Consider the following 57,671-nt stretch of genomic DNA (forward strand, 5'->3'; position numbering starts at 1 on the left):
TACCGTGAGCAATTATCGCGCACAAGACCTCGCAAATGCACTGTTCCCTGGCCTTGGTTATTTACTGGCCGGACTGGTAGTACTGGGAGGACTGGTATTTAACATCGCCAATATTGGAGGTTGCGGACTGGGATTACAGGCGCTTACAGGCATGGAAACAGTATATGGTGCTATACTGAGTTGTGGCATCGCGTTATTTATCTTCTGGATGAAAGAGGCGGGTAATGCGTTGGATCATTTTACACGATGGCTGGGAATCCTTATGCTCCTGCTTACTTTATATGTGGCTGTCAGTTCACACCCACCCGTAATGGCAGCACTACAGCAAAGTATATGGCCCGATCATATTAATACAAAGGCTGTGATTACGCTCGTTGGTGGTACTGTTGGCGGGTATATCAGCTTTGCCGGGGCTCACAGGTTACTGGATGCCGGGATCAGCGGGACATCCTCTGTAAAGTATGTTAACCGTAGTGCAGTGAGTGGGATTGTCATTACCGGCGTAATGCGGACTTTATTATTCCTTGCAGCATTGGGCGTAGTTACACAAGGTGCGATACTGGATAGCGGTAATCCACCGGCGTCAGTATTTCGTATAGCAGCAGGAGAAATCGGGTATCGCTTTTTTGGTATGGTGATGTGGAGTGCCGCCATCACTTCTGTAGTGGGAGCAGCTTATACATCCGTTTCCTTTTTAAAAACATTTCATCCTTTTATTGCCAGACAGGAAAAGTGGTTCATCACTTTCTTTATTGTGTTTTCTACTATCGTTTTTATAGCAATAGGCAACCCTGTACAACTATTAATCACCGCTGGTGCGCTCAATGGTCTTATATTACCGGTAGCGCTGGCAGTCATGCTGATAGCCGCTACCCGTAAGCGACTGGTACATGATTACCGGCATCCTGTATGGATGCAGATAGCTGGCTGGCTCGTTGTACTGATCATGGGCTGGCTCAGCGTATTAACACTGAAAGAATGGATGGGGATGTAAAACCATTCAGAAAGTATATTTTACTCTAAACTCAGACTTTTTCTTTATCGATCCATTTTCCTACAGTCGGTGCATGATATTTATTCATCTGATCTAACAGATCTTCAACATTATCACTTATCAGAACCATTTTCTGATTCACCTCTTTCAAGAAACCTTTATTTACCATGGTTTGTAAAAGACTGATCAGCTCATCATAAAAACCATCGACATTTAATATAGCGATAGGTTTTTTATGCAATCCAAGTTGTGCCCAGGTCAGCATTTCAAAAAGCTCTTCCAATGTTCCGAACCCTCCGGGTAAAGCAATTACACCATCGGACAATTCATCCATTTTCTTTTTTCGTTCATGCATGGTTTCAACCACGATAAGTTCTGTCAGGGATTCATGAGCGAGTTCTTTTCCTTTCAGAAAACCGGGAATAACACCATATACCTTTCCTCCGGCATTCAGCGCCCCATCTGCTACTGCACCCATTAAGCCTACTTTAGCTCCACCATATACCAGGTCTATCTTTTGTATTGCCAATGCTTTTCCAAGCAACGCAGCCTGTTTTTCATAAATCGCGTCAGTACCAAAACTTGAACCGCAAAAAACTGTAACTCTTTTCATACATTAGAATTTCCAGGTAAAGATAAATACTTAATTTATCAGAAATTCTTTAAAATGATGTGCAATTATCAAAGGAGCATTTTCATTTTCAGGCGCCATATGTTCCAGATGGGGCAATACAAGCATTTCCGAATTGGGAATAGTAATTTTTAATACTGCATTCATCTGTTGCACAAATTCAGGGCTTTTCTCACCCACCATTAATTGGATCTTTGTTTTTATTGATTGATAACGATGGAAGTTAGCAGATTCCAGATAGCGGACTTCTTTATGCTCCCTTAAGTTTTGAGGTAATAATTTTTTGATCTGTTTCCAATGTTTTCCCCTGATCATTATTCTAAGAATAGTAGCAGACAGCCACCGGGGCATTTTAGATAAGGGTGTTCGCTCCATTCCCAAAACAAAGTGGGTAAATGCAGCTCTGTAATGCCGTTTGTTCAGGGCTTGCTCATAAGCATCCATCCAGCGCCAGTCGGCACTCATAGAAACACCGGGTTCATAAAGCGCTATTTTAGAAAATGAATGGTCGCCCCTGGCCGTTTCCAGTGCAATAAGCCCTCCGTAACTATGACCAAATAAATAGGCAGCACCAGTATCCCGCTGAACAGCACATATATCCTCACATTCCTTATTCATACAATAATCATCCCCCTGAGGCTCACTCATTCCTCTGCCACGGCGATCCGGAAGATGGACTTCAAAGGAATCTGCCAATGCATTTGCCAGTTCAATGTATTCATTGGAGGAAGTAAGCGCCCCATGAATAATAATGATTCCCGGTCCTTTCCCTATACTTTGATACCCAATCCTGGTACCATCTTTTGAACATACAGTTGAAAACGTGATTTTCATAAGCTGTTTTCCTTGTTTTACCGTTTATAAGGCAAAACAAGAATATATATCCATTCCAGGCAATTCTACATCGGTAAGAACTCCGCTATTTTCGGTTAATGAAATGTTTTTGCCGGTAAAATGGGGCCCTTTTTTTCACTTTCGGGCTTTATCTAATCAAAACTAAGGCAGATGCATACATGTATACCCCATCGCTTTGACAGCTATTTCTATTTCATCGATATTAATATTCCCTCCCTTACTTTCGACCCGCAGAATATGATCACAGTCACTCAAATCAAAATTCAACCTGTAATGAGGAAACGTCATTTCCAATAACGAAATGATCGCTTTAGCATCCTTAAAATGCAGAACATTAGTTTCGAAAATACTTACTGTTTTCACTGTTATAACTATTTTTATAACGGTAGGCTTTTGAGCCGGATTCAATTCCTATCAGGCATCAAAAGGTTAATTAAAATCCTTTAAAAAAGGGTAGTAAGGAAATACCTATGTTTACATAGGGCACCATTTGATTGCTGTTCTTGATAAAGTAGTTGTTTGATTTTTCATTTTCTCCTATCACTTTTGAATTTAATGCAGAAAGCATTCCTCCGCTAATACTCAAAACAACCTTTTTTGAAAGCCGGTGTTCAAAGAGCATTCCCGTTTTAAGATCAAGTGTGGTATAAATTGAATTCTTTGGTAAAGGGTTCTGATTAATATCAACGAAGGAAAGATTTCCTGCCAATTCAGCGACTGCAGTCAGAGAAGATTTCTTTGACAATTCCTTTCTTAATGCAACTCTATATGGCATATCAACTAACAACTCCGTACCAATTGCTTTGAATATATGTGAATAGGTAAGGAATGGAACAAATGGAACAGGAGATGAAGGATCTACTATAACCAATCCCCCCAGTGACAGCGATGAATTAGCATTACGAATAAGTGCGAAGGAAATCAAACCTCTATAAGTAAACCTTTGACGGGAAAGACCTGGATCAACTATTGTCGCTGCACCAACATTGAAAATTACAGGTACTCCAAATAAAGAATCAATGTGGGTAAAAGATAAGGCAGCGTTCAAAGTAGTTCTGTTAAATGTTGAATCTGTAACAGAGTACTCGGTTCCATAATTTTCAACTTTATTCAGCTTGAAATTCTGATTTATCATACCAACACTGGCTGAAATACTATTTTTACCCCACGATACCACTGGTACATTGAAATTAACGGTAGTCCGGTACACCCCTAACTTTCCTTTAAAAAAATCCTTATCGTACAATTGAGATTTGATTGTACCTGGTGTCACCATTTCACTGGAAATAGTGACCTGCCTTACTATAGGATGTTTCAGTGCGTAGATATCAAAATATTCCGCTTTTATCGAATCCATCATCCTTTTCTGATTGGCATTGACGTTTTGCTGAGCAGTTGCGTAAAAGGAAATAAATACGACAATGCTTAAGAGTAAGTATTTTTTCATTAGGTAACCCATTATTTTAAATATGACGCTTTAGTTTTATAATACCCCTATTCAGAAAACACAGCTCTTACCTCCTGCGATCCTTCAGATCTCTTTGACTCCTTTGGAGATTTCACCGCTATTTTTTCTATTATCAGATACATTGCCGGTACAACAAATAAGGTAAGCAGCATTGAACTGGTAAGCCCTCCGATAATTACCCATGCCATTCCATTTTTCACCTCAGAACCAGCTCCACTCGCCAGTGCAATTGGAAGCATCCCTAAAATCATAGCAAGTGTTGTCATAAGGATTGGACGAAGTCTTTCTTTACCAGCTTCGATCAGGGCTTCTTTTGCAGAGCGACCTTCCGCTTTTAGCTGATTGGTAAAGTCAACTATTAATATGGCATTTTTTGATACCAGGCCCAGTAACATAATAATGCCGATGATAGAAAAAATATTGAGCGTTTCCATACTTAATGCCAATGCCAGCAATGCTCCTATCAGGGCAACAGGAATAGAGAATAATACTACGAAAGGATAAATAAGGCTTTCATATAAAGCCACCATAATCAAATAAACCAATAGTATTGCTGTTATCAACGCCAGGCCCAAACTCCCGAATGCATCACCCTGATTTTTAGCATCCCCTAAATATTCAATAGTGATTCCTTCCGGAATTTTAAGTGTTGCTGTCTTTGCTTTGATTTCACTGATCACTGCACCAAGTGGGCGCCCTACCAAATTTGACTTTACTGTAATTGAACCCAAACGGTCACTACGTTGCAGCACACTTTCGCCTAATGCATCATGCACATCCGCAAATTGGCTGAGCAGAAAACTTTGTCCATCACTATTGGTAAAAGAGAGATTCTGTACATCACCAATATTAGACCGGTTATATTTATCAAGGCTTATTTTAATGTCGTATTCATTACCTCCCTGTTTGAACTTGCTATCATCATTCCCACTAAACGAGTTCTGTACAGCAGTCCCAACCTGGCTTACATCCAGGCCAAGTAAAGTCATTTTATCCCGGTTCAGGTTGATCTCTATTTCCTGTTTCTGGTCTTTTACAGATAACTCAACGAATTTAGTACCTGGTATAGAAGCCACTATATCTTTAAACTGGTCGGCAGTATTCCTTATTGCCTTTAGCTCTATCCCCTTTATCGCAATCTGGATTGGAGCCTGATTCCCCGAACCGGATATTGAAGTAGCAGAAGCAGACACTTTCACACCTGGTATAGCAGCGCTTAACCGGCGTTGCATGTCAATCCCAAACTCATCTGAGGAAAGGGTTCGTTGTTTCCTGTTTTTAAGGGTTACAGTAAGTTCCGCCATATTATTGTTGTTGCCAGCACCAGCTACACTGCCACTTACAAAACCAATAGCAGAAAAAACACCCGTAACCTCAGGTCTTGCCAATATTATTTTTTCAGCTTCCTGTGCCACCATATTGGTCTGATAAATCGTAGCTGTAGGTGTGAGCTCCAGGTTAATAATTAGTTCTCCCTTATCTCCTGCCGGAATAAATGCAGCACCCACAAAACCTTTTACTACCAGCATTATTGAAGCAATGATCATCAGCAATACACCTGAAAGCACCCACCTTTTCCTGCGCAAAGCAATTTCAAGCAATGTCGCATAAGCTGCTTTTAAGCTATCAATTATACTTTCAAAACCAAGATTGATACGTCCCCATAAGGATTTAGTAGTCAGGTGTTCCAGTTTTCCCCAACGGCTTGCTAAAAGTGGAGTGATTGTAAACGAAACAAACAAACTCATTAATGTAGAGAATACAACAACAAGTGCAAATTCCTTTAGTATGGAACCTATAAGGCCTCCGGAAAGTGCAAGCGGTAAAAACACCACTACGTCCACCAGTGTAATAGCCAAAGCCGTAAATCCAATTTCATTACGCCCATCAAGAGCAGCTTTCCGTTTATCAGACCCCATCTCCAGGTGCCGGTAAATATTCTCTAAAACCACGATCGAATCATCCACCAGGATACCAACCACCAAAGACATAGCCATCAATGACATTAAATTCAGTGAGAAGCCAGCAAAATGCATGGCTATGAAAGTGGGTATAATTGAACATGGTAAAGCCACCAATACAAACATCGAACTTCTCACACTATGCAGAAAAGCAAGCATCACAATACCAACAATCAGTATAGCAAGACCAAGATCTTCCATCACCGCATGCGCAGAAGATAATGTATATGTACTTTGATCACTGGAAACAGTAAATTTTATTCCTTTTGCCGAATATTGTTTTTCTAATGCTGTAAACTTTTCTTTCACAAGCTTACTTAAATCAACCGCATTGGCATCGGTTTGTTTAATAACCTGTACACCGATGGAAGGAAGACCATTAATATGATTGATAGCTGTTGTTTTCGCTGTTGCATCAACAACTTCGGCAATATCTCCAAGATAAATAACACTTTTCCCATTCCTGGCTACAATAAGTTTTTTGATCTGATCAATGGAACTAACATTAGCATCAAAACGAATCGAAAATTGTTGATCCTGAGTTTCAATCTGTCCGGCAGGAAAAGACAGGTTCGCATTATTAATAACCTTTGAAATAACAGCAATACCGAGATTATAACTCTTGAGTTTACTCTGGTCTATGTTCACCTGTATCTCACGCTCATCTCCACCAATTATATTCACCTGGCCTACCCCTGCAATATTCTGTAATACAGGTCTGATCTGCTTATCCATCAGGGTATATAATTCCCTGGGGGCTAAGTTGGATATTACACCTGCACGTATTACGGGAGCTTCCTCAAGGTTCACTTTGTTTACAAGTGGCTTATCTATACCTTTAGGCAGGTCATTCATTACCTGGTCTGCCTTACGCTGAACATCCCTTTCAGCCTTATCTACATTGGCATTACTCTTTAAGTTTAAGGTAACCTGCGAAACTCCCTCCTGGGAAGTTGAGTTAACCTGGTCAAGTCCTTCAATAGAAGCAAATGCATCTTCCAGTTTTTTGGTTACTGAATTTTCCACTTCAGCAGCAGATGCACCGGGATAGATAGTGGATACAGTTACTACATTTATCTGCATTTTTGGTAGCAGGTTATAATTCAAGCCAAGGTAGCTTTGCAAACCAAATAGAATGAGAACTGTAAATACCACAAGTATTAATAGAGGCCGTTTAACGGCAATTTCTGATATAGACATTCCGCTGCGTTTAATTTGAAACTCTTACTTCTGTTCCGTTCTTAAGATTTATTTGCCCTGATGTTACCACCTGTTCTCCCTTCCGGAGGCCACTGCGTATCTCAATTGCACTATTCATTTCACGGCCAGGTACAACGGGTCTTAGTGATACTCTGTTATCTTTACCAACCACATAAACAGATGCATCCTTGACACTTTCTGTTAGTGCTTCTCTGGGTATAGTTAATACGTTATCATGTGTTTTCTTTGAAAAGTCGGCATATACAAAAGTGCCGGATCTTAGCAATGACCTGGAAGAGTTTGCCACCATGATCTCCACTGTATAGTTATGTGCGGCATCGGCCTGCGGACTGATAAAGGTTACATTACCATTAAATTCAACTCCGGGATATACATCGGCCGTTACTTTAACGGACTGACCATCTTCAATCTGATACACTTCAGATTCTGTAAGATTAACCTGTACTTTGGCCCTCGACAAATTGATGATCGTAGCCAGCTCCGTACCTGCATTTGCAAATACTCCCTGCTCTAACGATTTTATGGAAATGATACCATCAGTTGGTGCTTTAATGGAAGCATCGGTAATTTGTCTTTGGATCTGTGTAACCTGGTTTACAGCATCATTGTAATTTTGTCTGATTTCGTCCAGCTTTTCTTTCGTGGCTGCCTTTCCTGCAAAGAGCTCAGAGTACGTTTGCAGATCGTTCTTTAATTTAGACATATTAGATTCTGCCTTTTGAAGATCAATCTGATTACTACGGCTGTCTATTACAGCAAGCACCTGCCCCGCTTTAACCTTATCGCCCAGTTGAAACCTGATCTGTTGAACTATGCCACTGGCAGTAGTTAATACTTTTGCTTCTTTAAACGGCGCCAGATTACCGGTCTTGATTATGTTCAGCATTATTACCTGTTCTTCTACAGTAGCAACTTTAACCGGTATTTTTATACTTACAACCTGTTCTGGATGGCTTTTCTCATCTATTATTTTTTTATTGCTTGCCAGTTTAAAAACAACCAGAAGTAGCAATGCAGCTATGATGATAATTATAACGTATGTCCGTTTCATAATTTTTTAAAGTGCGTTATAGAATTTTATTAAAGTACCATTGGCTTTTTCCAGATCGATGCTTGCCAGATAAAAATTGTAAAGAGAGTTGAGATAATTCGTTTGCGCCTCCTTCAGAGAAGTTTGGGCATTAAGCCAATCTGTGAGATCAGTTACTCCTTTTTGATATTGCATATCTGTACTTTCGAATACGGATTGAGCTAATTCAATATTGCGACGATCGTACTCCATACTATTTTTGGCCTTTAATAATTTGGTATGGGCATTCTCAAATTCAAGCTTATAATTCTCTTTATCCAGCTGCTGGTTTTTAACTGCATTAAGTCGTTTGTATTTAGCCTGGGTATATTGGGCATGACGCTTAAAACCATCAAAAATCGGGATGCTTAACTTCAATCCTATGGCAGAGAAGTCTGACAGGCCCGAATAGGATTGGCTAAGGTTGTCTCCAAATCCGATTGCACCATATCGTCCATAAGCGGTTAATTTAGGAAGGGCTCCTGCCCGGATGCGTTTTTGATCGATAGTAAGTAATGAAATATTGAGGCCTGATAATTTATAATCTGTCCGGTACTCTGCATTAAAGAGGTTAGGATCATCACTTACGTTTCCGGAGTTTATACCAGAAACAGAATCAATCAATATTTTCTCGTCCAAAGGAAATCCCATAACATTTTTCAACTGGTTCTCAGATACTGCCAGATTACTCTCGGCAACCAGAATCTGGGAATAGGTATTGTTATAATTTACCTGGATCTTATTTAAATCCACTTCGGTGGCAACACCTTTGTTTACTTTTAATCTGGATATTTTAAGCTGTTCATCATAGCTGTTGAGGTTGTCTTTTAGCAAAGACATTTGTTCTCTATAAACGAATATCTGGTAATAGGCCGAGCAGATGTTGTAAATGATGGTTTCATCATTTTGTTGATTGTTCAATTCTGCCTGCTTTATATTGAGTTTATTTGCTTTTAGTCCGGCAATTAATGACTGGTCATAAATGGTCTGGTCAAGCTGGATGGAGGTATTCGAGTTAAATTTCTTTCCAAACGTAATATGTGTATCAGTTGGACCTAATAACCCTGCAGGTATTATAGATTCCTGAAGCTTTAAATTGTCGTCCAAGCTTCCTGAAACATTTACGGAAGGCAGGTATCCTGCCAATGCTTCTTTTGATTTGTATTTTGCGGAAAGGATTTCGTTGGCATAAACCCCCTTGCTAATGTGATGTGCCAGTCCGTAAGAAATACAGTCTTTAAGACTTTTCGTCTGCTGAGCGGCGGCTATGCAGGGTGAAAACCCCAGCAATAAGATTGAGATAATTCTTCTATTCATGTTCAGCTTATAAATAAGTAATTGTACTTACAATTACCCTTTAAAAAAGCCAAAATTGATGCAAATGTGGAAGCCGAAATAGTGCTTGTTTGCCGAAACGGACAAATAAGAACTTAAAGCCTCCAGGATAATACCACTCTGCAAAAGCCGGCGATTTCAGCATCGCAGATACGATTAATTACCAATAACTTATTAATCAGGGAATCTGAATTTCAAAAAGGGCCTCCGGCCAGCCATTTAAGAAACATAGAAGATTTTTCTTTGCTTACAGTAAGACTTTCCTTCACGGGAATTGAAACACTTACAGATAACTTGCGGGATAAATGACTGGAAACATTAAGTACTGCTTTGCGGTTTACCAGGTATTGCCGGTTTGTCCGGAAAAAATGATCCCCAACAATTCTCTCCAGTTCATCCAGGCTTTTATTGGGGAAATAGCTTATGTGCTCAAATGTCATCAGATACACCACATCATTTTCCAGGCAGAACAAGGCAATATCCTCAATTTTTATAGGTAATATTTTGTCTTTAAAATTTACAAGTAATGCTGTTACCTGTGCTGTTTTAGTATCCGAAAAAAGGTTCTTTATGGATTCATATTGCCTGCTTATTTCATCCCTTCTAACTTGTGTAAGGTTTTTGAATTTTTGTAAGGCAGCAGCAACTGTTGCTAAAGAAAATGGCTTCAATATATAGTCAATGCCATTTGCCTTAAAGGCATTAAGGGCATATTCATCGTAAGCTGTGCAGAAAATCACCGGAGTATTCAGGTTGTCCAAAATTTCAAAACTAAGGCCATCACCTAACTCGATATCGCTGAAAATAATATCAGGAGGTGGATTATTCTTAAAATATCTCCGGCCTTCATTTACCGATTTCAATATTGCCACAATTTCAATATCCGTATCTGCCTGCAAAATTGTTTGAGACAGGTCCTCAGCAGTTAACCGTTCATCCTCTATAATTATTACCTTCATTTGTTTAAGGTTTTAATATATACCTGAAAAAAGTAAGTATCTGATTTGATTATAATTTCCTCTCCTGCCAGTATGTGGTAACGTTCGGACAGATTGGCGAGCCCAACTCCTGTTGAAGCTTCCACAGATCTGCGCTGTTGTATATTGTTTGTAACGACAAGATATTCGCCCTCTTCTTTGACGGACAAAAAAAGTGGGCGGTCTTCCGTCAGATCATTATGTTTTAATGCATTTTCCAGCAGAGGCTGAAGAGAAAAATAGGGCAGGCATTTTTCCTGACTCGTTTCTTCTGATATATCAATTGTATAATTCAAAGCCGGACCAAAACGCATTTTTTGCATTTCAAGATAGTCCATGCAAAGCATCAACTCATCCTTTATTAAGGTAGTTTTATTGCTATTGTTGGAAATTACTGCCCTTAAAAAATTGGCCAGGTGCATCAAATAATTTTCGCCTTCCTGTAAATCCTTTTTGTACAATGACTTGATGGTGGTCAGGGAATTAAACAGGAAATGCGGGTGAATTTGTTGCCGCAACAACAAATTAGCAGTCTCACTTACGTTAGCTTGTAATTGCAGGTTTTCAATTTCTGCTTTTGCTTTATTATGTTGTAGAATAATGAAGTTCTGTAAAAATAGAATAAGTGTGTTCATAATCGACAGAGTTAGTACCGCAAGCGTATATGCCATACTTACATTCTCCCTCGTTTCTCCAAAATGCCATTTCGAAGTGGTTATATATAAAAACAAAGTGGTAGTTACAAACCAGACAATAATAGTAGAAAAATAACTGAGTAAATAATGTTGAATCTTATTTTTTTTACTCTCAGGAGTTTTTTTTTCTGACATCATTCTTAGCAAACTCAGATTTGCAAAACAAATGCTTACCATCACTATTATATTTTGCAAAAAAAGTAAGAATGACTGATAAATATCATTAGTGAGTAATAGAGTAATAATAAAGGCCAGAAGGCCTGTAATAAAAGGTAATAGCCAGCACAGGCCGATTAGACTTTTAAGAGGGAGCTGATTTCTCATAACCACAAATCTATTATATCTGTATCATAGATAGTAAAAAAACAGCGTGAGGCTGCCATTTTTCAATTTAAGGCGACAATTCCCGGGTGTTGGGGCAACCATTTGACGGACTCAGGAGGATAGCATTTTTTTTTAGTCAACTTACAAACTGTTATAAAATGTTTAGAAACAAAAAGGAGACTGTCCAATTAAGACAGTCTCCTTTTGTATAATAAAATTCAATCTTTTACAAATGAGGGTTTAACGGATCTTTAGGAATATTCACAATACCTTTACGTATGAGGGAATGCTTCTTACTATAGAAGAAATAAACCAGCAATCCGATTATCATCCAAACAGCTAAGCGTATCCACGTATCAAGAGGTAATGATACCATCATCAAAACGCAAATGATAATGCCAGCCAATGGTACAAAAGGTACCCATGGTGTTCTAAAAGGGCGTGGAGAATCCGGATCCGATTTTCTCATTACCATCACTCCTACACATACTAAAACGAATGCAAATAATGTACCTATCGATACCATTTCACCCACCACCCTTACAGGTACAAAAGCAGCAAATAAACTCACAAATACCGCAAATAATATATTGGATTTATACGGAGTTTGAAATTTCTTATGAACTGCTGAAAACGTTTTAGGTATCAAGCCATCTTTTGCCATTGTATAAAAGATACGGGATTGCCCCATGAGCATTACCAATATCACTGAAGTATAACCAGCCAATATAGCTACTATAATAGATTCCTGCAACCATGCATAGGGAGTCTTGGCTATGGCCACGGCAACCGGTGCAGCACTATCTTTAAATTCAGTATAATTTGCAACGCCTGTCATTACATGCGAAAATAATACGTACAATACTGTACATACCAGCAGTGAACCTATTATACCTATTGGCATGCCACGTTTAGGGTCTTTCGCTTCCTGTGCCGCAGTTGAAACCGCATCAAAGCCAATAAAGGCAAAGAACACCACACCAGCACCACGTAATACGCCAGACCATCCAAACTCTCCAAATGTACCCGTATTTGCAGGGATATAAGGGGTATGATTGGCAGGATTAATAAAGCCCCAGCCAACAGCTATAAAAACTAATACAACAGCAACTTTAAGCACCACCAATAAGTTATTTACAAAGGCCGATTCTTTCGTACCGCGAATCAATAATAGTGATAAGCATACAATGATAAATACTGCCGGAAGATTCATGATACCATGAATCTCCGTGCCATTATCAAGAATGACACTCTCCCAGGGCGACCTGGTAAATTGTGGAGGTATTTCCAAATTGAAATAATGCAAAAATTTAGTCAAATATTGCGACCAGCTAATGGATACTGTTGCTGCACCCAATGCATATTCCAATACCAGGTCCCATCCAATTATCCAGGCAGTAAATTCACCCATAGTGGCATAAGAATAAGTGTAAGCCGAGCCGGCAATCGGGATCATACTCGCAAATTCAGCATAACACAAACCTGCAAATGCACAACCGATAGCACCTATTACAAATGATATGGTAACAGCTGGGCCTGCGTTATTAGCAGCGGCCAGGCCGGTAAGGGAAAACAATCCGGCCCCTATTATTGCGCCTATCCCCATTGTAACCAAATTAAAACTACTTAAAGTACGCTTTAATGTACTGGCACCAGTTTCAGAGGCTTCTTTCAGTAATAAATCTAACGGTTTCTTAAATCTCATAAAGCTTAAATAAAGTTGTCTTGAATTATTAACTTATTTATGCTTAAACGTACTTAAATTTATTGAAAATCTAAAGATCCGGATATAACAATTTGATAATGAATAATTTTTAAATAAAGGATGGATAAAAAGATAGACGCACGGTCTTCTTTAGTCTGAAGGGTAAAAGAAAATCAGCTGTTTGATTTTTCCAGGTCGAGTAACCACTTTTTTCTATGTAACCCACCTCCATACCCAGTCAGGTTTCCATCTTCACCAATTACCCTATGGCAGGGAATAATGATCGAAATTCTATTCATTCCATTAGCGTTGGCAACGGCACGAACGGCTTCGGGTCTATTAATAGCTATTGATTGTTGCTTATAAGAATGTGTCGCTCCGTATGGGATTGTTTGTAAGGTGTTCCATACTAGTTGTTGAAATTCTGTTCCAGGTGCGAACAAGGGCACAGTAAACTGTTTTCTCTTTCCTTCAAAATATTCATCAAGTTCCTGTTTTAATAAATCAAAATGTTTGTTCGCTCCCTGAATAATATTAGCATTTAGTTTTTGGGCCAGTGTTTTTAGTTCTGTTTCCAGCATTTTCCGGTCTGTAAATTCTAAAAGACAAATACCTTGTTCAACAGCACAGGCAAACATTGTTCCCAGTGGAGTTTCAAGTCTGACAATGTTTATAACCTGCTTCTCTTTACTATTTGAAGGAGATACGCCAAAAACGGATTTGAAAGAGTCTCCAAAGCCACTTAAGGATTCATAACCGGCATCAAAAGCAGCAGAGGTAACTGTTTCACCATCTTGTATTCTTTTAAAGGCTGCATTAATACGAAACATTCTTTGATAAGCATGAAATGTAATACCATGATTTTTTAAAAACCATCTGCGTATTGCACTTGGTTCAATACCTTTTTGAGTTAAGTCCCAGTCCTTAAATTTTACTGATGGATTTGCATTTAATTCGTTTAAAATATTTTTAATAGAATCAGGTGTTTCCCCTATTTTTTCTAAGGGGTTACAAACTTTACAAGGTCTGTATCCTTTCAATATAGCTTCGCTGGTCGTTTTAAAGAATTCTACATTTTCTGCCTTAGGCTTCCGTGCAGTACAGGTTGGTCTACAAAATATTCCTGTAGTTTTAACTGCTGTTATAAATGTTCCTTCGAAGCTGATGTCCTTTTCGACAATTGCTTTGTACATCATTTCTTTAGTCAGCATTATTATTTCTTTTCACAAAGATAAACCTACCTGTTTGGGCACACAACCGAAAACTTAACAAGTATTTCCAATAGTCGGTTATTATTTATTCATCGAAGGATAAGAAAAGTTATAAAATCTCTACTTCTTCCGGAACAACAAACAGCATGGTGCATCCCGCTTTTGTAGTAACAGAATGTTTAAAATTTGGCGGAGTATATAAATAATCTCCCTGTGAAAGCGTTGCGCTTTCCAATGTTGCTTCACCACTTATTACAAATATTTCTTCACCGGCAGGATGATTGTGATAGGGATATGTTGCGCCAGGTTCAACATTAATATTATCCACTAACGTATTAGCAGCACCAATCGAAAATGAAAAGGGACAAATCATGCTTGTGATGATTTGTCCCTTTTTAGCGGAAAGAAGGAGGGCAATTTTAGAGCCTTTTATTAAATATTAAAAATCAACTACTTACTAATTGTGCATTGCCTGCAATATGCCCTTGACTACCAGAGAACTGGTAAAGAACGCCTGTTCAAAAGCTGTATCCAAAATGAACAGTGGGAAAGAAAGAAAGCATCTTTTGCTTATATTCTTGTCCCTGGATGTATGCGGATTGAGGATTGAGGTTAAAGGATAAAAATGACACCCAGGGAAAGATGTACAGACCTTTGTAGCCCCTGCTTTTACTACCTAACATCCATCGGTATCCTACGCGCATGCTTAGGGAAATATTCGTAAATGTTTTGGTAATATCATTGTCAGGATTGGATTTTGGCGAGACCCGCTCATTAGAAATATTAGATTCAATGCCCAGCAAAAGTCCTTTTCTTTTTTGGAAGAGATAATCCATTTTCACACCTCCACCATTGCTCTTGATTTTAAAGTTATCATAGCCTGAGAAAGAGGACGGTACTTCAATCCCGTATACACCCACATCCCACCGGAAATGCCCAGATTGGTAGCCGACATGGGCGGAATAGCCGTTCAGGATAAAGGCGATTGGATCCACTTCGAGCTCAAAATGATTGTCACTTTTTGGGGTCTGGGCAACTGAAACCCGAACGATAATAAAAGTCAGAAATAGGCCGGTTAGATATTTTTGATACATATAAACTTTTGCGCAAAATTATCTATACGCAACCGGAAAGGACGTTAACAATTGTAAAGAAATTACTTCCGGCTGATCCTTTTACGTATACGACTCAGGGATACAGGAGTAATGCCCAGGTAGGAAGCTATAATATGTTGAGGCACCCGCATCAGCAATCCGGGATATTGATCAGAGAATTGACGGTAACGCTCTTCAGGACTATCCAGCAGGTGGGAAGACAAAATACGCTGCCCATTGATAAAACGTTGCTCCGCTACAACCCTACCTATGATATTAAGGGCAGGAACTTCTTTATAGAGTGTTTGTAATTCGCTGTGATCGATTGTCAGCAACACACAATCTTCTAACGTCTCTAAGGTCTGGTTGCTCTTTGTTTGTAGCAGAAAGCTCTCATAACAGCTTGCAAATAATCCTTCGGAAAAAATAAAACCAGTGATCTCCACATCTTCTTTTGTATAAAAAATACGAAGGAGACCCTTATTGATAAAATAAATGCTGGTGGCGATCTGACCCTCTTTGGTCAGTTGGGTGCGTTTGGGCGCTTCCATCAGGTTGAATTTCCTGCTAATCATCTTCCACTCAGAATCACTAAGGGGAATAATCTGTTCTAATGTTTTCCTGAAGTTTAGAAGCTGGCCTTCGGTATCGTTCCTTTCCATAAAAAATTATACACCAAGATACATAAATCCGCTCTCAGATGCGCAATGATAAATTGACATCATATTACACAAAAGATATTATCACCGTGTACAAAGAATGGATTCCAAACAGAGGAATGGGGTTCTATTTTCCAAAGTTGCAAATGGAACTTTATGGGACACCTATGTTGTATGCAATTTATAACGTGACGAAATGAAAAAGCCTCCAAATCTTTCGACTTGAAGGCTTTAAATCTGTGAGTTCCCAAGGACGAAGTTCGAACCCGGTAGCAGATGATATAAATGATTCTAATCGTGGCTATATTGAAGATTTAAAGGAATAGGAATAGGATTTTTAGTACTCATGATACTTGGTGTAAGATAAGAGAGCTTTAATTTAAAGTCTTCATTTTTATGTAGATATTCTAGCCGTAGGGGATAAAATCCCTTTTCCAAAGGTAATATGTACGAATACGTCCGGTTGCTGTAAGAGCCAGCCCATCGAATAAGTAACCGATTGTTAAGGTATAGTTTTGAATTTTTGTCGGCGTCCAAAACAAAAATATAATAGCCATCTTCCTTTGCTTCCAATAATCCATCAATAACTAAGGCGTAATTATTTTTCCGTGGAAGTTTATCCGCATCAAAATCGGCGTTTGTTATCCCTGTTTTCTGCGGTTTCAAGTCCTTAAAGTTCGCAGATGTATCCCATCCTCCCTCATAATAAGCATAATGGAAACCACCTGATATTACATTCTTTTGTTTTGAAATGGGTTTTAAGGCTTTTTCAGTTGTAAAATCACCGGTTTTAATCTTATCATAGCGTGACCGGTTGGTAAACTGCTTCACAGTGATTTTACTGGCATCAGTTAAATTGATCTCGGGCTGTATTTTTGCAGATAAAACTGTAGGTTCAGTTCCATCAAGGGTGTAATGAGCTTTTGTTGTATCACCAAAATACCATATTTTAAGGGGCTTGTCTTTCAAAACTATACCATTCATTGGATGAAATTCAATTTGACCATTATGCCATCCATAGGAAAACTTCAACCCGTCGTATATGCTTTTTAGCCTTATCGAGCTATGCGTTTCATCGGGGTAATTAACAATTTTCCAGGTTAACTCTGCAGGAGCCATTTTCTTAAGGACTGTATCTATTGTAGTGATCTTCATAGATTCACTTTCCTGTCCCTCTCTGCCACTTATGAATAGTGTGATATTTAAACCGGCCAATGCAAGTAACTTATCGGGCGCGATTTTTTGTATATAGCAATTATCCCACCAAAGACTGGGATCAACTGCGATATACGACTTAAAAGTTTTTGGCTCATTTAACAGCGCATTTATAACAAATAAACCACCTAATGAATGCCCCCATAAAGTATTATCCCCATTAGAAGGATATTTTTCATTAATATATGGTATCAACTCATTTTTAATAAAACCAAGGAAGTTACCCGCTCCTCCCGAGGTTTTCCAATCATCCATATGAGTTGGAGTGAGATCTTTATTACGATCGATACCTAGTACGCTTACAATTATTGTTGGGGGCATGTAGCTCTCTCCTTCTAAAAAACGTTGAACCTTTGTTATCAAGCCTGTATTCCAGTTACCACCATCAAGCACATACAGCACATCGTATTTATCAGCACTTCCTGGTTTATAGTTTTGAGGTATGAATACTTGTACAAGCCGCTTTTCTTTTAATATGTTTGAATTTAAGGAGTCAAGGATTCCTATATCGGTTGTTCTCCAAACGGTATCCTGCGCCCGGACCATGTTAGCCGTACCGCTAATTATTGTTAACAGGATAAAAAGAAAGATAGATCTATTTTTCATTTAGATTTATTTTATAGTTTGATGATGATCAACTCATACTTAATGGGATTGGTAGTTAGTAAAGGATGTTCTTTAAAATCATAATTCCTTCATCGGGTCCCAGAATATTCTTTTGAAGTCTACTATTCTGCCAGCACTTACGGTTATACCTTCTGCTTCAAGTTTTTTCTGCCGTTGCCCGTCATCCCCGCTCAGCCACCCCGTACTGTTTACTACCCTTTGAACGGGTACGGCGGGCTTCAAGCCCATCACATGACCCATTGCCCGACCTACCATTCTTGCCCCTGATTTCAGGCCTACGGCCTTAGCTATCGCGCCGTAACTGCTAACCCGGCCCTTGGGTATGCTACGCACTACATCAAAAATAGCTTTGTATATAGCTTCAGTATCTATTGTATTTTCTTTCACGTTATATGCATTAGTTCAGAAAATGATTAGTTGAATACGACATATTTTTTTTTACCGTTCGTTACTATGAGGAAGACTAAATTACAAAAAAAAGCCTCCAAATATCCATTTGCGGAAACCCGGGTTTTCGGTAACTTAATAGGGCACTGAAGTAAGTTGCAGAGACATTGGCTATACTGTAAGCCTGGTAAATGATATCTTTCATCTCACATAACCCCTTGCTATTTCAACTTCGCAACTACAATATGTATATTCGCTTTTTCAATATCAATGACTTATGGATATAGACAATATAATTGACAATATATACCCGCTACCGGAAAAATCAAAAACGTTACTGAAAGAAAACATCTACGAAATAACTTATCCCAAAGCACATGTTTTATTTAAAGCGAACAGGATAGAATCAACCATGTATTTCATAAAGAAAGGTATAGTGCGGGCATATGCCAATCCGGGCGATGAAGAAATAACTTTCTGGTTTGGAAAAGAAGGCGACGCAGTCATTTCCATGAAGAACTATGTTGAAAACCAAAAAGGATATGAAACCATAGAATTGCTGGAGTCATGTGATTTGTACAAGCTAAATACAGAGCATCTGCGCAAGCTGTTCAGTGAAGATATTCATGTCGCCAATTGGGGGCGAAAATTTGCTGAACAGGAATTAATAAAAGTGGAAGAACGGCTTATTTTCAGGCAATGCAGAACAGCTATGGAACGCTACAAAGAACTAATGGCAACTGATCCTGAATTACTGCAACGGGTACAACTAGGTCATATCGCTTCTTATCTCGGTATGACGCAGGTTAGTTTGAGCAGGATCAGGGCTGAACTGAAATAGATGGTTAATTTTTTATCATTTGTAAAATTTTTACTTCTTACAAAGTGTGAACTTGCTGTCATAAAATTAAACATTATGAACTGGATCATTTTAATCATCGCTGGTTTATTTGAAGTAGCATTTACCTCCAGCCTCGGAAAAGCAAAGGAATCAATAGGCATGGCCATGTATTTATGGTACGGCGCTTTCCTGTTCTCATTAGTGGCCAGTATGCTTTTACTAATGAAAGCCACACAAACCCTGCCCCTGGGAACAGCCTACGCTGTATGGACAGGTATTGGCGCAGTCGGTACTACCTTGATGGGAATCTTTATCTTTAATGAACCTGCTCATTTCTGGAGGCTATTCTTTATAGTAACATTAATAGGTTCTATTGTTGGACTAAAAGCAGTATCACACTAAGGATTTTTGCTAAACAGACCTTTATTCAAATTAATAAACCCTTTATGGGGCAAAACGATCTGGCACATGCAGGAACAACCGGCGCCATCACCTGATAACTTCTTTTGGAGAATCATCCTTTATAATGCAAGTGTAAATAACTCAGGTCATTAAAATACACAAAAGGGCGATCATTTCCGGGACACTCATTGTGATATAGAATTCAATGTACGACAGCAAAAAACAGATGATTTCTTCGGAAAGTTGAGCATATCCAATGGGTCAAAAATGACTAGAACGTCTATCGATACGGCACTCAGGAGTTAGGTAGAATCAACCGTTTTTAGCCTGCAAAGATCTTAAAAAGCCATTCTCCTGAACTCACTCGGTGTAATGCCTGTATTTTTCTTAAAGAAAAAATTAAAATTGGGCTGATCGGAAAACCCTATGGAATAACTGATCTGTTCCAGCGTCCAGCTTGTTTGCAATAGCAAAGCCTTACATTCATCCAGTATCCTGCCTTTTATATGTGCACTCACCTGCTGGCCAGTATGTTTTTTCATTACCCGGTTGAGATAGTTGGGATGAAGCCCCATTGAGGATGCAAACTCTTTTACAGTTCTCATATTGATAGGCTCATTATGATTTACCTTGGAAATCTCTTCTTCCAAAAGGGCAAAAAACTTATATACATGGCCATACTCATCACTGGCTGATACCGGAACAAGAAAATTGGACATCCTTGCACTGTCAATCATCATCAGCTGCATATAAGCCTGTATGGCATCATAGCCCAATTGGCTGGCATTGTGCTGCTCGGCATACATACTTTCCCAAAGCCGGATGAAGCCCGGCAATACATGATCCTCCACCTGTATCACACTTTTCGATTTATCGGTAAATAAGCTTATCCTTTCCAAAGTGGCCTTCAACATAGGTTGCTGGTTAATGAACTCCTTTTTGAAAAGGATATAATAACCAGCAGACTCTCCCGCTGTTTTCTGCCAGGAGATAATATCATTAGGGTGGATGAATATGATGGTTGGTTTATCAATAAAATATTTATTAAGCCCCAGTGAAAAAAAACCATCACCACCGGTTATCATCAATATTTTATAAAAATCTCTGCGGTTTGCCGATAAATAATTCCTGCAATCTTCTATTTGCCTGTTAAAAACCCCTACAGGCTTCGGCATAAAGTCTTCCCGCAGAATGGGTGTAAGATCAGGGAAGTCCCTGAGCATATCCAGCGTAATGCTATCCTTTCCCTTTTTCATAAATCAGTGTTTAGATTCACAAAATATAAAAAACAAGGTTTGATTTTCATAAAAACAGGTTTTCCCCTCCTATAAAGTTGCGCCCTCCTCTGATATAGTTTTGCATTATCAAAATGATACAACAACAAATAACTTAAAAATAAAATGTTATGGAAATCAATTTAAACGAAGCACAACAAGTGATTCAACTGGCTAAAGCCAAAGCGGTACAGCTTAATGTAAAGGTAAACATTGCTGTTTTGGACGCTGCAGGACACCTAAAGGTATTTGAGCGGATGGACAATGCGTTTTTAGGTACTATGGAGCTGGCACTGAAAAAAGCAAAAACTGCGAGTCTGTTCAGGATGAGCAGCGAAGCAGTGGGAGAGTTTCTAAAACCGGAAGCCGGCACTTATGGCATGGTAAACACCAACGGAGGACTTATTGGCTTTGCTGGCGGTCTTCCCATCAACAAAGGAAATGACATCATCGGATATATTGGTGTATCGGGCGGAGCTATAACTGAGGATCTGGCAATAGCAACGGCAGGTGCATCTTTATTCAATTAATTAATATTAATCATCAACCATACAGTTGATTTTCAACCAGCATTTATCAATATCTAAAATCTTACTACAATGGAAACTAAAAAAATTTTGATTACCGGAGCAGGTTCCGGATTCGGCGAAGGAGCAGCAATCGGTCTTGCCAAACTGGGACACAAAGTAATTGCTGGCGTACAGATTTCTCCACAGGTAACCGCACTGCGCAAAAAAGCGGAGGTGCTTGGTTTGCAGGATAACCTGCGTGTAGAACGCCTCGACCTGCTCGATCCTTACGATGTAAAGTATGCCCTTACCTGGGACATTGACATCCTCTTTAGCAATGCCGGCATAGGCGAAGCCGGACCAACCTTTGAAATCCCTGTAGACCTGGTTCGCAGAAATTTTGAAACCAATGTGTTTGCACCACTGTCCCTGGCACAGCAATTCATAGCGAAATTCATCCGTGAGGAACGCAAAGGAAAAATCGTGTTCACTTCATCTATGGGTGGCCTGTTCACACCTCCCGGTTATGGCATTTATGTATCTACCAAACATGCGTTGGAAGCAATAGCAGAAGCCTTGCAAAATGAAGTTACCCAAAAGTATGGCATACAGATACAGACCATTAACCCTGGCGCCTATCTTACCGGATACAATGAAACAATGGCAGACAACCCATTCCGCTGGCTCGATGACAGTAAGAATTTCACCAAACGTGCCGAAATGCGGGAAGTTTTTGACAGCCTGCTGGGAACACCCCAGGGCCGCCTGGACCCTACGGAAATGATTGATGCGATGATCCAGATAGTTCCTGCCGATACAGGCAAGTTCAGAAACGTGGTACCAAAATTTGTAGAAGACATGCTCAAGGAACATCAGCTAAAAGCGTGGGACAATACCATATAGTTTTATCCTCTCACTCCACCGTACGTGCCGTTTAGCATACGGCAGTTCATTAAACATAAACAGTTTCAGGGGCTACTATGTCTTTTAGATATAGTAGCCCTTCTTTCTTTAAAAATGCATTGTGGAACGTTTTCAGTAAGATTGGACTATGAACTGTTTTACGAGTATTCCACCAAATAATCAAGCTGGGAGTTCAGGTTTCAGAATGATACTGCCTGTTGTTTTTCGTGATTCCATATCCGCATGAGCTGCGGGTAGTCATTGAGCGCATCATGTGCAAATTTTATTTTTCTTTGCTTCAGCAGGTCTTTGTCTATATCAGGCATACCGGAAGGCCATCCATACAATACGGCACTTCCTCCATTAACCAGTGCTACAGATATCATTAATAAAATATTCGGGCCTTAGTCTAATTAATTGATTCATCCACGGCTATATTAAAATATTTAATAATTCTTCTAATTTTGCCCTGCCTATATCCTGTAAACAACATTTAAACTATGAAACAGTTAGTAATCATTCTATTATTATTCTGTGCCTGCTCAACTTCCGAACACAAAGAGAACTTTCTGCTCCATATTAAAAACGACTGGAAAGAGGACCAACTAAGAGGAAGACCCAAACAAGTCATCGAGAATGAATATAAAAACGGAAAATGGACGAGTATCCTCACCTGTGAATACAACGAAATGGGATTCCTTACCCGGAAAGATAGAATTAGGATCCAGTCAAACGGTGACATTGACACTTTCCTTTGTAAGTATGAGTATGATACGATAAATGGGATCAAAACCATTAATGAAACCTTTAACGGAAATCTACAAACACCAAATCAATTCTTTTATAATGCCAAAGGACTTTTAGTACGTGATACTTCATTTGAAAGGAGCAACAGATACCGCTATGATACCCTCGACAGGCTTGTAGAAGAAATCTTCAATTCCATGGGCATAGACGTTAATAAAACCGTCTATGATTATTATGCGGATGGGAAGATTAAAAAAGGAGAATATAACCTGGGCGAGGATGGCTTTAAAAAGAAATCAGAATCCATTACCACAGACAGTACTGCGATTTACCTATTCTTTCATAAAGGAGATACCATTCAAAAGCGATTCGAACAAAAGGATAAACTCGGTAATACAATCTTTCTCACTAACGACATTGTTTGGGGTTGCCAGACGACGTCTGCCTATGTGAAATACTATTACGATGCTAATAATGACCTCGTGAAGGAAGAACATGTTTATTTATACGATGAACCGAAAATTGTTCTTCATGATTACCACAATGATAAAGCCGGTAACTGGTTGACGAAAGATGATGATGATAAAACGAAACTGATAAGAACAATTACCTATTGGGAGTAACTTTTCTACTATCTATTAGAAAACAAAGCCTGTTAGAGTCAAAATCATTAAAGACAAGACCGGGCAAAACGGTCTCAAACAGAGAAGCCTTCAGATATGATCTGAAAACTTCAATTATTTAGCGGAGAGAAGGGACAACTTTCGAACCAGTTTGTTGTAGATTTATTGAAAATCAGTTCTTTCCTAAATGGATCACAACGACATGACAAATTATAGAACTTTATTACAAGGTGGTGTAATAGGACTTCCTACAGCATGTTGATCCATTTGTTGAAAATCCGGAATTTCAGTAACTTAATATGGCAAAGAAGTAAGTTTTTATGCCTCGTCAAAAAAGTGGTTACCCTCATCTATCAGGGAGAATGGGGAATGATATTTACTACTACCGGAAAGACAGAAAAAACCGGAAGCAATACTTTATCCGCCAGGCTCCCGAAATGGTGACGCAAACATCCGCCACAAAAACGGCCTCCGCAGATTTTGGTACTGCCAGTAAAAGCAGCAGGCAAATTCGCAGTGCTCTTAAGGAATACACCCGGCTTTGTTATGATAACAGGCTTCATTCCCGTTTGAATAAAAAGATGGCAGAGATCTTACGTGCCGATGTAAATCACCCTTCCGGTCAGCGGGTTTTCATGGCAAACAATCTGCAATCCCTGCAGCATTTCCAGTTCAATGGTGCCGCCAACATTCAGCAACTTTCAAAAAGCACCCCTGTAATTGAAAAAAATGATAGTGGTGATATCAGTATCTCATTGCCCGGTACTTTCAGCAAAAGCAGTCATGTATTACGTAACACAACGCATATAACCATAAAGGCAATAGCCCTCTCAGTTAATTTCGCAAAGGGAACTACCCGTCAACTGGAAAGTAATACCGCTGTGATCAAACGTGGGGAGAAATTCACTCCTGTTACGCTGAATGTTAACCGCAGAGACCCTACACTGATCATACTGGAAATACAATCTTTTTATGAGGTGAATGGTCAGCTGCATGCATCTCAAAACAAGAAAGGGTGTGCGCTGGATGTAATTGCCGTATTAGCACCGGTGGAACCACCCAAAGAACAGAAAAAGAGGTACCGGAATAAAGCGCCCCACTTCTGGATGCCATATGTTGCTCCTGCAAGACCTGCTTTGATAATAATACCTGTTCACTGTAATTCCCTGCCGGCGGGATAGTATAACCCCATTTTGCTCAATAAAAAAATAGACCCTTATGTGATCGAAGTATGCTTCTATTGGTTTTGCTATGTCTGTTACCAACTTTTACCGCTTAAAACAGGTACAGGTACAGTAAATTGACAATGATTTTTATCTTTATACCCTGAAAAGATCTCATCATAGTTGCTTATTAACAGCAATACCTCTCTTACTCTTCAACTCCGGTACAGGTCCAACCTAATGCCATGGATAAAGCATGGATAAAGCTACTATAGCAGTATGTTACAATAGCTTTAACTAAGGAAGCAAAAGCGACACTGACGGGCATGGTGCGTTCTCACGATTTTACGGCATACATTCAAAAAATTGGAAACATTGCTCGTAACAACCTGGCCCAACCAGCCTGCGCTAGCGCAGGCTTTCTTGTTTTTTAGCGGGCGAAGAGGGCCAAGTTTCGAACCTGTTTAAGACGAATTTGGAACAAATTTGCCAATTTGAGAGTAGCTTATGAGCACACTTATTTAATAGATCATTACCTCCTGAAATACGTTTAATTAAAAAAAATTATATATAACTGTTGCCTTTATTTTATGTAATTGGCTCTTGTAAAGAGCATCTAGAAATAATATAATATTTTGCAAATCAGCCAGGTTAACAAATCCTCTTTCTCTGAAAGATTTCTCTATATCATCGGCATTGATATATGATCCTGTTGTTACAAACTTCCGAATTTCCTTGATTATAGTACTCTTTCCCGAGCCATTAGAGCCGGCAAAAACGCGCATTCTTTTTCTAACGGGGCTTGACATGCAGAACCGTTCCTTTCGTTAACAAAATTCTTCTCTGGACTGCAACTCTCCTTTCTATTGGGGCAACTCTTATAACAGTTCCATCAACATATTTCTTTACGATCCAACCATCTTCGGTTACTGTTACAGGAATATTCATTGCTTTATTCTCATTAATAGCATTGACAGCAGCGTTTTTTGCAATATTGGCCAGAAAACTCCGGTCATTCCTATCTTCTACCTCACTCAAGGTTGCATACTTCCTCCCCCCATGTACTGGTATTGCAACCTTAACTTTTTTGCTATTAAAAGACTGATTCCTTATTGCTGCCCTTCTTTTTGGATTTGGCATATTACAATGATTTATGAACTATTGACATTATTGAAATTACAATTTTGTAGCCAGATATAGCACATGTCAAACAGTTACTATTAGATCTTTCATACCTGAGCACGATTTAATGTTAACAAACAATCAGGTTTAACAAAACAAAAATGGGAAGAATCAGCATTATCAAGCTAAATTCTTCCCATTTAATTTCTGCGGGGTGTGAGGGACAACTTTCGAACCAGTTTATGGATGATTTATCTCATATTCACATATTCCTTAGTAAAATTAATTATTAAAATTGCTGTTCGCGATTGTACCGTATTCGTTTGTTGTGCTATTGGTTAAATTATAAACGAAGGTAAAAATTACCCTCGCTCATCTATCGAGGGCGAAAAATCAATGTAATCGCCCTCGTTGTTCAAGTAAGCAATTATCATGATTCATACCGCAATAACAAAATTGCGCTATGCCTAACTCAAATGGATTGATGAAAACCATCAAGTAGAAAAAATATGCCAAAGTTTGAACTGAATTACAGATAACCAATTTGATATTCAGTATTTTATGAAATAGTTTTTCCTGTGGTTAGATTTGTTAATCATCTTGCAATGCAATAATTTCATATCGGGTAAGTATAAGTCTTGAAACTCCTCCATTTAATAGTTTAATGAAAAGTGATAGTATGTGTGAGTATTGTTTGGATAAACATATACTCATTTTATTCTCATGATCGAAAAACTCATGTGAGGAGTAGAATTAAAACATGAGGAATGAATAGTTGGAAAGATACCGCAATACAATTATTAAGTAAAAGCTTAAAACCGATTCCGATAGAATTAAATGAGCTTGATTGGAAAACTGATATTTCAGATAATGGTAATCGGCTTGCACAACATATTTCAGCCTTTGCTAATTATCCGGGAGGCGGATTTCTTGCGTTTGGTATTGACAACAACGGTCAGTCTGTTAATTTGCGCAAGGAAACGATGGACATTATCATTCAAAAAATTGGAAACATTGCTCGTAACAACCTGGCCCAACCAATAGGTATAGACCATATAGTAACATGCTACGATGAAATTCCGGTGTTATTTGTTCATATACCAGAGTATCAGGATAAGCCTGTTCATATACGAGGCAAGGATATATATGAAAGCTATAAACGTTCGGCAGGTCAAACGGTAAAACTTTCTCGACAAGAAGTTAAACATCTAATTGCCGCTTCTACTGGATTGGAATATGAAAACAACATTGCTGCATCTCATATTCATAGCGATGAAGTATTGAGGATGCTGGATTACGACCGGTATTTCACGCTGCTTGATAAACGATTACCAGATACTAAGCAAGGCATTCTCGAATCATTAACTGATGATGGATTGCTTAAAAAAGCAGGAGTTAATTGGGATATTACTAACCTGGGCGCCATTCTCTTTGCAAAAGATTTAAATGTCTTTAAATCTTTGCAGCGGAAAATTGTTCGGGTAATTATATACAAGGATAACAGTCGTGTAAATGCTATCAAAGAGGAGGGGATTTTAAAGGGATATGCTACTGGATTTGAAGGTATGATTAGTTATATTATGGATCAATTACCTACAAATGAAGTAATAGAAGCGGCTTTGCGGCAGCGATTGAAAATATATCCTGACATAGCTATTCGGGAGTTTGTAGCAAATGCAATTATTCACCAGGAATTATCTATTACCGGCGCAGGTGTAATGGTTGAAGTATTTAAGGACAGAATTGAAATAACCAATCCAGGTACACCATTAGTAGATACCAACCGGTTTATTGATTCTGCTCCAAAGTCAAGAAACGAGACACTTGCATCACTTATGCGTCGCCTGAATATCTGTGAGGAACGAGGTAGCGGTGTGGATAGAGCAATTGAGGTAATTGAAGAATTTCAACTTCCAGCACCTAAATTTATCAGAGGAGATGAGTATACACGGGTCATTATATATGCACCTTTACCTTTAACAAAAATGAATAATGAAGACAGGATTAGAGCTTGTTATCAACATACCTGTTTGCATTATGTCAACAATGAAGCAGTGAATAATCAGTCGGTACGAAAGAGATTCAATATTAATAAAAACAATGTATCGTTTGCTTCTAAAATTATTGCTGATACAATTGATGCAGGTTTTATTAAACCGTCTGATCCAGACAATATATCAAAAAAGTTCGCCTCATATATTCCTTACTGGGCTTGAGCTTATTTCATTGGAATATCCTAATTTGACCTTTACAAACACAATTGATTGATATTTAGTTAGTTACTATTTCATTGGGAAATCCTAAAATACATAGCTAATGGAGAGAAAGTAAAGAATATTGCTATGAAGAGATAAGTAAAAAGAAGTATTTCGAACTTGCAAATAGTTGATAATTAACCAACAATAAAATACAAGCAAAAAAGCCCTTAAATCCAAGGACTTAAAGGCTTTTAATATCTGCGGGCTGCGAGGGACAATTATCGAACCAATTTGCCCGGGATTTGGACCGGATATATCAGTTAGCAAAGGGGATAGTATAGCGAATCGCAGGATGACGGCACTTTTCTATTCTATGTTACTCTTACAGGCTTTAACCGCTATGTAACAATCAGCAGCCCAAACCTGGCAGCCAATAGCTTTAGTGTTTCCGGAGGAAGTTTTGGGATTAGCCTTGCTCCTTCAAGTGTGACAACGCTTGTTTCGAAGTAAGAAGGATACCTGAATTAAAAGCCTTGTGATGAAAATCAGAGGGCTTTTATTATTTTGCACACCATGAGAAAACCTTTACTTTTCCTGTTTATTGTTCTCGCTAATATGGTAAATGCACAGCCTAATAAAGCTTACCAGAATAACCGGAAAACGTATAATCTGAAGGGCAATGTAAGATCTATTCTAGAATTTAACTACAAGCAATACGTTCCTGATTCCGAACTAACTTACTATGTTACAAAGCGATATTATAAATTTAATGCCGCAGGTAATTGTACTGAGTTAACCACTTTCCTCGAGCATGAAAGCTTTCAGGGCAGGAATGTATACCAATATGATGAAGCTGGTAACAATACTGAAATAATTGCCTATAATGAAGATAGCACCCTGGATTACAAAGTTACTTATGTGTTCGACGAACAGGGCAACATGATTGACTTTTCTAATTACGGTAGCTCCGGGAACCTGAAATACAGGGACCAACGTACCTATGGCCCAGGCCTTAGTTTTGTTAAAAGTCGGGTTGGTTTGACGCCTCCCGGCTCAACCTCTACCTACAGGTATACATACGATTCGCGGGGCCGGCGCACCTCGGAGAACTATTACAACGATGATGAAACAAAACTTAAAAGAAGGACAGAGTGGCTGTACAGTGGAGATACTACAAGAGAAACAGAATATAACCGGTTCGGTGAGCTCTCAGGAACGAGGCTGAGTGTATATGACAAAAACAACCGCTTGATTGAATCTAAAATAAATGCCGGTTACGAGAACATGAGGGAGATCCTCTATAAATATGATACTTTCGGAAATGAACTTGAATGTATAGTAAAAGATAGTGCAGGAGTAGATATGAAGAGATCATACCAGTGTGAATATAAGTATGACAAAACCGGTAATTGGATCAAGAGGATCACTTATAAAGCAGATGGGACATTAAAATCGTCAATAGAGAGAAAGATCGGCTACTATTTAGATTGATCTCTTCAAAATGAAGGCATTGACGTTAATTTCAATATAAACAGTAGAAGTGCCATCCTCAAATACAAAAAGCCTCCAAATCTTTCGACTTGGAGGCTTAAAGCTTGCGGGCTGTAGGTTACAACTTTCGAACCGGTTTACAGGAGATCTTAGTAATATTGTAGATTCCTATAATGAGTATTTGACAAAGATTCAAACGTTATTGTGAAAAGATTTTTATGTCGGTGATGGGGATCAAGTTCGAACAAAATGGCTATTTCAAAGAAAGATTTACTAAAGATCATAACTCCGCTGGATGATTTAAACCTAACCAGGATCGTATTTGTGCTACCCGGTTAAAACCCACCGAATTTCCCACCTTCCGTTTATGGGGTTTACTCGAGTCCTTTGTGGATTGGTTACAGAAATGGTTCAAATGTTTCGAGATTTGGTTACAGCCATTGGAAATTTCAGGACGTGCAACAGAATGGCATTCATCAATCAAGAATATTTACGTTTGGCAATCAAAATTATTATGTAGATTATAGTCAGTTTAACCAAGGGCCATACAGCCATTCCGGATATTACAATCCGTATTCTTTATTCTAATACTCAACTTATTTGAAGTAATGAAAATTGCAGTAGTTATAATAGTATTGAACTTGTTTTTTGCATGCTCATACAAACCAATATCTAAAGATATAAGAGAACGGTTTACCAATAAGCTCGAAGGGAAAAACACAAACATTAGAAGCCTCTTAAATATTGATGGTTATTACCAATTTTGGGAGCGAGGAGAATTTTTGAAGAATAATAGAACTGGGAAATTGGATAGCTTTTTTGTGCAGATGCTTTTTTATGAAGATGGTTCGTTTGTATATAGCTTCTTCTTTCGTCAGCCTTTTCCACCTGATGTTGATAGTTGTTTAATGGCCATTGCAAGAAATGGTATCGGAGATGAATTTTACATCGGTTCATATTGGGGAGCTTATAAGATTGACGGAGACACGATTGTAGCTCAGTATATAAATAACGTTTCACGTAGTTATCTTGCTCCTTGGTTTGGCGGGGAATTTTGGCTTAAGGTGATTAAATATAATGAGATTAAAATAGTTCACATGGCAGACCTGAAGAAGATGACTGATCAGGACATTAGATTAAATAAAGAAATGGTGGTATCGAAATTTACCAACGGGAAATTTCATCCATTAGATACAATACCTCCGCCCCACGGTTGGGTAAAAAAAGAGCGATGGATCTGGCGAAATGAGGCAGATTGGAAAAAATATGTTGAGAAATTGGTTAAATTGTCTTCTCGCAAGTCCAATTAATTGAATGTTTCCTGCTTCCTGTTTCTTTAATGCAGTTACAATCTGCTGTTCTGTGAATCTTATAGGGAAGCCGACAACAGGAAAGATCGAAAAAATAGACCGGCTCTTTTATAAATCGCGGTTTGTACTTCCGGATAGTGCATTTAAAGGGGAAATTTCATTTTTGAGCTGATCGCAAACCTATGGGCAACAAACTCTAATGAAAAAAGGACAAACCATCTTTCGATAATTTGTCCTTTCCAGCTTGCGGAGAGAGAGGGATTCGAACCCTCGGTACAGTTTAACCCGTACGACGGTTTAGCAAACCGTTCCTTTCGGCCACTCAGGCATCTCTCCCCGTCCCTTTCGGGGTTGCAAAAATAGTAATTATTTGGAATTATCCAAAAGCAATTTCATGTATTTAAAAATCCTTCGAAATCAATTAACCTAATTTACCTGTAATGAGAGCATTTAACAATGTTCTAACTACCCCCTGTTTACACCAAAGACTACAGACATCAAAACGGGACCATCCCTTATATAACCATAACAGGACAATACAGAACGAATATACTGTAAATGAAGTTGTTATATCCCTTATAAATACTGCAGATCGATTACCGCGAGAAGAATAACACATGAAAAAAAATTAATCCTGATAAAATCCCGCCTATAACCTCTATAATAATACATTCATACAGCCCCGGAAATTTATATAACACATAATTCTTATGAATATGCGTAATCATAAGAATAAGTGACTAAATTTGCGCTCTAACTTTCGATTTTAAAGTCAAAGCAATATGCGCACTGTTACATTAAAAAGGGTTGTGGTTACCGGGCTTGGGGCCTTAACGCCTATCGGAAATGATGTAAACACTTTCTGGAATAATCTGAAGACAGGCACCAGTGGTGCCGGCCCAATTACTCGTTTCGATATCACGGAATTTAAAACCAAGTTTGCCTGCGAGCTGAAGGGTTTTGATATAGAAAAATTCATGGAAAAGAAAGAAGCCCGTAAAATGGACATGTTCACCCAATATGCAATGGTGGCTGCTCAGGAGGCTGTGGAAAATGCAGGACTACACCTGGAAGGTGTGGATAAAACCATGGTAGGCGTTATCTGGGCTTCCGGTAACGGCGGTATGCAAACCTTCGAAGATCAGATCATCGAGTTTGCAAATGCCAACTTCGTTCCTAAATTCAATCCTTTCTTTATTCCCAAACTGATTTCCGATATCGCCGCAGGACAGATATCAATGAAATACGGTTTCATGGGGGTTAACTATTGTACCGTATCTGCATGCGCTTCCTCCAGTAGCGCCCTGGTAGATGCTTTTAACTTTATCCGCCTGGGTAAAGCCAATGCTATCGTAGCCGGTGGCTCCGAGGCTCCTATCACCCGTGCAGGTATCGCAGGTTTCAATGCTCTCAAAGCATTATCTACCCGCAATGATGATCCTACCAAAGCTTCCCGTCCTTTCGACATATCCCGTGATGGTTTCGTAATGGGCGAAGGCGCTGGCGCTATCATCCTGGAAGAATACGAACATGCCGTGAAAAGAGGTGCTACCATCTATGCAGAAATGGTGGGTGGTGCTATGACCGCTGATGCTTACCACCTCACCGCTACTCATCCGGAAGGCCTCGGCGCCCGCCTTGGTATGCAGAGAGCTCTGGAAGATGCAGAACTGAAGCCTGAAAATGTTGACTATATCAACGCCCACGCTACATCTACCCCACTGGGTGATGTAAGCGAACTGAAAGGTATCACCGGCGTATTCGGCGATTATGTAACCGAAGTCAACATCAGTGCTACTAAATCCATGACAGGTCACCTGCTCGGTGCTGCTGGTGCTATAGAAGCTATTACCTGTATCAAAGCTACCCAGCATGATATCATCCCTCCAACCATCAACACCGGTGCACTGGGAGAAGGTATACCTACAAATCTGAACCTGACACTCGGTAAGGCTCAGGAACGTACTGTAAACGTAGCAATGAGTAACACCTTTGGCTTCGGTGGTCACAATGCTATCGTAATATTCAAGAAATTTCAGGCTTAATAGAAGTTGATAATATATCTGAAAGCGGATCACTGGAGTGATCCGCTTTTTTATTACTAACTGATGATCAGGTATTTTAAGTATTAAACGCAATACTCTTCACTAAAAATTTTAGTACTCGCCAATTATGGTGTAGTTTAGTAGTCTAAATTAGTCCGTGTTATACTCCTGATATACACGGCTTTTTACTACTAATATGGCAAAGAAGAAAGAGAATGTAACTACGCCGGAAGCTGCGCAGATACCGGCAGATGATCATATAGAAGTGTTTGGCGCCCGGGTACATAACCTTAAGAACCTGGATCTGCAGTTACCTAAAAATAAATTGGTTGTCATTACCGGCATCAGCGGAAGCGGTAAATCATCACTGGCTTTCGATACCATTTATGCAGAAGGACAAAGACGCTATATGGAAAGCTTTTCTGCATATGCCCGCCAGTTTATCGGCGACATGGAGCGACCTGATGTTGACAAGATCACTGGCCTGTCACCAGTTATTTCCATCGAGCAGAAAACAACCAACAAAAATCCCCGCTCTACTGTAGGTACCATCACGGAAATATATGATTTCCTCCGCCTGCTATATGCACGCGTGGGTCAGGCATATTCCTACAATACCAATAAACGCATGACCCGCTTCTCTGAAGAAGAGATCCTGGACCACGTGTTTAAAAACTTCCCGAAAAAGAAACTGGTGATTCTCGCTCCACTCATCCGTGGACGTAAAGGCCACTACCGGGAACTATTCGAGCAACTCCGTAAACAGGGCTACCTGAAAGTAAGAGTGAACGGCGAAATTATCGACCTGAAAGAACGCATGCAGGTAGACCGCTACAAAATCCATGATATAGAACTGGTGGTAGACAGAATACAAGTACTGGATGATGCGCGGACAAGGATCAGCCAGAGTGTTCAGAAAGCACTGCAGATGGGGAAAGGACTGCTCTTTATCATGGATAATGATACCAACAAGATAAGTCAGTACAGTAAACAACTGATGTGCGAGGATACCGGTATCTCTTATGAGGAACCATCTCCCAACACCTTCTCATTCAACTCTCCCTATGGTGCCTGCCCCCGCTGTAAAGGGCTGGGTACCATTTACCAGATAGATATGGAGGAAGTAATCCCCGATTATTCCCGCTCTATCAATGAAGGTGGCCTGGCTCCCCTGGGCGAAGCCCGCGATACCTTCACTTTTAAACAGGTACAGCTACTGGCTAAGAAATACAAATTCTCCCTCACAGCTCCACTTTCAGACATTCCGCAGAAGTCCTTAAACCTGCTGCTGTTTGGTGATGAAAACGGGAAACTGGAAATGGATATGGCCTTCGAAGAAAACGGAGAGCCAACCTATTCTACAGAATACGAAGGGGTAATCAATACTGTTCGCCGCTTTTTTAATGATACATCTTCAGAGGCTGTACGTAACTGGGCAGAAGGCTTCATGAAATTGAATACCTGCCCGGAATGTAATGGTACCCGTCTTAAAAAAGAAAGCCTCTATTTTAAGGTGGATGAAAAAAATATCGCTGAACTGGGAGGAATGGATCTGGATAAACTCCTTGCCTGGTTTAAAGATGTTGAAAAACGACTGGATAAAAAACAGAATACCATCGCTAAAGATATTCTGAAAGAGATCCGCGAACGACTGGGCTTCCTGCTTAATGTTGGATTGAACTACCTCACCCTTTACCGTGCTACCCGCTCCCTGAGCGGTGGGGAAAGCCAGCGGATCCGCCTGGCTACACAGATAGGCTCCCAACTGATGGGAATCACCTACATCCTGGATGAGCCAAGCATCGGACTCCATCAGCGCGATAATATGCAGCTGATTGAGGCTCTCCGTAATTTGAAAGAAATGGGCAATACCGTGATAGTAGTGGAACATGATAAAGATATCATGCTGCATGCAGACCATCTGGTAGATGTAGGCCCCGGTGCAGGCGTACATGGCGGACAAATCATTGCTCAAGGTACTCCGGCACAAATCCTCAAGCTGAAAACACCAACTGCGGGATACCTGAATGGCTCACTCGTAACCCCTGTGCCGGCAGAAAGACGCAAAGGCAACGGGAAATTCCTGGAGCTGAAAGGAGCTACTGGCAACAACCTGAAAAATGTGAACGTGAAACTCCCGCTGGGAACTTTCATCTGCGTTACAGGCGTTTCAGGTAGCGGAAAGTCCACCCTGATCAATGAAACACTGTACCCCATTCTTAGCAAACATGCTTATGATTCCAAAATGGTACCGATGCCCTACAAAAGCATCAAAGGCCTGGAAAATTTAGATAAGGTAATTGAGATAGATCAGTCACCAATCGGCCGTACTCCCCGTAGTAACCCGGCTACCTACTGCGGATTCTTTACAGATATCCGTACCCTCTTTTCCCAGATACCGGAAGCCAAAATAAGAGGTTATGCTGCAGGACGTTTCTCCTTCAACGTGAAAAGTGGCCGCTGTGAAGTATGTGAAGGTGGTGGTATGCGGGTGATTGAAATGAACTTCCTCCCGGATGTATACGTGAAATGCGAAAAATGTAATGGACGACGTTATAACAGGGAAACTCTGGAGATTCGCTACAAAGGCAAATCCATATCCGATGTACTGGATATGACCGTTGATGATGCTGTGGAATTCTTCCAACCGGTAAATTATATCTACCGGAAAGTGAAAACCCTGCAGGATGTTGGACTGGGATATATTACCCTGGGACAATCAGCCGTGACCCTCTCCGGTGGTGAGGCACAACGTGTGAAACTGGCTACAGAACTATCAAAGAAGGATACCGGTAAAACGATCTATATATTGGATGAACCTACTACCGGTTTACACTTCCAGGATATCCAGCTGCTCCTGAACGTACTGAATAAACTGGTAGATCGCGGAAATACAGTCCTGGTGATAGAACATAACCTGGATGTGATCAAAATGGCAGACCATATTATTGATCTCGGACCAGAAGGCGGTGGTGGTGGCGGTACCATCCTTTGCAGCGGCACACCAGAAGAGGTAAGCGAATGCAAGGATAGTCATACTGCACGATTCCTGAAAAAAGAACTGGAATCTTAATATTTTAGCCGGGCCTGTATCAGAAATCAGATACAGGCTCGTTTAATTTGGGGATCTGATGGGAGCCATAATACACCCCCGGTTATATCAAAAATATAGTACAAGGAGTTACTCACATCTTGTTTGATTACCTTTGCCCGGAAAACGGACCATCCGATGCCCGTAAATGATTAATATTCAAGCATGAAATATATTTCCGGAATCATTGCAATACTACTGCTGTCAGTGTTTGCAGCCTGTGAAGATGAAACTAAAACCTGCGACCAGACGCTCATCGCGGATCTGGGGATCAACTTTAAAAAGGATACCCTTGATGGCTTCCTTGTTAAAGATACCGCCTGGCCCAAAGTGACACTGATGGCGCTGAATAAAGATACCATACTCAGTAATGCACTCCGGTCAAGCGTATTTGTATCATTGTCACCACTGTCAGATACCTCCAGTTTTTATCTCAAACTGGATTCTACTAAAGTCGCAGATACCCTTACATTCCTTTATACCAGGAAACCGAATTTTGTATCGGCTGGTTGTGGTTTCGCTACATTTTTCACACTGGATACAGTAATATCCACACATCATACCATCGACTCCATCCATATTAACAACAAGGAAGTAAACAGTTCGAATGATACGCACCTTTCTCTATTCTTTATCTTTCCTTATTAGTCTGTCGGCTATTACCACACAGGCACAGGTAAAAGACAGCATCCGTAAACCGGCTGCTGATACTATTGCCCGTAAGGTTGCACCTGCAAGAGATACCACCCATAAACTGGTCGCTAAACCACTGCCTGTAAAAGACAGTAGTTATACTACTACCAGCGGAGGATTGCGTATAGGACTGGATATCAGCCGCTTCGCGTTAAAATTCTTCCAGCCATACAGAACAGATATTACAATACAGGCAGATGCCCAACTGAATAAAAGACTGTTTGCTGCACTGGAAACCGGCTTTAACAGAACCTCCCACAGCGATACCAACTACACCTATAAAGGTAGCGGCGCATTTGTAACCGTTGGTGTGGATTACGACTTCCTCAAAAAAAGAGAAGCTGGCGAAAAGAATATGGTATACGGTGGGATCCGTTATGGCTTTGCCCATAACACCTACGAAGTGCCGGCTTATAATATCCACAGTTCTTATTGGGATAGTAACTTAAATGGAACTTATCCTAAAACAAGCGTCTCTGCTCATTGGATAGAACTGGTGTTTGGACTAAGAGTGGAAGTATTGAAGAATTTTTTCCTGGGATGGGGTGTCAGGGAGAAGATTATGGTTAGCAACAGCGCGAGCAAGGAATTCCCGCCAATAGTAATACCCGGCTTCGGGAGTGGGACCAAAAAGTCGCAATTTGACATGACATATACCGTCTCATATTATTTCCCGCTATATAAAATTAAAATACCTGTACCTAAAGGGCCGGCTAAAAAGTAAAACAAAGGAATCTCTGAAAGAGGGAGCACCTTTCCCCCCTCTGCCAGATCTATCTATTTTAGATACAGAGTAGTTGGATTGCAGCCCGTATTTCTCATACAGAGTCCCGGATCATTTCAATATGCGGGATATTGTCTTCCAGATACATCTCACTGCTTTGTATAAAACCCAGCGATGAATAGAATTTCTGCAGATATTGCTGGGCTCCGATCTTAATCGGAACTTTTCCAAACCGTGCTTCCAGCATCCTGATAGACTGCTCCATCAGCTCTCTTCCAGCTCCCGTGCCACGTACCTTCTTCGACGTTACTACCCTGCCTATAGAAGCCATATCAAACTTAATACCCGGTTCGAATAACCGGGTATACGCTACCAGCTCCTGTTCTTCATCATATCCCAGCACATGTATTCCCTTTTGATCTGCATTATCCATATCCAGGAAAACACAAGCCTGCTCTACAACAAATACCTCACTGCGCAAGCGCAGCAATGCATACAATTCACCTGTAGTCAGTTCTTCAAACGTTTTAACAATCCACTGCATAATTTATAGTATGAATCCACGCAATTAATAATAATTTAGCGACAATATTTGTAACAATAGTCGGGACTTAGCAAAATTAGAGAAACTGATCATGATTACCCATGCCGTTACCTTCCTCTCATTAGAACATATTACTGTCCGCTACCTGGATAAAACATTATTTTCCGGTCTGGACTGGTCAGTTAATACCGGAGAACATTGGGCCATTACTGGTCCGGGGGGATCGGGAAAAACAGCCCTGCTCAATACTATCACCGGTAAGTTCAATGTAATCAACGGAGGTATTCATCATCATTATTACGATGCTTACCGTCAGCATCATAATATAACAGATCCTTACTTCAGCTATCGTGATGTAATAGCACAGGTAGGGCATCACCATACTTTTAAGAACAGATCTAATACCACTACCGATTTCTACTATCAGCAGCGCTTTAACAGCATGGATTCCTCTGATGCACCCACTGTACGGGAATACCTGTATGGTGAAACAACTGCTACCCCGGAAGATACGCCGCTATTACAACCACTGCATATTACACCACTGCTGGATAAAGAACTGATTAAGCTATCCAATGGTGAAACCCGTCGTGTAATGATTGCAAAAGCGCTCTTGCAAAAGCCATTATTGCTGATGCTCGATAATCCCTTTTCCGGTCTGGATATACAGGCCCGTAAAGATTTCAGCGAAATGGTGAATAAGATCATTGCCAATGGCACCACCGTTATATTAGTGACTTCTCCTACCGAAATCCCGGAAAATATCACCCACGTACTTACCCTGGATGCCGGCCGGATAACAGGAAAGTACACACGGGAAGAATATCTGAAACTGCCTGTACCGGCAATCGTTACCCAAAACGCTCATATAGATGAAGAAAAGCTGAGAGCGCTGGTAAAACCTGTGGTCCCCCAGTTCGATACTATCATCCGTATGGAACATGTTAAAGTCCAGTATGGTGAACATTTGATATTGGATGATGTTAACTGGATAGTGAAACCCAATGAAAAATGGGCATTACTGGGTCATAACGGGGCCGGAAAATCTACCCTGCTAAGTCTTATTACCGGCGATAATCCACAGGCATATGCAAACCAGCTGTTCCTGTTTGACCGCAAAAGAGGTAGTGGGGAAAGCATCTGGGATATCAAACGGAAAATAGGATTTGTGTCTCCGGAGCTACACCAGTATTTCCAGGCAGGCAGCAATTGCCTCCAGGTAGTGGTGTCTGGATTCTATGATATTATTGGCAGTAACCGTGCCGGTACTCCGGAACAACTGCAGCATGCTGCCAGTTGGATGGATATCCTGGGCATTGCTGACCATATGAAACAGCCTTTTAAGGGTGTACCCGAAAGCGTACAACGCCTTACCCTGCTGGCCCGCGCGCTGGTAAAAGAACCACCCCTGCTCATCTTTGATGAACCCTGTCAGGGACTGGACGCTCAACAGAAGGAACATTTTAAACAAGTTATTGATACACTGTGCAGCATAATGGACCTGACCCTTATTTTCGTAACACACTACCAGGAAGAAATTCCTTCTGCCGTTACTAAAATCCTTAAACTGGAAAAGGGAAAGTCTATACATTAGGATTTTACTGTATTTAAGCTACCTTTATTCTTTCTAAACAGCATTCAAGAAACCTCATGCATCCCAAAAGAATTGTCATTTTCGCCGGTTGTCTGTTATTAATGTCGTGGATTACGGCATGCAGACATACCAAAAAAGTTATGAACCCGGGTCTGGCCAAATACATAGAAGCCTATACTGCCGGCGTTATTTCCAAACAGAGTACTATCCGTGTACAACTGACCGGGAACGCGAATGTTACTCATACACAGAACGAACCTGTTGATGAGAACATTTTTGATTTTAGCCCGGACATTAAAGGGAAAGCATACTGGATAGATGCTACTACCATAGAGTTTCGTCCCGATGCCAACCTGACACCGGAAAAAACCTATACAGCTACCTTCCGGTTAGGCAAAGTCATGAAAGTAGAAGACGACCTCAAAGAGTTCGACTTCGAATTCAAAGTGATGAAGCCTGCTTATGCTCTGGAAGATAATGGACTCAAATCAGCAGGCAATACCTCGCTGAATAAAATGGTCCTTTCCGGAGAGATTACGACTGCCGACATAGAAGATCCTCAACTGATTGAAAAAGTGCTGACTGCTTCTTACGAAGGAAAGTCAATGCCCATCACATGGCAGCATAATGCAGCAGACAGAACGTCCAAATTCACCATCGATAACCTGATACGGGGAAACAGCGCCCGTTCACTGGAACTAAGCTGGGATGGCAAACCGTTAAAAGTAGATCTGGCCGGCAAGAAAACAATAGAAGTTCCTGCTATCTCAGAGTTCAAAGTACTTAACATAGTGCCTGTTTCCGATCCTGAACAATACCTCCTGGTACAGTTCTCCGATCCCATAAGCATGGCACAGAACCTGGATGGTCTTATCGGCATCAGCGGTATCAGTGATCTTCGTTATATCATAGAAGGTAGTGAAGTAAAAGTGTTTGCGCCCACCCGTCTGCTGGGTAATTATACCATAGTGGTAAATGAAGGGGTTATCAATATCTATGATAAACGCCTGGATGATACCTTCTCCGGCAACGTTAATTTCGAAAACACCCTGCCTGCTGTCAGCATTCCTGGTAAAGGAGTGATCTTACCGGAAAGCAATAAGCTGGTAATGCCTTTCGAAGCCGTGAATCTGAATGCAGTAGACGTTACTATCATCAAAATATACGAAAACAATATTCCACAATACCTGCAAAGCAATAACCTGGACGGTAGCCAGGAACTGCGTCGTGTAGGTAGACCTGTAGTGGAAAAAACGATCCGTCTGGATACCGATAAATCCCTGAACCTGCACAAAAACAACCGCTTCTTCCTCGACATGGATAAACTGTTGCGTACAGAACCAGGCGCTATTTATCGGGTAACCATCGGCTTCCGTAAATCATATTCCTTGCTCACCTGTGTGGCAAAAGATAAAGAAGAAACTTCCGGCAGCAGCGAGGGTGAAAGTGAAGATGAATACTATGAAGGAAGTTATTATGGTGATAAAATAGATGAAGACGATGGATTCTGGCAACGCTACGATAGCTACTATCCTTACGGCTATTCATGGGAGAGCCGCGACGATGCCTGCTCCAACTCTTACTATAATAAAGACAAATGGGCATCCCGCAACGTGATCGCTTCTAATATCGGCCTTACTGCCAAGCGTGGTAACGACAATAGCATGCTGATAGCAGTAACCGATATACGTGATACCAAACCATTAATGGGCGTGGAACTGGAACTGCTCGATTATCAGAACCAGGTAATCTACAAAACCAAAAGTGATGGTGATGGACTCGCTACTTTTGATCTGAAACGTAAACCTTATATCCTCATTGCTAAAAAAGATGATGAAAGAGGCTACCTCAAACTGGACGATGGTAACTCTTTGCCACTCGGCCGTTTTGATGTAAAAGGAGAAGAAGTACAGAACGGTATCAAAGGATTTTTATATGGTGAACGCGGCGTATGGCGCCCCGGTGATACCCTGTTCCTGACCTTCATTCTGGAAGATAAACAACAGAAATTACCGCCCAACCACCCTGTTACTCTGGAGCTCTACAATCCTAAAGGACAGTTATACAAACACGTAAACGCACTACAATCATTAAATGGTTTCTACAGCTTTACAACAACAACTTCCGCAGACGATCTGACAGGTAACTGGACCGCGAAAGTGAAAGTTGGTGGTGCTGTATTTACCAAAAACCTGCGCATAGAAACCGTTAAGCCAAACAGGCTGAAAGTGAAACTTGATTTCGGCACCCGCACCACTTTATCTAAGAGTGATGCTTCCGATGGTACATTGAGTGCACAATGGTTGTTTGGAGCTACCGCACAGAACCTGAAAGCAAAAGTAGATGTATCATTAAGTCAACAGACTACCAGCTTTCAAAAATTCAAAGAGTATCATTTCGATGATCCGATCACTCACTTCGAAGCAGAAGATAAAACCATCTTCGAAGGAAGTCTGGGAGATAATGGTACAGCTCCTGTAAAAGTGAATCTGCCATTAGATAAACTGGCACCGGGACAGCTTAAAGCAAACTTTGAGATCAAAGTATTTGAACCAGGTGGTGATTTCAGTATCGACCACTTCTCCATGCCGTACAATCCTTTTGCAACTTATGCAGGGATACGCATGCCGGAAGGCGACCGCATGACAGGTATGCTGCTTACAGATAAAGCTCATACTATCAGCATTGTGAACGTGGATGATAATGGAAACCTGGTACGTGGCAGCAGCGATGTACAGGTGGAATTGTATAAAATACGCTGGCGCTGGTGGTGGGATGATAATAGTGATAATGAATTCAGCAACTTCACACAGGATAGTTACAACCAACTGCTGAAGAAAGAAACCATCTCCCTGCAAAATGGTAAAGGTAGCTGGGATCTCCAGATCAATTCTCCTGATTGGGGAAGATACCTGGTACGGGTGAAAGACCTGAAAAGCGGTCATACCAGCGGTCAGTCTGTATATATAGATTACCCTGGATGGGCAGAGAGAGTGCAGAAAGAGAACCCTGCAGAAGCTGCAATGCTGGTATTTACATCAGATAAAACAAAGTACAATGTTGGTGAAGATGTGAAACTTACCATCCCAAGCAGTGAAGGTGGCCGCGGACTGATCAGCATTGAATCAGGTAGCAAAGTACTGAAGTCTTACTGGGTTAATACAAAGAAAGGGCAAACCACCTTCTCGTTCAAGGTAGAGAAGGAAATGGCTCCTAATATATACGTGAACGTGAGCCTGCTGCAACCACATGCTCAAACACTAAACGATCTGCCTATACGCATGTATGGCGTTATTCCAATTTCTATTGATGACGCTAATACTGTGCTGCAGCCGGTAATTTCCATGCAGGATAAACTGGAACCTGAACAGAATGCCAACATCACCATATCTGAGGCGAAAGGTAAATCCATGACCTACACCATCGCACTGGTGGATGAAGGCTTACTGGATCTAACCCGCTTTAAAACACCAGACCCTCATGGATCTTTCTATGCACGTGAAGCTCTTGGCGTAAAAACCTGGGATCTGTTCGATTTTGTAATCGGTGCATATGGTGGAGATATGGAACGTATCTTAAGTATCGGAGGTGATGAAGGACTAAACAGAAATGCAAGTACCGCTAAAGCCAACCGCTTTAAGCCTGTAGTACTTTTCATGGGACCATTCTATCTGAAAAGCGGACAGAAACAAACACACCAGTTCAAACTGCCTCCTTACATCGGCTCCGTAAAAGCGATGGTAGTGGCAGGTCAGGATGGTGCATACGGTTCGGCTGAGAAAGCAGTGGCTGTAAAAAAACCTCTGATGCTGCTCACCACACTACCACGTGTATTAGGTCCGTCAGAAACAATACAAATGCCGGTGACCGTATTCGGACTGGAAAACAATATCAAATCTGCCAGAGTAACACTAAGCACCAACGCACTGCTTGAAGTAGTGGGAGAAAACACAAAAACCGTTACCTTCTCCCAACCGGGCGAACAGATCGTATACTTCGATGTACGGGTAAAACCACAAGTGGGTGTGGCTAAAGTGAAAGTTACCGCTACCAGTGGTGCGGCAAAAGCAGAAGAACAAACTGAACTGGAAGTACGTAATCCTAACCCGGTAATCACCACCGTACAGGAAGCTACATTACAGGCTGGCCAAAGCTGGAGCGCTGGTTACAAACCTGCCGGTATGGCGGGAACAAACAAAGGAGTACTGGAAGTTTCCAGCATCCCTGCCATGAATCTTGCCAAACGCCTGAACTACCTGATAGAATATCCGCATGGCTGTGTGGAGCAAACCACTTCCAGCGTATTCCCTCAGTTAGCACTAAACCAGCTGGCAGATCTTAAAGAAAGCGAACTCGCAAACATAGACCGTAACATCAAAGCGGGAATCAACCGCTTAAAAGGATTCCAGACTTCCGACGGCGGCTTAAGCTACTGGCCGGGAGAAGGACAGGCGGACGAATGGGGTACCAACTACGCAGGCCACTTCCTCCTGGAAGCGCAGGCGAAAGGATATGTACTACCTGCCGGCATGCTGGACCAATGGAAGAAATATCAGCGTAACAAAGCTACTACCTGGGCGCCTTCTACTACTAACTTTTATGGTGGCGACCTTACACAGGCTTATCGCGTGTACTTGCTGGCACTGGCTAAAGTACCGGAACTAGGAGCTATGAACCGTCTGAAAGAATTCAAATATCTTTCTGAAGCTGCGAAATGGCGACTGGCATCTGCCTATAAATTATCCGGTCAGCCGGAGGTTGCTAATAGCCTGGTAAAAGGCTTAAATGCAGATATCAAACCTTACAAACAACTGAGCGGTACATTCGGCTCAGACTTGCGCGATAAGGCGATGATCCTTGAAACAGTTACTTTGCTGGGGCTGCGCAGCCGCGCCGATGAACTGGTTAAACAGATTGCGGCAAACCTTGCACAGGAAAACTGGTACAGCACACAAACCACAGCTTATGCACTGATTGCTATTGCTAAATACTGCGGTAATAATAAAAACGGTAAGCTGAACTTCAGCTATACATTAAATGGTAAAAGCAGTACTGTTAGTAACAATGCTTACGTAACACAGATCCCTGTTAGTGCAGAAGGCACTATCAGCATCCAGAACAAAGGACAGAATGTATTGTATACACGCCTGATATTACAGGGACGTCCGGATGCAGGCCAGGAGCCAAATATCCCGAACAATCCTGAGGTACTGGATATACAGGTACGATACAGTACCCGTGATGGTAAACAACTGGATCCTGCTACTATGCGCCAGGGATCGGATTTCATGGCGACAGTTACTATCCACAACCCGGGTAAGCGCGGTTATTATGAACAGATGGCTCTCTCGCAGATCTTCCCGAGCGGATGGGAAATTATCAATACCCGCCTGATGGGTAATGATAGTACCTTCCAAACCTCTCCATTAACGTATATTGATGTACGTGATGACAGAGTATATACTTACTTTAATATCGAAGAAAATAAAACACGGACCTATAATGTGCTGCTGAATGCGGCTTATCTGGGTCGTTATTATCTGCCAGCCGTTAGCTGTGAAGCAATGTATGATAATACCATACAGGCATTCCTTCCAGGCAAATGGATTGAAGTAGTGAAATAATATTCTAAATGCCCTGTATGTTATTCATACAGGGCATTTTTTTTATGGATTGTATTTGGTCAGTAAATACTATCCTGACATTCCTTCCAGATAAGTGAATTGAAATTGTGAAATAATATGTGGTTACGATTTAAAAAATGGATTTATAATAAAAAGTGGTGGCTGTCAGCCGCCACTTTTTTACTATTACTGTATATTTTCTGCATTCCTTCCCGCCTCTTTACCACCCCTACTTCTTTCGTAATAGAAGACAGTAACGGTGAGCTTTTAAATGCCACCATAGCTACTGATGGTCAATGGAGGTTTCCCATAGACAAACCCGTTCCGGATAAGTTTGCAAAATGCATTGTTGCCTACGAAGACAAACGTTTTTATTATCACTGGGGAGTAGATCTGCTGGCACTCAGCAGGGCATTACGACAAAACTTCCGTCAACATAAAGTAATTAGTGGAGGCAGTACACTCACCATGCAGGTGATTCGCCTTTCGCGCAATAAGCCCCGTACTATCTGGCAAAAACTGATAGAAGCTGTAATGGCTACCCGGCTGGAATTCACCAACTCCAAGAAAACTATTTTATCACTCTATGCAGGGAATGCGCCCTTCGGCGGTAACGTAGTAGGACTGGAAGCTGCTGCATGGCGGTATTACGGACGTGGTGCTACACAACTATCCTGGGGAGAAACCGCCGCACTCGCAGTATTACCCAATAGTCCCGCATTGGTACACCCTGGCCGCAACAGGCAAACGCTGCTGACTAAACGCAATCAGCTGCTCAACAGGTTATGGCATACAAACGTGATCGATAGCATTACCTGTCAGCTGTCAAAGCTTGAACCGTTGCCCGATCAGCCAAAGGCATTACCACAGGACGCTCCGCATTTACTCGACCGTTTCCGGCGTGATTACAAACAAGGTAGCACCCGCATTAAAACCACCTTGGATGCTGCACTACAAAGAAATGTAACCAACATAGTAGAACGCTATCATAATATCTACAAATCCAATGGCATCAACAATGCAGCGGCCATCGTACTGGATGTAGAAACTGGTAACGCATTAGCATACGTAGGTAATATCTATCACCCGGAGAACCCGGAAATGGAAAGCCATGTAGATGTGATCCAGGCCCCCCGCAGTCCGGGCAGTACTTTGAAACCTGTATTATATGCAGCAATGCTCAATGATGGAATGCTGCTACCTCATATGCTCGTAGCGGATATCCCTACACAAATAGCAGGGTACAGTCCGCAGAACTTCGACCTGGGTTATGATGGAGCAGTGGCAGCCAGCAGAGCTTTGTCGCGGTCATTGAATATTCCGGCAGTCCGCATGCTTCAACAATACCGTTACGAACGCTTCCATGCACTGCTGAAAAAAATGGGCATCACCACCCTCAATCAACCAGCGGACCACTACGGTCTTTCGATGATACTCGGCGGTGGGGAAACCACCCTCTGGGAAATGACAGGCATGTACGCCAGCATGGCTCGTACATTATTACACCTGGATCAATACAAAGGCAAATACGACCTTGATGATATTCATCCGCCTAACTACCAGGAAGGGCTGAAGCGCATATCTAAATATACTCCCAGCCCTTACGGCGTACTGGATGCAGGTGCTATCTGGTACACATTCCAGGCAATGGAAGAAGTAATGCGCCCCGGCGAAGAACTGTTATGGCAGCAATTCTCTTCCACCCAGCGTATCGCATGGAAAACAGGCACCAGCTTTGGCTTCCGCGACGGATGGGCCATAGGGGTAACACCGCAATACGTAGTAGGTATCTGGGTAGGTAATGCTGACGGAGAAGGCCGTCCCGGCCTCGTAGGTGTGTCTACCGCAGCGCCGGTACTCTTTGATGTATTCAGGTTATTACATACAGAAGGCTGGTTCAACACTCCTTACAACAAGTTGCGAAAAGTGGAAGTATGCCGGCAAAGCGGCTACAGAGCCAGCGATATCTGCCCTGATAAAGATTCCCTCTGGGTACCGGTGAATGGCTTGCGTAGTGGCTTGTGTCCTTATCATCAGCTGGTACATCTTGATCATACGGGTCAGTGGAGAGTAACGGCTAACTGTGAAGCACCTTCGCAGATGCAACATGTACCGTGGTTTGTATTACCACCTGCTATGGAATTTTACTATCGCTCCAAGCATAACTACCAACCCTTACCCCCATATAAACAGGAATGCCTTGCTACACTGAATCAGGACAAAGCACCAATGGAGATCATCTATCCGCGGCCTGGTGCACGTATCTATGTTCCTGTAGAAATTGACGGTTCACTTGGGGAAGCAATCTTCACAGCAACACACCGGAATACTAACGCTAAAATCTTCTGGCATCTGGACAATACGTATATCGGTACCACAACAGAATTTCACCAGATGGCATTACATCCCGCAGCAGGTAAACATACTATTACACTGGTAGATGAGCAAGGAGAGGAAGTACAGGTAGCATTTGAGATTTTGCAGAAGAAAGAGAATAATCAATAAATACACTTGTCCGCTATTGATAAAGGGAATACACCATATCTATTGTGATGGTGCGGGATTGCTATTGGTCATAAATACACCTTATCTGCCGTGATAATCAGGTGAAGTATAATCAGGGAATTAATCTTATTCTTATTCCAAAGTTAAATTAATAAACTAAACAGGCAGATGCAGTGTATTTATGACCAATAGCAATCAAGGCATACATAAATTCAATACCCATACTTCTCCTTCCACAATGCTTTCAGATACTTCCTCAACTCATCCTCCCGTGGGTTCCTGCCGGGATCATACAATTTGGCCCCTCTGATTTCATCAGGTAAGTATTCCTGTGCAGAGAAGTTATTCTCATGATCATGGGAATATTCATATCCTTTGTTATACCCCATCTCCTTCATCATTTTCGTAGGAGCATTACGTATATGCATCGGTACGGAAAGATCTCCTGTCTTAGACACAACAGACATCGCATTATTGATGGCCATATACGATGCATTACTCTTCGGAGAAGAAGCTAAATAAGTGGTACACTGAGAAAGTATGATACGAGCTTCAGGATAACCAATCATAGTTACTGCCTGAAAGGCACTCGTAGCTAATAACAACGCATTAGGGTTCGCATTCCCGATATCTTCGGATGCTAAAATAACAAGCCTGCGGGCAATGAACTTCACATCTTCCCCTCCTTCTATCATTCGCGCTAAATAATACACAGCAGCATTAGGATCACTCCCCCGCACGGATTTTATAAACGCCGAAATAATATCATAATGCTGTTCGCCCGACTTATCATAAATAGCCACCCGTTGCTGTGCAATATCCATTACCTTCTGGTCGGTCACTACTATAGGATACTCCTGCAGGGTATTAGCCACCAGTTCAAAAAGGTTCAGCAGTTTACGGGCATCTCCTCCGGAAATATTAAATAACGCAGTGGTTTCTTTAAGTTCTATTTTCTTGCTCCCCAGCCATTCATCCTTTTCCATTGCCTGGTGAAGCAATAGTAACAACTCGGGTTCTCCCAATGGTTTTAATACGTATACCTGGCTACGGGATAACAATGCTGCATTCACTTCAAAAGAAGGATTTTCTGTAGTAGCACCTATCAGGGTAATGATTCCCTTTTCCACAGCCCCTAAAAGAGCATCCTGTTGCGATTTATTAAACCGGTGGATCTCATCTATGAACAATACCGCATGCCCCTGTCTACGGGCCACTTCTATCACTTCCCGAACTTCCTTAACACCGGCAGAGATAGCGCTCAACGTGTAAAAAGGCACGTCCAGGGTATGTGCAATAATATTAGCAATCGTGGTTTTTCCTACACCAGGAGGTCCCCACAGGATCATAGAGGGGATCTTTCCCTGCTGTATCGCAGTGCGCAGAATACTATCCTTGCCGGTGAGATGTTCCTGTCCCACCAGCTCATCCAATGTGTCCGGTCTTAACCGCTCTGCTAATGGTTCCATTATTAAAATTTAACTTTCAGTATTAATATCAATGTCTGTTGTATTCTCCCTGTCTTTCCATTGTTTCAGGAAGTTGAATGACAACAGGATGTTTGCCACGATAATCACACCAAAGAAGCCCAGGAAGGCCATAATAGCATTCATCATGCTGTTAATCATACCAGGAGTTACCTGTTGCTGCTGATCTTCCGGTAATTGTTTCAGCTGTTTTGCCATCTCTGCCATTACCATGTCATGATTAGACACGAATACGATACAGCTAACAAGAAGGATCCCGGCATAAATGAGTGCCACTCCGCCCATGATGTAAATACCGCCCGGCGTACTTTCCTTCAGAGACATAGACTTATCAAGCAGACTCTTTTGCAGGTATAATGAGAGGATGGCGTGAATGAAAACCGCACCTAATAAAACTAAGAATATCAACACCTGTACAGCTCCACTCAGTAATGTCATTAATAACATCATCAAAAAGAAACCTGAAAAAAACAAGTTGATACTGGTAAGCGCTCTGAATATTTTAAAGCTAAAGGTCATGCAATTTCCGTTTTAACGACTACAAACCTACTAAACAGTAGGCAAATCACCCACTGTCGGCCCCTGCAAAACGCCGTTTGTCAAAAACCCTTTCCTGTAAACGCCGCGGATGCACTGTTTTAGCTATCTTTAAAATCTAAACCTGTTTATTTTATGAAGAGCATTCACGCTTTACAACTACCGTTGTTGGCTGCCGTAACCCTTATGGCTGCCTGCAACAACAACAGCACCACGCAGCAGGCAGGGGCGGATTCGACCAAAGTTCCGGCCTTTGAAGTAAGTTCAATAGATTCAACAGTTAAACCCTGTGATGACTTTGACGGATTTGTTAATGGCAACTGGAAGAAGAATAACCCCATTCCTTCTACAGAAAGCCGTTGGGGCGCATTTAATGTACTGGACAAACAAAACAAGGAAGTTCGCCTGAAAGGCATCATCCTCTCCCTGGCAGAACAAAAAGACCTGAAGAAAGGCACTGAAGAACAGCAAATCTCTGACTTCTACCGTTCTTTCCTGGACACAGCTACCATCGAGAAGCTGGGTATTACACCATTACAGCCTTACCTGGATAAGATTAATGGTATCCAGTCACTGGCAGACTGGGCCAAAGTTTCCGGCGATCTGCAAAACATCGGGATATCCGCTCCTTTTGGCTTTGGTGTAGATGCCGATGCCCGCAACAGTAAAATGAATGCGGTGTATGAAGGCCAGGATGGCCTTAGTCTTGGCGAAAAAAGCTACTACGAAAGACAAGACTCCAGCACAGTGAATGTACGGAGCGAATTTGTGACTCACGTAAATAAACAATTCAACCAGGCAGGATTTAAAGATGCCGATCCTGGTAAAACGATCCTTGATTTTGAAACCAAACTGGCTAAGATCCAGCTATCTAATGTACAGCTGCGCGACCCGGTTAAAACTTACAACAAGGCCCCCTTCAGTGAACTGAAAAAACTGGCACCAGCCGTTGACTGGGATGCTTTTGCAGACATCCAGGGGATCAAACCTGATACACTGATCATTCAGGATAAGGCTTACCTGCAAGGCGCATCCGCCCTGTTAAAAAGTACTCCGCTCGAAACATTGAAAACCTGGCTGCGTTGGCAAACCCTTTCTCACTTTGCCAGCTACCTGCCTAAACCAATAGACAACGAGAACTTCCATTTCTTTGCGACCGTAATGCGTGGCACAAAGGCTCAGAAACCACGTCTCGAACGCGCTATCCGTGCTACTGATGGTACAATGGGTATGCCTCTGGGAAAACTCTTTGTAAAGAAATATTTCCCTGAAAGTTCCAAACAGAAAGTATCTGAGATGATCGAAAACGTACGCACCGTTTACGGAGAAAGAGTAGATGCTCTTACCTGGATGGGCGATTCCACTAAAAAGATGGCCCATAAAAAACTGGCGTCCTTCACCTACAAGATCGGTTATCCTGATAAATGGAAAGACTATTCTACCATCGACATAAAACCAGCTACGCTGATAGAAAACATCGTTTCTGCCAGCCATTTCTCTCATAAAGAAGCTCTGGATAAAATCGGCAAACCGGTCGATAAAACAGAATGGGGTATGACTCCTCAAACAGTAAATGCTTACTACAATCCGCTGAATAATGAAGTGGTATTCCCTGCTGGTATCCTGCAACCCCCTTTCTTCAATGCTAATGCAGATGACGCAATCAACTACGGTGGTATCATTGCTGTAATAGGTCATGAATTCACCCACGGTTTTGACGATCAGGGCTCTCAATTCGATGCAGATGGTAACCTGAAGAACTGGTGGACTGACAAAGACCGTAAAAACTTTATGGCCCTGTCTAATAAATATGTTCGGTATTTTGACGGTATCGAAGTATTGCCAGGCTTCCACATTAATGGTGCACTTACCATCGGTGAAAACACAGCCGATCTGGGAGGTCTTACATTGGCTTACTATGCACTGGCAAAATCTCTGAAAGGTAAACCTGAACCAGCACTTATTGATGGATATAACTGGAAACAACGTTTCTTCCTGGGCTGGGCACAGGTATGGCATGGCAACAGCACAGAGGCTGCACTTCGGAACCAGGTACAGACCGATCCTCACTCGCCGGCAAGAGACCGTATTAATGGTCCGCTGCCTCACCTGAAAGAATTTGCTGATGCATGGGCAGGTACTCCAGGTAATAAAATGGTACTTCCAGATAGTGCCCGTGTAGTGATCTGGTAAGGATAGGAGTTATTGGATAATATATATACAAAGAGCTTGTTTTCCATGTTGGAACACAAAGCCCGGAATTAAAGTATTTAAGCTGGTCATTTTTGACCAGCTTTTATTTTTCCCTATAAAAACAATCTTCTCTAAGTACAAATTGCCTTGAAAGTTGCACTATAGTCATTTAGGACAGTTAGTAGTGCGTTGCACTTTACACTGCTGTTAGGCAGGGGTTAAGATGGGGTTAGTTTGACTCGAGTCAAACTAACCCCATCTTAACCCCTGCCTAACACCTACTAAACCCCTATCAAACCTGGAACTTGTCCCGCCCCCTCCCCGAAGACACTGGAAATTTGTACTAGTCATGAATAGTTATACACTTTATGACAGAAAAGATCTGCCCCAAAGCTTACTATAGGAAAAGATGATAAATGAAGGGGAGGAGAATTGCTTAAACAACTATCTCCATAAGGCGCCAAAAATAAAAGCGCCTGTATCATAGCACGATACAGGCGCTTTTATTTAAAATATATTGATCACTTACTCAGGTTCCATACTTTCAGTGAATCAAGTTGTACATTCCCTCCTTCTGCAAAAACGGCTAACCCTGTAGCCTCTTTTTCAGGGAATAATAAGGTAGTAAACACTGTCTCTCCACCATTTACAAATACTTCAAGGGAAGATTTATCAAACAAAATCTGTAACCTTACCTTATCGCTTGATCTTACCGGCAACGATATAGTATCTCCCTTACCTTTCTCTCTGATAAATAATTCATTACGCTGTATATCATATCCTACTGTCACTTCATTTCCATTCTTGTCCTGTGCTACTTTAAATCCAAAGCTCTGCGCTGTACCAGGGGTAAATGTGGCGTCTATCCAATTAGTGTTCGTATTAAAACTTTTTGCAGTGCCTAAAGTTAACTCCTTGCTAATGGTGATATTCTTCTTTAGTAGTTTGTTCGCAGCAGGTAATTTGTCAAGACTCGCATATAATACCTCAGAAGGCTGCTGGTACAAACGAATCCCTTTTGGAGTTGATTTCAATAATAAGTCACGCGGAATGGACATCTGTCCACGCCAGGGGTATGTACCCGTTTCAAAAGGCATCAGCCAGCCTAGCATGGTTTGCCTGTTATCCGGAAGGTTGTTATAGGGAATAGCAGCATAGAACGTACGCCCATAATCCACAAATAACTGTTTATCAGCAGGATTATCATTCTTAAAGGTCTTACCATCGAAATCACCAACGAAATATTGCATTCCGGTAGCTGCATCCTGATTACCGGAAGAAACCATCAGCAACCACTTTTTCTTTGCAGGATCACCATCTACAAATATTGGTGTTAAAGAAGGACATTCCCATATTTTCCGGATATCTCCCTGATTACCAAATTCACTTAACAGCTCCCATTCCTTCAGGTTAGATGAGGTATAAAACTGCACTTTTCGTGCTTCCGGAACGGCGACTGTCATCAGCCATTTATGCTGCTCTTCCAGCCAGATAACACTGGGATCGCGAAAGTCCGGTCGGTGAATATCTATGACCGGGTTACCGGGGTAATTGGTGTAGGTAAGTCCGCCATCAGTACTATAAGCAATAAATTGTGATTCTTTCTGCTGCTTTGGCTGGTCTGCCGTATAGATGGCCACTATTGCATTTTTCCCAAAGTTGCTGGTATTCTGCTCATCCAATACTGCAGAGCCCGAAAAGATCCATGTGGTGGTATCCTTTTCTTCCTTTTCAGGGATGGCAATTGGTAAATGTTCCCAGTGCAGCAGATCCTTGCTGGTAGCATGCCCCCAGCTCATGTGTCCCCATTTGTTTTCATAAGGGTTATGCTGATAGTAGAGGTGATACACTCCGTTCAAATATATGAGCCCATTAGGATCGTTGGTCCAGTTCTTAGCTGGCGTGAAATGATACACTGGTCGCCATTGCGGAGTAGGAGCAGGCTGATCCTGAGCCTGTAATAAAACGGGCAGTATGCCTGTCAGTAAAATGGATAAAAGCTTTTTCTTCATAACAAGTTGAATTTATAGAATAATGTTACCAGCCGGTATTCTGTTTATATAATCCTTTACTAAAATTTATCTGGTTCAAAGGAACAGGCAGGTATTCATCTCTTCCCTTAGTAAATTTAGCATCTTCAAGATGCGCGCTTCGTGTTTTCTCTACCGTAAAATAAGCATTGAGATATTCTGCGGCAATGCCCCATCGTACAAGATCAAAGAAACGATAACCTTCCATTGCAAATTCCAGGCGACGTTCCCAGCGTAATGCCTGCCGGGCAAAATCCTGTGTCCAGGTACAGTTGATGCCTGGCTGATAAGTACTTATTTTATAGTTGGATGTAAAAGACCCGTCCGGTTGTTTCAATAAGCCGGTGCTGGCTGCTGCCCTTTCACGGATCCTGTTAATGAGCGGAAGCGCTTCATCCTGTCTTCCCAGTTCTATGAGACTTTCCGTTTTAAACAGCAGTACATCTGCAAAGCGGATAATGTCCCAGTTCTTTGAACTGGACATGAATGGCGGTACTTTCAGAAAGCTGGCATCATCAGGCAGTACGGCTTCTTTCAGACTTAAATAACCACCGTATACATCCGGTGCACGTGCCCATGAGCGTTTGTAGATAAATGTGGGATCGTATTTATATGGATGTTCCGGAATGGCCACAGTATGATCCAGACGCGGATCAAATGTATAGGTATGGAAATCACTCTCCGTATTTACATTCGTATCATTGAATGTGTTAAACTCGGGTAAACCATTATTATCTGTTTTAAATGCATTCACCAGGTTGTAGCTAGGTGAGTGAAAACCACAGCAGCCATAATCCCGGTTCATGGGATAATCCAACGCATGTCCATAGTCGAGGCGACCTTTAGGTGTACCATCGTTCTGGGAATACTGAATGGCAAAAACAGATTCTGTACTATTCTGATAGGCTGATAAAAAGTTATTTGCAAAGTCAGCATCCAGCTGGTATTTACCCGAATTGATCACCTCATCGCTCAGGGAATTCACCTGTTGCAGCAACGCGGCGTCAATGCTGACAACTGCATTGTTCTCATCCTGCTTATATGCCTGGTACAACAAGGTTTTAGCCAGGTAAGCCTTTGCCGCATATTTATTGGCTCTGCCTATTTCAGGTTGCGTTTCCGGCAAACTGTCAGCAGCAAAATGGAAATCATCTGCGATTTTTGTCCACAGTTCATCGTTAGTATAAGCCCTGTTGGAAACAGTATCATAACTTTCCTTTGCAATGTTCTCATCTATATAAGGCACATATTTGAACAGTACTTTCAACAGGAAATAATAATGCCCTCTGAGAAAATGCATTTCTGCCTGACGGGTTACTTTATTTGGATACACTTCCTTACTGATATTATTCAGGCGTGCCAACGCGTCATTCACACGACCGATGCACACATACAGGCGAAACCATACCAGGTCAGATGAACTGTTATCGATCCGGTTCAGTGAAAAGCTCTCATAGAAATGATATTCACTGATATCACCGGTACCATCCCCTCCCTTGTAAGCATCACCACTACGCAGATTACCATAGGGCCACATACTGGAATAAGGTGCTGTATAGTGATCATTACCTAAGGCAGCGTAAGCGGCTGTTGCCATTTTCTCTACATTCTCCGGTGTGTTAAGTGCATCGCCGGAAATAACTGCCTGTGGTGTCTGATCCAGGAACTTGCTGCAGGCTCCCAGCAGCAGGCAGCAAAATATGAGTATATATATAACGTGTTTCATTGTTGTAATATTAACTGGTTCTTAGAAGGACAGGTTTAATCCAATAGTACCTATAACCGGTATGGGATAGGCATTATTAGGATTCTCCGGATCTGTAGCGGTGAAAGATTTACTCTTCAATGTAAGCAGGTTGCTCCCCTGTATATACACCCTTGCTGTTTGCAGTTTCTTGCTGAACACATGCTGGAAATTATATCCCAGTTGCAGGTTCCTGAGTTTCAGATAAGAACCTGATTCCAGAAAATAGGTAGATGTCCTGTTCTCGTTATTACGGTCTACCAGTGTTAAAGCAGGAATAGAAGAATTTGGATTTTCTGCCGTCCATGCATCCAGCGTACGTGCACCCCAGTTAGTACCTGTCCATATAGAAGAAAAGTCTGTATACGTCTTATAGGTATTGTATACCTGTATACCCTGTACCCCTTGCAGGAAGAAGGTAAGATCGAAATGTTTGTATTCAACCGATATATTCAGTCCATAGATAAAATCAGGATCTCCCTTACCAATATAATCACGGTCCTTGTCATCAATTACATTATCGTCGTTAAGATCTTTATAGCGGATACGGCCAAGTCCTTTGCCAAGCTGGGTAGCATAATCATCTACCTCTTTCTGTGTACGGAAAAGGCCATCTGCTACATAACCGAATGTTGAATTAACAGAGCGACCCAGGATGTTTTTATCCTGTCCATTGCCAGGATAAGATGTAAGTACCTCCGGAGGAAGTTTAGTGATCTTATTACGATAGGTAGCCACATTGCCCGTAACAGTCAATGACAGATCCGGCGTGATCTTACCATTGTAAGACAATAATACTTCGATACCCTTGTTCTGCATGGATGCACCATTCACGAACTTTGTTCCGCCTTCCCCGATCACTGCCAGGTAAGCAGGACTGATCAGTATGTCTGAAGTCTTCTTGATAAAATAATCTACAGAGCCGGACAGGTGATTGTCGAATAATCCGAAATCCATCCCGAAGTTTGATTCATCCGTGCTTTCCCATTTCAGGGAAGAGTTCCCCTGTTGTATAAGTGTATAACCGGAAGAAAGCTGACCAGTGCCTGCGCCACTCAGATCATAGGCACTACCGCTGTCAAAATCCCATGTAGGATCTATACCATAAATAGCGGAGTATAAAGTATAAGTAGCATTATTGGCAATTTCCTGGTTACCATTCTTGCCCCAACCATAGCGCAATTTCAGATCAGATACAAAAGGCAGATTTGATTTGATGAATGACTCTTCACTCAGGCGCCAACCAAGTGAAAAAGCCGGGAACATCCCAAACCGGTTATCCTTACCAAAACGGGAAGAACCATCCCGGCGCAATGTAACAGATGCGAGGTATTTATTATCGTAGGAATAATTGACTTTACCGAAATAAGATAATAAAGTATAACCACTACCGGTACCACTATTATCCTTATTCGAAGATCCTGCATTCAGGTAAGCATAATCAATATTCTCCAGTGCATATCCTTGTCTGCTGGCAGTAAAATTCTGCGCCATATATTTAATCTGTTCCTCACCCAACAGGAAATCAAACTTACTTTTTCTCATTGCTAAATTATAGGTAAGCGTATTCTGCCACACCCAGTTACCATTATAGTCCTGAGATGTCTGGGAATAATTGGTATTATCAGACAGGAAACCGGAAGTATAAGATTTCCGTAATGTGCGCTGATAAGTACCATTGTAATCTATACCGTAACTGGTTTTTAAATGCAGTCCGGGAATCACTTCCAGATCAGCATATACATTACCAAATAATCGTGCAAAATTACTTTTATTCTGCGCATTGTCTTCAATAAGCCTTACAGGATTTTGCCTGTCCGTCATACCGGGTGCCGGCCCACCCCAGCCA

The 57,671-nt window shown here is 41.3% G+C and carries 43 protein-coding genes and 1 tRNA gene (2 of these 44 only partly in view); 18 read left to right on the forward strand and 26 right to left on the reverse strand.

The annotated features are described in order from the left end of the window. Window positions 1–994: the 3' portion of an NRAMP family divalent metal transporter gene (locus tag BM176_RS05790; protein WP_255373444.1), read on the forward strand. Its footprint begins 185 nt before the window's first position; only the last 994 of its 1,179 coding nucleotides appear in the window; its start codon lies beyond the left edge, outside the window; it ends in the stop codon at window positions 992–994. Between the two features lie 31 nt (window positions 995–1,025). On the opposite strand, the gene BM176_RS05795 is transcribed toward BM176_RS05790, so the two are convergent. The 16 genes from BM176_RS05795 to BM176_RS05870 form a co-directional block, all read right to left on the reverse strand. Beyond that, entirely contained in the window at window positions 1,026–1,607 is a 582-nt protein-coding gene (locus BM176_RS05795; protein WP_090100504.1) for an LOG family protein, read from the reverse strand. A 30-nt stretch (window positions 1,608–1,637) separates the two neighbouring features. After that, window positions 1,638–2,459: an alpha/beta fold hydrolase gene (locus BM176_RS05800; protein ID WP_090100506.1), complete on the reverse strand. Its 822-nt coding sequence runs from the start codon at window positions 2,457–2,459 to the stop codon at window positions 1,638–1,640. A gap of 162 nt (window positions 2,460–2,621) precedes the next feature. After that, window positions 2,622–2,843 carry a hypothetical protein gene (locus BM176_RS05805; protein ID WP_143097726.1) on the reverse strand — a complete coding sequence of 74 codons (222 nt, stop codon included), beginning with the start codon at window positions 2,841–2,843 and terminating at the stop codon, window positions 2,622–2,624. Window positions 2,844–2,913: 70 nt separating this feature from the next. Continuing rightward, the gene (locus tag BM176_RS05810) at window positions 2,914–3,927 is read right to left on the reverse strand and encodes a DUF6268 family outer membrane beta-barrel protein (RefSeq protein ID WP_143097727.1); all 1,014 of its coding nucleotides are present in this window, start codon (window positions 3,925–3,927) and stop codon (window positions 2,914–2,916) included. Window positions 3,928–3,974: 47 nt separating this feature from the next. Continuing rightward, window positions 3,975–7,109, reverse strand: coding sequence for an efflux RND transporter permease subunit (locus tag BM176_RS05815; protein WP_090100512.1), 3,135 nt, complete (start codon window positions 7,107–7,109; stop codon window positions 3,975–3,977). Window positions 7,110–7,119: 10 nt separating this feature from the next. Continuing rightward, window positions 7,120–8,181 (reverse strand): efflux RND transporter periplasmic adaptor subunit, encoded by a 1,062-nt coding sequence (locus tag BM176_RS05820; RefSeq protein WP_090100514.1) that lies wholly within the window; start codon window positions 8,179–8,181, stop codon window positions 7,120–7,122. A gap of 6 nt (window positions 8,182–8,187) precedes the next feature. Next, on the reverse strand, window positions 8,188–9,516 hold the full coding sequence (locus BM176_RS05825) for a TolC family protein (protein WP_090100516.1): 1,329 nt from the start codon (window positions 9,514–9,516) through the stop codon (window positions 8,188–8,190). A gap of 212 nt (window positions 9,517–9,728) precedes the next feature. Continuing rightward, on the reverse strand, window positions 9,729–10,493 hold the full coding sequence (locus BM176_RS05830; protein ID WP_090100518.1) for a LytR/AlgR family response regulator transcription factor: 765 nt from the start codon (window positions 10,491–10,493) through the stop codon (window positions 9,729–9,731). After that, on the reverse strand, window positions 10,490–11,530 hold the full coding sequence (locus BM176_RS05835; protein ID WP_090100520.1) for a sensor histidine kinase: 1,041 nt from the start codon (window positions 11,528–11,530) through the stop codon (window positions 10,490–10,492). Before BM176_RS05835 ends, BM176_RS05830 begins: the two co-directional genes overlap by 4 nt. Before the next feature lie 226 nt (window positions 11,531–11,756). After that, window positions 11,757–13,235: an amino acid permease gene (locus tag BM176_RS05840; RefSeq protein WP_090100522.1), complete on the reverse strand. Its 1,479-nt coding sequence runs from the start codon at window positions 13,233–13,235 to the stop codon at window positions 11,757–11,759. 173 nt (window positions 13,236–13,408) lie between these two features. Then, entirely contained in the window at window positions 13,409–14,446 is a 1,038-nt protein-coding gene (locus BM176_RS05845; RefSeq protein WP_090100524.1) for a bifunctional transcriptional activator/DNA repair enzyme AdaA, read from the reverse strand. A gap of 109 nt (window positions 14,447–14,555) precedes the next feature. Continuing rightward, window positions 14,556–14,819, reverse strand: a complete 264-nt coding sequence (locus tag BM176_RS05850; protein ID WP_090100526.1) for a cupin domain-containing protein — start codon at window positions 14,817–14,819, stop codon at window positions 14,556–14,558. A gap of 145 nt (window positions 14,820–14,964) precedes the next feature. Continuing rightward, window positions 14,965–15,540 carry a hypothetical protein gene (locus BM176_RS05855; protein WP_090100528.1) on the reverse strand — a complete coding sequence of 192 codons (576 nt, stop codon included), beginning with the start codon at window positions 15,538–15,540 and terminating at the stop codon, window positions 14,965–14,967. Window positions 15,541–15,602: 62 nt separating this feature from the next. Continuing rightward, window positions 15,603–16,202, reverse strand: a complete 600-nt coding sequence (locus tag BM176_RS05860) for a Crp/Fnr family transcriptional regulator (protein ID WP_090100530.1) — start codon at window positions 16,200–16,202, stop codon at window positions 15,603–15,605. Window positions 16,203–16,490: 288 nt separating this feature from the next. Beyond that, window positions 16,491–18,020 (reverse strand): alpha/beta hydrolase-fold protein, encoded by a 1,530-nt coding sequence (locus tag BM176_RS05865; RefSeq protein WP_090100532.1) that lies wholly within the window; start codon window positions 18,018–18,020, stop codon window positions 16,491–16,493. Between the two features lie 78 nt (window positions 18,021–18,098). Next, window positions 18,099–18,428: an MGMT family protein gene (locus tag BM176_RS05870; RefSeq protein WP_255373445.1), complete on the reverse strand. Its 330-nt coding sequence runs from the start codon at window positions 18,426–18,428 to the stop codon at window positions 18,099–18,101. Window positions 18,429–18,705: 277 nt separating this feature from the next. On the opposite strand from BM176_RS05870, the gene BM176_RS05875 reads away from it, so the two are divergent. Continuing rightward, window positions 18,706–19,269: a Crp/Fnr family transcriptional regulator gene (locus BM176_RS05875; RefSeq protein ID WP_090100534.1), complete on the forward strand. Its 564-nt coding sequence runs from the start codon at window positions 18,706–18,708 to the stop codon at window positions 19,267–19,269. Window positions 19,270–19,344: 75 nt separating this feature from the next. Continuing rightward, window positions 19,345–19,671, forward strand: a complete 327-nt coding sequence (locus BM176_RS05880) for a DMT family transporter (RefSeq protein WP_090101676.1) — start codon at window positions 19,345–19,347, stop codon at window positions 19,669–19,671. A gap of 338 nt (window positions 19,672–20,009) precedes the next feature. Here the strand turns inward: BM176_RS05880 and BM176_RS05885 are convergent, their stop codons facing one another. Beyond that, window positions 20,010–20,927 (reverse strand): AraC family transcriptional regulator, encoded by a 918-nt coding sequence (locus tag BM176_RS05885; protein ID WP_090100536.1) that lies wholly within the window; start codon window positions 20,925–20,927, stop codon window positions 20,010–20,012. A gap of 149 nt (window positions 20,928–21,076) precedes the next feature. Here BM176_RS05885 and BM176_RS05890 point away from each other — a divergent pair, with 149 nt between their 5' ends. Both BM176_RS05890 and BM176_RS05895 read left to right on the forward strand, forming a co-directional pair. After that, a complete protein-coding gene (locus tag BM176_RS05890; RefSeq protein WP_090100538.1) occupies window positions 21,077–21,475 on the forward strand; it encodes a GlcG/HbpS family heme-binding protein in 399 nt (132 codons plus the stop codon). A 69-nt stretch (window positions 21,476–21,544) separates the two neighbouring features. Beyond that, on the forward strand, window positions 21,545–22,357 hold the full coding sequence (locus BM176_RS05895; RefSeq protein WP_090100540.1) for an SDR family oxidoreductase: 813 nt from the start codon (window positions 21,545–21,547) through the stop codon (window positions 22,355–22,357). Between the two features lie 200 nt (window positions 22,358–22,557). On the opposite strand, the gene BM176_RS05900 is transcribed toward BM176_RS05895, so the two are convergent. Next, a complete protein-coding gene (locus tag BM176_RS05900; protein ID WP_090100542.1) occupies window positions 22,558–22,743 on the reverse strand; it encodes a hypothetical protein in 186 nt (61 codons plus the stop codon). A gap of 114 nt (window positions 22,744–22,857) precedes the next feature. Between BM176_RS05900 and BM176_RS05905 the strand changes: the two genes are divergently transcribed. Both BM176_RS05905 and BM176_RS05915 read left to right on the forward strand, forming a co-directional pair. Continuing rightward, window positions 22,858–23,727 (forward strand): hypothetical protein, encoded by an 870-nt coding sequence (locus BM176_RS05905; protein ID WP_090100544.1) that lies wholly within the window; start codon window positions 22,858–22,860, stop codon window positions 23,725–23,727. A 320-nt stretch (window positions 23,728–24,047) separates the two neighbouring features. Next, window positions 24,048–24,908: a hypothetical protein gene (locus tag BM176_RS05915; protein ID WP_143097728.1), complete on the forward strand. Its 861-nt coding sequence runs from the start codon at window positions 24,048–24,050 to the stop codon at window positions 24,906–24,908. A 774-nt stretch (window positions 24,909–25,682) separates the two neighbouring features. Here BM176_RS05915 and BM176_RS05925 read toward each other — a convergent pair. Then, window positions 25,683–26,030 (reverse strand): hypothetical protein, encoded by a 348-nt coding sequence (locus BM176_RS05925; RefSeq protein ID WP_090100553.1) that lies wholly within the window; start codon window positions 26,028–26,030, stop codon window positions 25,683–25,685. 749 nt (window positions 26,031–26,779) lie between these two features. On the opposite strand from BM176_RS05925, the gene BM176_RS05930 reads away from it, so the two are divergent. The 3 genes from BM176_RS05930 to BM176_RS05940 all read left to right on the forward strand — a co-directional run bounded on the left by BM176_RS05930 (window position 26,780) and on the right by BM176_RS05940 (window position 31,011). Next, window positions 26,780–28,228, forward strand: a complete 1,449-nt coding sequence (locus BM176_RS05930; RefSeq protein ID WP_090100555.1) for an ATP-binding protein — start codon at window positions 26,780–26,782, stop codon at window positions 28,226–28,228. Window positions 28,229–28,783: 555 nt separating this feature from the next. Continuing rightward, complete coding sequence (locus BM176_RS05935; protein WP_090100557.1) at window positions 28,784–29,701, forward strand: hypothetical protein; 918 nt, start codon at window positions 28,784–28,786, stop codon at window positions 29,699–29,701. A 608-nt stretch (window positions 29,702–30,309) separates the two neighbouring features. Next, window positions 30,310–31,011: a hypothetical protein gene (locus BM176_RS05940; RefSeq protein ID WP_090100559.1), complete on the forward strand. Its 702-nt coding sequence runs from the start codon at window positions 30,310–30,312 to the stop codon at window positions 31,009–31,011. Between the two features lie 247 nt (window positions 31,012–31,258). On the opposite strand, the gene BM176_RS05945 is transcribed toward BM176_RS05940, so the two are convergent. Next, window positions 31,259–31,347, reverse strand: a tRNA-Ser gene (locus tag BM176_RS05945). Window positions 31,348–31,793: 446 nt separating this feature from the next. Here BM176_RS05945 and fabF point away from each other — a divergent pair. The 4 genes from fabF (at window position 31,794) to BM176_RS05965 (ending at window position 37,564) form a co-directional block, all read left to right on the forward strand. Then, a complete protein-coding gene (gene fabF, locus BM176_RS05950) occupies window positions 31,794–33,056 on the forward strand; it encodes a beta-ketoacyl-ACP synthase II (RefSeq protein WP_090100561.1) in 1,263 nt (420 codons plus the stop codon). Window positions 33,057–33,252: 196 nt separating this feature from the next. Continuing rightward, window positions 33,253–36,129, forward strand: coding sequence for an excinuclease ABC subunit UvrA (gene uvrA, locus BM176_RS05955; RefSeq protein ID WP_090100563.1), 2,877 nt, complete (start codon window positions 33,253–33,255; stop codon window positions 36,127–36,129). A gap of 183 nt (window positions 36,130–36,312) precedes the next feature. After that, window positions 36,313–36,795 carry a DUF6452 family protein gene (locus BM176_RS05960; RefSeq protein ID WP_090100565.1) on the forward strand — a complete coding sequence of 161 codons (483 nt, stop codon included), beginning with the start codon at window positions 36,313–36,315 and terminating at the stop codon, window positions 36,793–36,795. Then, window positions 36,755–37,564: a DUF6048 family protein gene (locus tag BM176_RS05965; protein ID WP_090100567.1), complete on the forward strand. Its 810-nt coding sequence runs from the start codon at window positions 36,755–36,757 to the stop codon at window positions 37,562–37,564. The genes BM176_RS05960 and BM176_RS05965 overlap by 41 nt, the downstream gene beginning before the upstream one ends. A 94-nt stretch (window positions 37,565–37,658) precedes the next feature. Here BM176_RS05965 and BM176_RS05970 read toward each other — a convergent pair whose 3' ends face one another. Next, a complete protein-coding gene (locus BM176_RS05970) occupies window positions 37,659–38,108 on the reverse strand; it encodes a GNAT family N-acetyltransferase (protein WP_177230311.1) in 450 nt (149 codons plus the stop codon). A gap of 91 nt (window positions 38,109–38,199) precedes the next feature. Here BM176_RS05970 and BM176_RS05975 point away from each other — a divergent pair, with 91 nt between their 5' ends. The 3 genes from BM176_RS05975 (at window position 38,200) to pbpC (ending at window position 47,831) form a co-directional block, all read left to right on the forward strand. Then, window positions 38,200–39,702, forward strand: coding sequence for an ATP-binding cassette domain-containing protein (locus tag BM176_RS05975; protein WP_090100572.1), 1,503 nt, complete (start codon window positions 38,200–38,202; stop codon window positions 39,700–39,702). Between the two features lie 140 nt (window positions 39,703–39,842). Beyond that, window positions 39,843–45,326 (forward strand): alpha-2-macroglobulin family protein, encoded by a 5,484-nt coding sequence (locus tag BM176_RS05980; RefSeq protein WP_255373446.1) that lies wholly within the window; start codon window positions 39,843–39,845, stop codon window positions 45,324–45,326. Between the two features lie 117 nt (window positions 45,327–45,443). Continuing rightward, window positions 45,444–47,831 (forward strand): penicillin-binding protein 1C, encoded by a 2,388-nt coding sequence (pbpC, locus tag BM176_RS05985; RefSeq protein WP_090100576.1) that lies wholly within the window; start codon window positions 45,444–45,446, stop codon window positions 47,829–47,831. 212 nt (window positions 47,832–48,043) lie between these two features. Here the strand turns inward: pbpC and BM176_RS05990 are convergent, their stop codons facing one another. Then, a complete protein-coding gene (locus tag BM176_RS05990) occupies window positions 48,044–49,300 on the reverse strand; it encodes a replication-associated recombination protein A (protein WP_177230312.1) in 1,257 nt (418 codons plus the stop codon). 9 nt (window positions 49,301–49,309) lie between these two features. Next, window positions 49,310–49,837 carry a hypothetical protein gene (locus BM176_RS05995; RefSeq protein ID WP_090100580.1) on the reverse strand — a complete coding sequence of 176 codons (528 nt, stop codon included), beginning with the start codon at window positions 49,835–49,837 and terminating at the stop codon, window positions 49,310–49,312. Window positions 49,838–49,990: 153 nt separating this feature from the next. On the opposite strand from BM176_RS05995, the gene BM176_RS06000 reads away from it, so the two are divergent. Continuing rightward, on the forward strand, window positions 49,991–52,048 hold the full coding sequence (locus BM176_RS06000; protein WP_090100582.1) for a M13 family metallopeptidase: 2,058 nt from the start codon (window positions 49,991–49,993) through the stop codon (window positions 52,046–52,048). A 521-nt stretch (window positions 52,049–52,569) separates the two neighbouring features. On the opposite strand, the gene BM176_RS06005 is transcribed toward BM176_RS06000, so the two are convergent. The 3 genes in view from BM176_RS06005 to BM176_RS06015 are tightly spaced (at most 25 nt apart) and all read right to left on the reverse strand, a layout consistent with a single transcriptional unit that may run on beyond the window. Then, window positions 52,570–54,060 carry a glycoside hydrolase family 32 protein gene (locus BM176_RS06005; RefSeq protein WP_090100584.1) on the reverse strand — a complete coding sequence of 497 codons (1,491 nt, stop codon included), beginning with the start codon at window positions 54,058–54,060 and terminating at the stop codon, window positions 52,570–52,572. A 25-nt stretch (window positions 54,061–54,085) separates the two neighbouring features. Continuing rightward, window positions 54,086–55,804 carry a RagB/SusD family nutrient uptake outer membrane protein gene (locus BM176_RS06010; protein ID WP_090100586.1) on the reverse strand — a complete coding sequence of 573 codons (1,719 nt, stop codon included), beginning with the start codon at window positions 55,802–55,804 and terminating at the stop codon, window positions 54,086–54,088. A gap of 21 nt (window positions 55,805–55,825) precedes the next feature. Continuing rightward, window positions 55,826–57,671, reverse strand: the 3' portion of a protein-coding gene (locus BM176_RS06015) for a SusC/RagA family TonB-linked outer membrane protein (protein WP_090100588.1). It continues 1,235 nt past the right edge of the window; only the last 1,846 of its 3,081 coding nucleotides appear in the window; the start codon falls outside the window, past its right edge; its stop codon occupies window positions 55,826–55,828.

Source organism: Chitinophaga sp. CF118 (assembly GCF_900112615.1).
Lineage (GTDB): Bacteria > Bacteroidota > Bacteroidia > Chitinophagales > Chitinophagaceae > Chitinophaga.

Coding starts and splice junctions, on each gene's coding strand:
- BM176_RS05795 (WP_090100504.1), bottom strand. CDS start 1,607: ATGAAAAGAGTTACAGTTTTTTGCGGTTCAAGTTTTGGTACTGACGCG.
- BM176_RS05800 (WP_090100506.1), bottom strand. CDS start 2,459: ATGAAAATCACGTTTTCAACTGTATGTTCAAAAGATGGTACCAGGATT.
- BM176_RS05810 (WP_143097727.1), bottom strand. CDS start 3,927: ATGAAAAAATACTTACTCTTAAGCATTGTCGTATTTATTTCCTTTTAC.
- BM176_RS05815 (WP_090100512.1), bottom strand. CDS start 7,109: ATGTCTATATCAGAAATTGCCGTTAAACGGCCTCTATTAATACTTGTG.
- BM176_RS05820 (WP_090100514.1), bottom strand. CDS start 8,181: ATGAAACGGACATACGTTATAATTATCATCATAGCTGCATTGCTACTT.
- BM176_RS05825 (WP_090100516.1), bottom strand. CDS start 9,516: ATGAATAGAAGAATTATCTCAATCTTATTGCTGGGGTTTTCACCCTGC.
- BM176_RS05830 (WP_090100518.1), bottom strand. CDS start 10,493: ATGAAGGTAATAATTATAGAGGATGAACGGTTAACTGCTGAGGACCTG.
- BM176_RS05835 (WP_090100520.1), bottom strand. CDS start 11,530: ATGAGAAATCAGCTCCCTCTTAAAAGTCTAATCGGCCTGTGCTGGCTA.
- BM176_RS05840 (WP_090100522.1), bottom strand. CDS start 13,235: ATGAGATTTAAGAAACCGTTAGATTTATTACTGAAAGAAGCCTCTGAA.
- BM176_RS05845 (WP_090100524.1), bottom strand. CDS start 14,446: ATGCTGACTAAAGAAATGATGTACAAAGCAATTGTCGAAAAGGACATC.
- BM176_RS05850 (WP_090100526.1), bottom strand. CDS start 14,819: ATGATTTGTCCCTTTTCATTTTCGATTGGTGCTGCTAATACGTTAGTG.
- BM176_RS05855 (WP_090100528.1), bottom strand. CDS start 15,540: ATGTATCAAAAATATCTAACCGGCCTATTTCTGACTTTTATTATCGTT.
- BM176_RS05860 (WP_090100530.1), bottom strand. CDS start 16,202: ATGGAAAGGAACGATACCGAAGGCCAGCTTCTAAACTTCAGGAAAACA.
- BM176_RS05865 (WP_090100532.1), bottom strand. CDS start 18,020: ATGAAAAATAGATCTATCTTTCTTTTTATCCTGTTAACAATAATTAGC.
- BM176_RS05875 (WP_090100534.1), top strand. CDS start 18,706: ATGGATATAGACAATATAATTGACAATATATACCCGCTACCGGAAAAA.
- BM176_RS05880 (WP_090101676.1), top strand. CDS start 19,345: ATGAACTGGATCATTTTAATCATCGCTGGTTTATTTGAAGTAGCATTT.
- BM176_RS05885 (WP_090100536.1), bottom strand. CDS start 20,927: ATGAAAAAGGGAAAGGATAGCATTACGCTGGATATGCTCAGGGACTTC.
- BM176_RS05890 (WP_090100538.1), top strand. CDS start 21,077: ATGGAAATCAATTTAAACGAAGCACAACAAGTGATTCAACTGGCTAAA.
- BM176_RS05895 (WP_090100540.1), top strand. CDS start 21,545: ATGGAAACTAAAAAAATTTTGATTACCGGAGCAGGTTCCGGATTCGGC.
- BM176_RS05900 (WP_090100542.1), bottom strand. CDS start 22,743: ATGATATCTGTAGCACTGGTTAATGGAGGAAGTGCCGTATTGTATGGA.
- BM176_RS05905 (WP_090100544.1), top strand. CDS start 22,858: ATGAAACAGTTAGTAATCATTCTATTATTATTCTGTGCCTGCTCAACT.
- BM176_RS05915 (WP_143097728.1), top strand. CDS start 24,048: ATGCCTCGTCAAAAAAGTGGTTACCCTCATCTATCAGGGAGAATGGGG.
- BM176_RS05925 (WP_090100553.1), bottom strand. CDS start 26,030: ATGCCAAATCCAAAAAGAAGGGCAGCAATAAGGAATCAGTCTTTTAAT.
- BM176_RS05930 (WP_090100555.1), top strand. CDS start 26,780: ATGAATAGTTGGAAAGATACCGCAATACAATTATTAAGTAAAAGCTTA.
- BM176_RS05935 (WP_090100557.1), top strand. CDS start 28,784: ATGAGAAAACCTTTACTTTTCCTGTTTATTGTTCTCGCTAATATGGTA.
- BM176_RS05940 (WP_090100559.1), top strand. CDS start 30,310: ATGAAAATTGCAGTAGTTATAATAGTATTGAACTTGTTTTTTGCATGC.
- fabF (WP_090100561.1), top strand. CDS start 31,794: ATGCGCACTGTTACATTAAAAAGGGTTGTGGTTACCGGGCTTGGGGCC.
- uvrA (WP_090100563.1), top strand. CDS start 33,253: ATGGCAAAGAAGAAAGAGAATGTAACTACGCCGGAAGCTGCGCAGATA.
- BM176_RS05960 (WP_090100565.1), top strand. CDS start 36,313: ATGAAATATATTTCCGGAATCATTGCAATACTACTGCTGTCAGTGTTT.
- BM176_RS05965 (WP_090100567.1), top strand. CDS start 36,755: ATGATACGCACCTTTCTCTATTCTTTATCTTTCCTTATTAGTCTGTCG.
- BM176_RS05970 (WP_177230311.1), bottom strand. CDS start 38,108: ATGCAGTGGATTGTTAAAACGTTTGAAGAACTGACTACAGGTGAATTG.
- BM176_RS05975 (WP_090100572.1), top strand. CDS start 38,200: ATGATTACCCATGCCGTTACCTTCCTCTCATTAGAACATATTACTGTC.
- BM176_RS05980 (WP_255373446.1), top strand. CDS start 39,843: ATGAACCCGGGTCTGGCCAAATACATAGAAGCCTATACTGCCGGCGTT.
- pbpC (WP_090100576.1), top strand. CDS start 45,444: ATGTGGTTACGATTTAAAAAATGGATTTATAATAAAAAGTGGTGGCTG.
- BM176_RS05990 (WP_177230312.1), bottom strand. CDS start 49,300: ATGGAACCATTAGCAGAGCGGTTAAGACCGGACACATTGGATGAGCTG.
- BM176_RS05995 (WP_090100580.1), bottom strand. CDS start 49,837: ATGACCTTTAGCTTTAAAATATTCAGAGCGCTTACCAGTATCAACTTG.
- BM176_RS06000 (WP_090100582.1), top strand. CDS start 49,991: ATGAAGAGCATTCACGCTTTACAACTACCGTTGTTGGCTGCCGTAACC.
- BM176_RS06005 (WP_090100584.1), bottom strand. CDS start 54,060: ATGAAGAAAAAGCTTTTATCCATTTTACTGACAGGCATACTGCCCGTT.
- BM176_RS06010 (WP_090100586.1), bottom strand. CDS start 55,804: ATGAAACACGTTATATATATACTCATATTTTGCTGCCTGCTGCTGGGA.